Origin of the sequence: Streptomyces solitudinis, assembly GCF_036323765.1 — a bacterium.
Taxonomy (GTDB): Bacteria; Actinomycetota; Actinomycetes; order Streptomycetales; family Streptomycetaceae; genus Streptomyces.
The window spans coordinates 1-57,671 of record NZ_JAZDCW010000012.1; the positions used below are offsets into that span (position 1 = coordinate 1).

At 68.7% G+C, this 57,671-nt stretch carries 43 protein-coding genes and 4 pseudogenes (1 of these 47 running past the window's edge); 22 read left to right on the forward strand and 25 right to left on the reverse strand.

The genetic code is table 11. From position 1 onward, the window contains the following. The first annotated feature begins 631 nt into the window (after positions 1 to 631). Positions 632 to 3,157, forward strand: a complete 2,526-nt coding sequence (locus tag V1J52_RS23905) for a DEAD/DEAH box helicase (protein ID WP_330142043.1) — start codon at positions 632 to 634, stop codon at positions 3,155 to 3,157. Positions 3,158 to 3,743: 586 nt separating this feature from the next. On the opposite strand, the gene V1J52_RS23910 is transcribed toward V1J52_RS23905, so the two are convergent. From V1J52_RS23910 to V1J52_RS23925, 4 genes are all read right to left on the reverse strand, one after another. Then, complete coding sequence (locus V1J52_RS23910) at positions 3,744 to 4,958, reverse strand: hypothetical protein (protein ID WP_330142044.1); 1,215 nt, start codon at positions 4,956 to 4,958, stop codon at positions 3,744 to 3,746. A 113-nt stretch (positions 4,959 to 5,071) separates the two neighbouring features. Continuing rightward, positions 5,072 to 5,359: a hypothetical protein gene (locus tag V1J52_RS23915; protein WP_443075910.1), complete on the reverse strand. Its 288-nt coding sequence runs from the start codon at positions 5,357 to 5,359 to the stop codon at positions 5,072 to 5,074. Between the two features lie 37 nt (positions 5,360 to 5,396). Then, a complete protein-coding gene (locus tag V1J52_RS23920) occupies positions 5,397 to 7,466 on the reverse strand; it encodes a Shedu anti-phage system protein SduA domain-containing protein (protein WP_330142045.1) in 2,070 nt (689 codons plus the stop codon). 172 nt (positions 7,467 to 7,638) lie between these two features. Further along, positions 7,639 to 9,267 (reverse strand): replication-relaxation family protein, encoded by a 1,629-nt coding sequence (locus V1J52_RS23925; RefSeq protein WP_330142046.1) that lies wholly within the window; start codon positions 9,265 to 9,267, stop codon positions 7,639 to 7,641. A gap of 704 nt (positions 9,268 to 9,971) precedes the next feature. Here V1J52_RS23925 and V1J52_RS23930 point away from each other — a divergent pair. The 7 genes from V1J52_RS23930 to drmC all read left to right on the forward strand — a co-directional run bounded on the left by V1J52_RS23930 (position 9,972) and on the right by drmC (position 26,660). Beyond that, positions 9,972 to 10,406, forward strand: coding sequence for a hypothetical protein (locus V1J52_RS23930; RefSeq protein WP_330142047.1), 435 nt, complete (start codon positions 9,972 to 9,974; stop codon positions 10,404 to 10,406). Between the two features lie 1,641 nt (positions 10,407 to 12,047). Next, entirely contained in the window at positions 12,048 to 15,341 is a 3,294-nt protein-coding gene (gene drmD, locus V1J52_RS23935; protein WP_330142048.1) for a DISARM system SNF2-like helicase DrmD, read from the forward strand. Continuing rightward, on the forward strand, positions 15,341 to 19,453 hold the full coding sequence (locus V1J52_RS23940) for a DNA methyltransferase (RefSeq protein WP_330142049.1): 4,113 nt from the start codon (positions 15,341 to 15,343) through the stop codon (positions 19,451 to 19,453). Before drmD ends, V1J52_RS23940 begins: the two co-directional genes overlap by 1 nt. 58 nt (positions 19,454 to 19,511) lie before the next feature. Then, positions 19,512 to 20,329, forward strand: a protein-coding gene (locus V1J52_RS23945) for an IS5 family transposase (protein ID WP_330142152.1) whose coding sequence is annotated in 2 segments (ribosomal slippage) — positions 19,512 to 19,860 and positions 19,860 to 20,329 — 819 coding nt in all. Because the reading frame shifts where the segments join, the coding sequence is not laid out codon by codon here. A gap of 60 nt (positions 20,330 to 20,389) precedes the next feature. Continuing rightward, on the forward strand, positions 20,390 to 23,917 hold the full coding sequence (drmA, locus tag V1J52_RS23950) for a DISARM system helicase DrmA (protein ID WP_330142050.1): 3,528 nt from the start codon (positions 20,390 to 20,392) through the stop codon (positions 23,915 to 23,917). Next, complete coding sequence (gene drmB / locus V1J52_RS23955; RefSeq protein ID WP_330142051.1) at positions 23,914 to 25,785, forward strand: DrmB family protein; 1,872 nt, start codon at positions 23,914 to 23,916, stop codon at positions 25,783 to 25,785. The genes drmA and drmB overlap by 4 nt, the downstream gene beginning before the upstream one ends. Beyond that, positions 25,782 to 26,660, forward strand: a complete 879-nt coding sequence (drmC, locus tag V1J52_RS23960; protein ID WP_330142052.1) for a DISARM system phospholipase D-like protein DrmC — start codon at positions 25,782 to 25,784, stop codon at positions 26,658 to 26,660. Before drmB ends, drmC begins: the two co-directional genes overlap by 4 nt. A 702-nt stretch (positions 26,661 to 27,362) precedes the next feature. Here drmC and V1J52_RS23965 read toward each other — a convergent pair. Further along, positions 27,363 to 27,758 carry a hypothetical protein gene (locus V1J52_RS23965; RefSeq protein ID WP_330142053.1) on the reverse strand — a complete coding sequence of 132 codons (396 nt, stop codon included), beginning with the start codon at positions 27,756 to 27,758 and terminating at the stop codon, positions 27,363 to 27,365. A 278-nt stretch (positions 27,759 to 28,036) separates the two neighbouring features. After that, the gene (locus V1J52_RS23970) at positions 28,037 to 28,285 is read right to left on the reverse strand and encodes a hypothetical protein (RefSeq protein ID WP_330142054.1); all 249 of its coding nucleotides are present in this window, start codon (positions 28,283 to 28,285) and stop codon (positions 28,037 to 28,039) included. Between the two features lie 271 nt (positions 28,286 to 28,556). Between V1J52_RS23970 and V1J52_RS23975 the strand changes: the two genes are divergently transcribed. Together V1J52_RS23975 and V1J52_RS23980 are read left to right on the forward strand one after the other, a co-directional pair. Further along, positions 28,557 to 28,910 (forward strand): DUF6233 domain-containing protein, encoded by a 354-nt coding sequence (locus V1J52_RS23975; RefSeq protein ID WP_330142055.1) that lies wholly within the window; start codon positions 28,557 to 28,559, stop codon positions 28,908 to 28,910. Between the two features lie 752 nt (positions 28,911 to 29,662). Next, the gene (locus V1J52_RS23980) at positions 29,663 to 30,319 is read left to right on the forward strand and encodes an HNH endonuclease family protein (protein ID WP_443075911.1); all 657 of its coding nucleotides are present in this window, start codon (positions 29,663 to 29,665) and stop codon (positions 30,317 to 30,319) included. 408 nt (positions 30,320 to 30,727) lie between these two features. On the opposite strand, the gene V1J52_RS23985 is transcribed toward V1J52_RS23980, so the two are convergent. Together V1J52_RS23985 and V1J52_RS23990 are read right to left on the reverse strand one after the other, a co-directional pair. Next, positions 30,728 to 31,180 (reverse strand): GNAT family N-acetyltransferase, encoded by a 453-nt coding sequence (locus tag V1J52_RS23985; RefSeq protein WP_330142056.1) that lies wholly within the window; start codon positions 31,178 to 31,180, stop codon positions 30,728 to 30,730. Between the two features lie 105 nt (positions 31,181 to 31,285). Beyond that, positions 31,286 to 32,478, reverse strand: a protein-coding gene (locus V1J52_RS23990) for an IS3 family transposase (RefSeq protein WP_330142057.1) whose coding sequence is annotated in 2 segments (ribosomal slippage) — positions 31,286 to 32,214 and positions 32,214 to 32,478 — 1,194 coding nt in all. Because the reading frame shifts where the segments join, the coding sequence is not laid out codon by codon here. Between the two features lie 654 nt (positions 32,479 to 33,132). On the opposite strand from V1J52_RS23990, the gene V1J52_RS23995 reads away from it, so the two are divergent. Both V1J52_RS23995 and V1J52_RS24000 read left to right on the forward strand, forming a co-directional pair. Next, on the forward strand, positions 33,133 to 34,284 hold the full coding sequence (locus V1J52_RS23995) for a ParA family protein (protein WP_330142058.1): 1,152 nt from the start codon (positions 33,133 to 33,135) through the stop codon (positions 34,282 to 34,284). Continuing rightward, positions 34,281 to 35,528 carry a ParB/RepB/Spo0J family partition protein gene (locus tag V1J52_RS24000; RefSeq protein WP_330142059.1) on the forward strand — a complete coding sequence of 416 codons (1,248 nt, stop codon included), beginning with the start codon at positions 34,281 to 34,283 and terminating at the stop codon, positions 35,526 to 35,528. The genes V1J52_RS23995 and V1J52_RS24000 overlap by 4 nt, the downstream gene beginning before the upstream one ends. Before the next feature lie 221 nt (positions 35,529 to 35,749). Here the strand turns inward: V1J52_RS24000 and V1J52_RS24005 are convergent, their stop codons facing one another. Both V1J52_RS24005 and V1J52_RS24010 read right to left on the reverse strand, forming a co-directional pair. Further along, entirely contained in the window at positions 35,750 to 36,292 is a 543-nt protein-coding gene (locus V1J52_RS24005) for a hypothetical protein (protein ID WP_330142060.1), read from the reverse strand. A gap of 9 nt (positions 36,293 to 36,301) precedes the next feature. Then, complete coding sequence (locus tag V1J52_RS24010) at positions 36,302 to 36,439, reverse strand: hypothetical protein (protein ID WP_330142061.1); 138 nt, start codon at positions 36,437 to 36,439, stop codon at positions 36,302 to 36,304. A gap of 272 nt (positions 36,440 to 36,711) precedes the next feature. Here V1J52_RS24010 and V1J52_RS24015 point away from each other — a divergent pair, with 272 nt between their 5' ends. After that, entirely contained in the window at positions 36,712 to 37,434 is a 723-nt protein-coding gene (locus V1J52_RS24015) for a GNAT family N-acetyltransferase (RefSeq protein WP_330142062.1), read from the forward strand. Here V1J52_RS24015 and V1J52_RS24020 read toward each other — a convergent pair. Then, complete coding sequence (locus tag V1J52_RS24020) at positions 37,431 to 37,988, reverse strand: tyrosine-type recombinase/integrase (RefSeq protein ID WP_330142063.1); 558 nt, start codon at positions 37,986 to 37,988, stop codon at positions 37,431 to 37,433. The two genes, V1J52_RS24015 and V1J52_RS24020, sit on opposite strands and share 4 nt — an antisense overlap. Here V1J52_RS24020 and V1J52_RS24025 point away from each other — a divergent pair. Together V1J52_RS24025 and V1J52_RS24030 are read left to right on the forward strand one after the other, a co-directional pair. Continuing rightward, a complete protein-coding gene (locus V1J52_RS24025) occupies positions 37,872 to 38,963 on the forward strand; it encodes an NsdA family TPR-like regulatory protein (RefSeq protein ID WP_503676894.1) in 1,092 nt (363 codons plus the stop codon). The two genes, V1J52_RS24020 and V1J52_RS24025, sit on opposite strands and share 117 nt — an antisense overlap. Further along, positions 38,948 to 39,496, forward strand: a complete 549-nt coding sequence (locus tag V1J52_RS24030; protein ID WP_443075912.1) for a GNAT family N-acetyltransferase — start codon at positions 38,948 to 38,950, stop codon at positions 39,494 to 39,496. The genes V1J52_RS24025 and V1J52_RS24030 overlap by 16 nt, the downstream gene beginning before the upstream one ends. A gap of 853 nt (positions 39,497 to 40,349) precedes the next feature. Here V1J52_RS24030 and V1J52_RS24035 read toward each other — a convergent pair. From V1J52_RS24035 to V1J52_RS24060, 6 genes and pseudogenes are all read right to left on the reverse strand, one after another. Further along, positions 40,350 to 40,627: pseudogene (locus V1J52_RS24035) on the reverse strand (hypothetical protein). A 103-nt stretch (positions 40,628 to 40,730) separates the two neighbouring features. Further along, complete coding sequence (locus tag V1J52_RS24040; RefSeq protein ID WP_330142066.1) at positions 40,731 to 41,396, reverse strand: HNH endonuclease family protein; 666 nt, start codon at positions 41,394 to 41,396, stop codon at positions 40,731 to 40,733. 104 nt (positions 41,397 to 41,500) lie between these two features. After that, entirely contained in the window at positions 41,501 to 42,808 is a 1,308-nt protein-coding gene (locus V1J52_RS24045) for a pentapeptide repeat-containing protein (RefSeq protein ID WP_330142067.1), read from the reverse strand. A gap of 44 nt (positions 42,809 to 42,852) precedes the next feature. After that, entirely contained in the window at positions 42,853 to 43,605 is a 753-nt protein-coding gene (locus V1J52_RS24050; protein ID WP_330142068.1) for a competence protein CoiA, read from the reverse strand. Between the two features lie 223 nt (positions 43,606 to 43,828). Beyond that, a complete protein-coding gene (locus V1J52_RS24055) occupies positions 43,829 to 44,524 on the reverse strand; it encodes a hypothetical protein (RefSeq protein WP_330142069.1) in 696 nt (231 codons plus the stop codon). A 25-nt stretch (positions 44,525 to 44,549) separates the two neighbouring features. Then, positions 44,550 to 45,029 carry a hypothetical protein gene (locus V1J52_RS24060; RefSeq protein WP_330142070.1) on the reverse strand — a complete coding sequence of 160 codons (480 nt, stop codon included), beginning with the start codon at positions 45,027 to 45,029 and terminating at the stop codon, positions 44,550 to 44,552. Between the two features lie 62 nt (positions 45,030 to 45,091). Between V1J52_RS24060 and V1J52_RS24065 the strand changes: the two genes are divergently transcribed. Both V1J52_RS24065 and V1J52_RS24070 read left to right on the forward strand, forming a co-directional pair. Beyond that, positions 45,092 to 45,535 carry a hypothetical protein gene (locus tag V1J52_RS24065; protein ID WP_330142071.1) on the forward strand — a complete coding sequence of 148 codons (444 nt, stop codon included), beginning with the start codon at positions 45,092 to 45,094 and terminating at the stop codon, positions 45,533 to 45,535. Next, positions 45,523 to 46,092, forward strand: a complete 570-nt coding sequence (locus V1J52_RS24070; RefSeq protein ID WP_330142072.1) for a site-specific integrase — start codon at positions 45,523 to 45,525, stop codon at positions 46,090 to 46,092. Before V1J52_RS24065 ends, V1J52_RS24070 begins: the two co-directional genes overlap by 13 nt. A 666-nt stretch (positions 46,093 to 46,758) precedes the next feature. Here V1J52_RS24070 and V1J52_RS24075 read toward each other — a convergent pair. Further along, a pseudogene (locus V1J52_RS24075) lies at positions 46,759 to 47,449 on the reverse strand (transposase); the annotation flags it as partial. Positions 47,450 to 47,981: 532 nt separating this feature from the next. On the opposite strand from V1J52_RS24075, the gene V1J52_RS24080 reads away from it, so the two are divergent. Genes V1J52_RS24080 through V1J52_RS24090 form a run of 3 tightly spaced genes read left to right on the forward strand, consistent with a single transcriptional unit; the run spans position 47,982 to position 51,006 of the window. Continuing rightward, complete coding sequence (locus V1J52_RS24080; RefSeq protein WP_330142073.1) at positions 47,982 to 49,109, forward strand: bifunctional DNA primase/polymerase; 1,128 nt, start codon at positions 47,982 to 47,984, stop codon at positions 49,107 to 49,109. Further along, positions 49,106 to 50,608, forward strand: a complete 1,503-nt coding sequence (locus V1J52_RS24085; RefSeq protein WP_330142074.1) for a DNA primase family protein — start codon at positions 49,106 to 49,108, stop codon at positions 50,606 to 50,608. Before V1J52_RS24080 ends, V1J52_RS24085 begins: the two co-directional genes overlap by 4 nt. Then, positions 50,605 to 51,006 (forward strand): DUF6009 family protein, encoded by a 402-nt coding sequence (locus V1J52_RS24090; RefSeq protein WP_330142075.1) that lies wholly within the window; start codon positions 50,605 to 50,607, stop codon positions 51,004 to 51,006. The genes V1J52_RS24085 and V1J52_RS24090 overlap by 4 nt, the downstream gene beginning before the upstream one ends. A 149-nt stretch (positions 51,007 to 51,155) precedes the next feature. Here the strand turns inward: V1J52_RS24090 and V1J52_RS24095 are convergent. Next, a pseudogene (locus V1J52_RS24095) lies at positions 51,156 to 51,407 on the reverse strand (IS30 family transposase); the annotation flags it as partial. A gap of 122 nt (positions 51,408 to 51,529) precedes the next feature. Here V1J52_RS24095 and V1J52_RS24100 point away from each other — a divergent pair. Further along, positions 51,530 to 52,030: a hypothetical protein gene (locus V1J52_RS24100; protein WP_330142076.1), complete on the forward strand. Its 501-nt coding sequence runs from the start codon at positions 51,530 to 51,532 to the stop codon at positions 52,028 to 52,030. 125 nt (positions 52,031 to 52,155) lie between these two features. On the opposite strand, the gene V1J52_RS24105 is transcribed toward V1J52_RS24100, so the two are convergent. From V1J52_RS24105 to V1J52_RS24115, 3 genes are all read right to left on the reverse strand, one after another. Next, positions 52,156 to 52,416 (reverse strand): hypothetical protein, encoded by a 261-nt coding sequence (locus V1J52_RS24105; RefSeq protein ID WP_330142077.1) that lies wholly within the window; start codon positions 52,414 to 52,416, stop codon positions 52,156 to 52,158. Beyond that, positions 52,413 to 52,718, reverse strand: coding sequence for a DUF6247 family protein (locus V1J52_RS24110; RefSeq protein WP_330142154.1), 306 nt, complete (start codon positions 52,716 to 52,718; stop codon positions 52,413 to 52,415). Before V1J52_RS24110 ends, V1J52_RS24105 begins: the two co-directional genes overlap by 4 nt. Before the next feature lie 204 nt (positions 52,719 to 52,922). Further along, a complete protein-coding gene (locus V1J52_RS24115) occupies positions 52,923 to 54,899 on the reverse strand; it encodes a helix-turn-helix domain-containing protein (protein ID WP_330142078.1) in 1,977 nt (658 codons plus the stop codon). Positions 54,900 to 55,017: 118 nt separating this feature from the next. Here V1J52_RS24115 and V1J52_RS24120 point away from each other — a divergent pair, with 118 nt between their 5' ends. Continuing rightward, a complete protein-coding gene (locus V1J52_RS24120; RefSeq protein WP_330142079.1) occupies positions 55,018 to 55,215 on the forward strand; it encodes a hypothetical protein in 198 nt (65 codons plus the stop codon). Between the two features lie 192 nt (positions 55,216 to 55,407). Here V1J52_RS24120 and tpg read toward each other — a convergent pair whose 3' ends face one another. From tpg to V1J52_RS24135, 3 genes and pseudogenes are all read right to left on the reverse strand, one after another. Continuing rightward, on the reverse strand, positions 55,408 to 55,962 hold the full coding sequence (tpg, locus tag V1J52_RS24125; protein ID WP_330142080.1) for a telomere-protecting terminal protein Tpg: 555 nt from the start codon (positions 55,960 to 55,962) through the stop codon (positions 55,408 to 55,410). Positions 55,963 to 55,966: 4 nt separating this feature from the next. Then, a pseudogene (locus tag V1J52_RS24130) lies at positions 55,967 to 56,146 on the reverse strand (hypothetical protein); the annotation flags it as partial. Between the two features lie 327 nt (positions 56,147 to 56,473). Continuing rightward, positions 56,474 to 57,671 carry the 3' portion of an NAD(P)H-dependent oxidoreductase gene (locus V1J52_RS24135; protein WP_330142081.1) on the reverse strand. Its footprint extends 89 nt past the window's final position, so the window shows 1,198 of its 1,287 coding nt (coding positions 90–1,287); its start codon lies beyond the right edge, outside the window; its stop codon occupies positions 56,474 to 56,476.

A 57,671-nucleotide genomic window follows, 5' to 3' on the forward strand; every position in this document is an offset into this window, starting at 1 on the left:
CCGCTCCCGCTCCGCGGGAGCGGAGGCGGCTCGCTCCGCTCACCGCCGGGTGGCACGCGCTCCGCGCCCGCCACCCAACCGCAGGGCATCCGGCCCGCGTTGCGGGCCGGGGCCGGCCTCCGGCCGACCCGTGGCCTCCGCTGCGCTCCAGCCACTCGGGGCACTCCCCCAACCCCCATGCGGGCCAGGCGTGCCACGCTCCGCGTGGCCCACCCACAGGGCTCACGCCACAAGCAGCAGCAGGGAAGGGGGGTGACGGGTAGTCGGGCGGGTGACGGAGCGCGGGGACCGGCCGCCCGCAGAAAGGGAACGGACTGAGGGGGTGTCAAGGCGCTGGATTGGCTTGCGATAAGGCAAGACTAGCAGCTTTCGGCCACGTTAGAGGGAATCTTGCGATCTGTGTGCTTCATTTTTGGCGCCGAGATAAGCTATGGACTCAGAGCACACCACCCCGAACCGCTCCGAAGGGTTATCGAGATCCATCCCACGGCCTTGCTGGTGCTCCGGTTAGGCAAAGCAACCAGCCGATCGCGTCAGTCCAACCGTAGCCCTTGCGACTCCCCTACGTGCAGGTTTCCCGTTTCCCGCCGCTCGAATCGACCGGACGGCACCCCAGGAGAAGGCAGGCGATATGTCGAGCACAGACCGCGTTGACCAGCGCGAGGCAGCCCAGCGAGAAGCCATTGACGCGGTCGTGTGCGCCCTCGAATTGCCTGCAAGATCACTTGTGCCCGAGCGGGGGCTTCGAACGCAGGTGATCATGGCGACCGGGTCCGGGAAGACGCGGGTGGCGGTCCGCAGCGCGGAGGAGCTCCACGCGGGCCGTGTGCTGGTGCTCGTGCCCTCGCTGGACCTGCTGGCGCAGACCGAGGCCGCGTGGCGCGAGGGGGGCCGCCGGGGGCCGATGATCGGGGTGTCCTCGCTGCGGGGTGAGGAGGTGTCCTTCCCCAACACCACGGACGTGGACGAGCTGGTGGAGTGGACGCGGGGCCTGGAGAAGGTGACCGTGTACGCCACGTACGCCAGCCTCGGGCTGGGCACGCTGGAGCGGGCGCACGCCGGGGGCCTCGCGGCTTGGGACCTGATCGTGGTGGACGAAGCCCACCGCGTTTCGGGCCGGATCGGGAAGCCGTGGGCGGTCGTCCACGACAACCAGAAGATCCCGTCCCTGCGCCGCCTCTACATGACGGCCACGCCGCGGCTGTGGCAGCTCGGGGACGAGGACGAGGCCGACGCCCCCGGCGAGCTGGTCGCGAGCATGGACGACGACCCCGCCGGCCCCTTCGGCAGCCGCTGCTTCACCCTGACGCTCTCGGAGGCCATCGACCGGGGAATCTGTGCCCCCTACCAGGTCGTATGCGTCGACGTCACCGACACCCAGCTCCAGGCCGCGCAGCTCCTGGGCGCCGAAGGCCGCTCGGCAGAGGTGCGCGGGGCCCGGCTCGCCGCGCTCCAGACCGCCCTGGTGAAGGCGTCCGCGGAGGAGGGCTTCCGGCGCACTCTCGTGTTCCACCACGTGGTGAAGGAGGCCGAAGCGTTCGCGGCCGGCCTTCCCGACGTCGCCGCGCAGCTGCACGCCAGCGACCCCGAGCTGTACCCCAAGACGATCTGGGCGGACTGGCTGTGCGGCGACCACAAGCCGCTCCACCGCCGCCGGCTCCTCGGGGAGTTCGCGGCCGGGATCGCCACGGACGGCACCGTCGTGGAGAAGTGCTTCCTCTGCTCGGTCAAGGTCCTGGGCGAGGGCGTCGACACCAAGCACTGCGACTCCGTCTACTGGGCCGACGTACGCGGCTCCATGCCCGACCTCGTCCAGGCCGTCGGCCGGGCGCTGCGAATGCAGCCCGGCGAGGGCAAGGTGGCTTCCCTCGTGGTGCCGGTGCTGCTCGGGCCCGGGGAGACGGCGGACAACATGCTCACCTCCCGGGCCTTCGGCGGGTTGGCGAAGCTGCTGGAGGCGCTGCGGGCGCACGACGCACGGATCGTGGAGACCCTCGCGGAGCAGCAGGCCCCGAGCCGCTACAAGCCCGTCAGCAAGGACGAGAGCGGCAAGAGCACGGGCGGGAGCAGCGAGGGCTCCGGAGGCGTCAGCGCCCCCGCCAAGGCCCTGCTGAAGTTCTCCACGCCCCGCGACCCGGCCGCCCTCGCCGCGTTCATCAACCTGCGCGTCCTCAACCCGGAGCACGAGCACTGGCGGCGCGGCGTGGAGGCCGCCGTCATCTACGCCCGCGAGCACGGCGACCTGAAGGTGCCGTTCACCTTCCGGGTGCCCGCCGCCGTCGACGGCCAGGAGGCGGAAGCCACCGGGTGGCCGGCCTCGCTCGCCGGGTTCCCGCTTGGGCAGTGGACCGCCGACGCGCGCCGGTTCTACGCCCGCGGTGACCTGGACGAGGACCGCGTCACGCAGCTGGAGAAGCTCGGCATGATCTGGAGCCACTACGACGTCGCGTGGGAGGAGGGCCTGTCCGCCGCGCGCGGGTGGGCCGCCGAACACGGGCACCTCCTGGCCCCGCTCGACGCCACCTACCAGGGCGCGAAGGTAGGCATCTTCCTCAAGAACGCGCGGGCCGCCGCCCGGAAGGCGCAGGAGAACGAGCAGCGGCGTGCCGAGGGGTTGCCGGTTCAGTCGTCGGCCGGGGCGCTGTCGGAGGAGCGGCGCGAGCAGCTGGAGGAGATCGACGCCTCCTGGTGCCCGGCCTGGCCGGTCACGTGGCAGCGATGCTTCCACCTCGTGCGGATGCACCTGGACGCCGGTGAGGCGCTACCCACCGAGACGGGCGACGTCATGCGCCAGAGCGAGGACCTCGGGCGGTGGGTGCAGTCGGTCCGGCTCGGCTGGGACCAGCTCACCACCGTGCAGCAGTGGATGTGCGAGCAGGTCCTCGGCATCGAACCCGCCAGCGAGGACGAGAAGCCGCGCCCGCGCCGTACACAGGCCGACAAATGGGCCATGAACTACGAAGCCGCCAAACAGTTCTACGAACGCGAGGGCCACCTCCAGGTCCCCAGGAAGCACGTCGAACGGATCGTCGGCGAGGACCAGGAGGAACGCGAGCACAAGCTGGGCGCCTGGATCAGCAACCAGCGCTCCCGGGCGGCGACGCTGACGCCGAAGCGGATGGAGAAGCTGTCCGCCATCGGGATGCGGTGGTCCTGATGGTGGGCGTCATCGTCACCGCGGCCGCCGCCCTCGCGGCCGGCCATCTGCTCGGGCGGCTATGCCCGTGGCAGTGCCTGGGCGAGGTCAGCCGGAGAGCTCGCTGCTGGGGACCTACTCGTCCACGTTTTCACGCCTCGGGCAAACCGGGTTGTCACACGTCTGGAGATCGAGGGCGTAGGTCCGCTTCTCAGTGAAGGCGAGCACTTCCACTCGCTCGTACCGCCGGGGCCACCCGCACACGCAGGCGTCTGAGTCGTCGCTCGTGGCGTTTGTCATGTACTACTCCATATTCTGTTGTGGCGCCTCAGTATCCAACCGCGCTATGCCGTGGGCGAGGACGCATCGGGCTCCGGATCCTAGGCGCTCTGCCGCCAGGAGCCAACCCGTTTTGCCCGAATCATGGCCTATGTGAGTACTCTCACTCGAGGGGTTCTCGCTGCAGACGCCAGCGCGCCGTCGGGCAGGAGTCGCAGCAGAGAACTGGTGGGTGTGCGCCCGAACTGCCGTCGGCGTCGTCGAGGGACCGCACGCTCGAACGGATCGGATGGCAGGGAGTCGTCTTCCTGGCACCCGATCCGTTATGTCAGGCGTCGACCAGGTCCAGGAGGTCCTGGAAGCGGCGGGCGATGTATTCATCCGCACAGGCACGCTTCACCGCGCGGTCCTTCTGAAGGCCGCTGACATCATCACGGATGATCTCGCGGTCCTCCTTGAACATCTGCTCGATCAGAGGCGCGGCGCTGTTGCTGTAGAAGACCTTGCGGTTGCGGCCCATCGTGCCGTAGCCGCCCTCTTCTCCGATGTAGCACAGGGTCATCCAGCGGACGATCTGCACCCGCACGTCCGCAGGAACCGAAGCGAGCCCCCCAAACTCGGGGAACAGCCGGAGGGCGGGGCCGTGGGAGGCATGGGCCCTCCAGCTGTGGCCGATCTTCTCCAGGGCCTCAAGCTGGTTTCGGAAGAAGGCAGTTCGCTGAGCCTTGCGGAAGTACGGCAGGATGCCGGCCGCGTGGGCGACGCGCACCTGGAGCTCGGTGAGCGGCGCGCGTCCAATCTTGTCCATCTGGTATGTGGCCAGGTCAACACGTACGGAGTTGCCCGTGAGGGCATCGAGTTCCTGGATGAGGACGTAGGAGTTCTCGCGGACCAGGTCGGGTTCCGAGTCGTCCAGAGCCACACTCAGCAGGAACTTGAGGATCTCCAGCTGCCGGGTCTCGGGGGCGTGCTTGTAGTCGGTCAGGAGATCTGGGTCGGCGGTGACGGGGCCGGACGCCTGAACGATCTGCTTGACCTCCGAGACGTGGATGAGCGTGATGGGGTCGCGGGAGAGGACCGCGTCGATGCAGGTCTTGAAGATGTAGATGCAGTCCTCGATGCCGGCCTCGTACTCGGCGTCCTCGTGCTCCAGGTCGCGGCGGATGTCGTAGGCGCGGGTCATCTTGCGCCATTCGGGTCGGCTCAGCAGCCCCATCCGGTAGGAGAGGTCGATGAGCTTGGCGGTAGAGTAGTTCTCGATGTCCTCACCGCCGCGGCTTCCCCGGTTGATCGGCGGCAGCTTGTGGGCTGCGGCGACTTCGGAGGCGATGTCAATCCCAGCGATTTGGACTTTCTCCCGGAGATCCTGGATCGCAGCGTTGAGCAGGCGCTGACAAGCACTGCTCGGATCCACCGGCAGCAGACGACGGACCCGTTCAATCAGTCCCTTGGACTGCCACTGCGGCCGAATCTGCCCCATGAGGGCCGGGACCTCGCTGTTCGAGATCAGATCGCTTGCCGGGTGCGGTACGACTTCCCCCACTGATTGCTCCTTGCACAGTTCGCGCGAATCGTCTGACGATCCTAGGGACCCGCTCGCCCGGCAGTCCGGGGATTTCTCTAAACGGCACCGTTCCGGGCGGCGGCCGGCGCCAGTCATCTGAACCGGCTGACCGGGGGCGTGCCGGGCGCAGCATGTGCGCCCGGCACGCCGCCTCCATCAGGCGGCGCGCACTGGTGGGCCTGGCCGCCGCGCCACTGCACCCACGGCGGGTCGTCCCAGATGGCCTCGGGTTCGGCGACGCCGACGCCATCAAGAACCACGACCAGGTCGTGGTCGCTGTAGGCGGTACCGAGGATCTCGTCCCGGCCGCTGCTGTGCACGGTGACCCTCCGGCCGCCCGAGCTGGAGGGCCGGTGCACGACGATCGGCGCGCTGCTCACGCCTCCCAACGTGCCCCGGGCCGATCGGCCGGGCGACCTAGCGATCTTCGACGATGAAACACGCTCGCTGGTAGAGCTCGTCGAACGTGATGATCTCGACGTCCTGGATCGATGTCCGATAGAGCTCGAAGGAGTTGATCTTCTCCGGGTTCACGGCGCCGTTGTGAGTGAACTCGCGCAGGCTGCCGATCACCACGACCTGCCGGGGCCGGGTAGTGGACATTTCGACGCCGGTCGGAGTGCCGTCGTCGTCGTAGATGCGGGTGAGGAACTCGCGGGAGATGAGCTGCTGGGCCTTGCTGGCGGTCTTCTGCACCTGCGCCACGCCGCCACCCAGTTCTTTTGATGCCTGGTAGACGCCCGCGCGGTACGGGGTCCTGGCGAGCAGCTCCGTGTCGTGGGTCTTGATTTCACAGAAGAGCATGCTGCTGATCAGGCCCTTGGAACGCATGATGGCGTCGATACGTTTGCCTGCTCCGCCGAAGATGTTCGCACCGGTGGTGATGCGTTCCAGCTTGCCGTCGTCGATGGATTCGCAGGCAATGAGGTTGAGGCCGTAGCCGAAAATCCACTGGTTCGCCTCGAAGAAGGCCTGCCAGACCGCTTCCGCCCCGCGCGTCGTTGCCAGGCTCTCCTCCTGCTGGAAGTAGTCCGGATCGGTCAGCAGCCGCTCGAACCTCTGGAGCTGCCCTCTGCGGTTGCTGATCAGCCGGATGTCCTCTTCGGTGAGCCCACCGCCGATCGCGGTCCTGACCGCACTGAGAACCATCGTCCGATCCTGGCCGGCCAGCAACTGGGTCAGTTGGCCCTCGTCCCTGGCCACAAGCTGAAGGGAGTCACCGGGCGTGCTCAGCCCCGCGCAACCCTGGAGGAAGTTGATGACTTTCCAGAAGTTCTCGTGGACATCCCCGGCGTCGACGAGCGCCTTGACAGCCCGGGTGGTCCCGGTATCGGGCACCGTATGCGTAGCGGAGACCTCCCCTGCCTTCCTCTTGTCCTTCTTCCACAGCTTGATCCTCGGCGTGAAGATGTCGCCCTTCTTGATGATGGTGACGTTGCACAGGGTGGCCACCCGGGGCCGGTCGTCGAGGACGAAGTCGGTGATCATCCGGCGTGCGCGGGTGTCGTAGAGGTAGTGGAACCCGCTCCTGTCCTGCGAGGCACGGATCTCCAGATCGGCAAAGTCCCTGCGGGTGACGTCGAACTCGGTAGTGGAGAAGGAGAGGCGGAGGCCGCGAACGATGGGAGTAGCGGGTGCCGCAGCATCGGTCCGCCAGTCCGGGGAGATGTTGGGCAGCGGCCGGGTATCGCCTTCGACCACAAAGTTCTGGACGTCGGTGCGTCCGAGCTGGCTGAGCAGGGGCTGCAGTGTCCGCCAGATCACCTCCTTCGTCTCCGGGGTGCAGGCGGGGTGGAGTTCGCGCTCTACGGTCAGGACCGCCTCGTAGGTGTCCGCCGTCCAACCGTCACCAGGCGTGGGGTTGAAGAAGCCGCCGTCGCGGCGCAGGGTCAGGACAGCCGTGCGCAACAGGTCACGTGCGGGCTCCTCGCCGGCGCAGTCCAGGAGGCTGTAGGTCTGCCCGAGGACCAGGTCGAGCTTGCTCGTGTCGTCGTCGTTCAGCGGCAGCGGGACCAGCGGTCCCGTGGGCGGAATCCGGACTGGCGTGTAGATAGGGCGGCCGGAGAGGAAGTCGTAGGAACGCAGGCCCCATCCGTCGGGTGCCAGCAGCCGGTTCAGCTCCTCAACCTGCTTCATTGCCTCATCGACGCTGGCCGCGACCTCGGGATGGACGGTTCGTGCCAGGAAGGCGAGCAGCACCTCGTCCGGTCCATCGGAGAGCCCCAACCGGGAGTCCTCGAAGATCCAGTCGTCGTCCAGGTCGTAGTTGTTAATCCGGTGCTGCTGGATGTCAGCGCGGACAGTCGGGAGCTGGCTGTTATCGGCCGTAGGTTGGTCCAGGTCGTAGAGGTCTTCCAGGAACGTGACCTCGTCCAGTTTCCCCCACCAGGGGCTCGATATCTCGCGCAGATAGTTGAAGATGTCATACCGCGTCACTGCTGTGATTGATGGCTGCGGGTGTGCCGAGGTGGGGTCAGTGGACGTCATGTGTCTCAGGATGAAGGGCAGGGCGGCCGGGTGCCAGCAGATCAAGACATTTCCCCTCCCTGACGAAAAGTCAGGCAAAGCGCTGTAGCAGGACCGTCGACCACGAGGCGCGCACCGCCCCTGTCGCGGCTGGGCAGGACGGTCCTGCCCAGCCGTGGTCTCCGTCCGGACGTCAGCCGCAGAAGCGGGAGAGCCAGGTGTCGCCGGCCTTCTGCTCAAGCACGGCCTGGCCCTGCTCCTCGTACCGGTGCTCGTTCGACCAGGCTTGCTGGGTGTTGCTGACGTACCACCGGTCGCAGTCTCCGCACAGAGACGGACGGGGCTCTGAGGGGGTACCCCAGTCGGCGCGCTCGACCGTCTGCCACCGTTCGTCGGTGAACGCTGCCCCGCACTCTGCGCAGTCGGGACGGCGGGCGTATCGCTGGAAGCTGTGCTGCGCCGTCCCACGACGCCCCGGCTCCTGCTGCTTCTGCTCGGCGACAGTGTGGCGTTCGGCAGCGACGGCCGCGAGCTTGCACCCGTCGCACAGGTGCGGATGGGAGTCCTTCGGGGTGCCCCAGTCCGTCGCCTGTGCCGCTTCCCAGCGTTCGTCGGTGAACTTCGCCCCGCAGCCGGTGCAGACGGGGCGGCGCGCCTCCCGCTCGGCTGCCTTCTTCGCGGCCTGCTCCTGCGCCGCGCGCTGCGCCTTTGCCTGGTGCTCCGCCTGGGCGCGGGCGGCCTCTTCCCGGGCGCGGGCGTCGGCGGCCTCGCGGCGGGGGTTGCCGATCGCCTCCAGGAGCGGCTGCATGTGGTCGCGGCCGAAGCGGAGGAACACTGCTCCGGCCGAGCCGTGCTTGCTGAGGTTCTCCAGGGTGGCCGCGATGATCGGGATCTTCCCGTCGTAGAGGTGGTAGCCCTCGCGCTGCCACTCTCCTTTCCAGAGGTGGCGGGTGAGCTCGATCAGGCGTGCGGCGGTGCGGTCGGGGTTGCGCTTGCCGATGTGGTTGAACACCAGCAGCACGGGCGGGTGCGGCGCCTCCCTGTACCGGTCTGCGGGGGTGGTCCAGCGCGTGCGCCACATCGGGCGCTCACGGCCGTCGGTGTCCTTCGCGGTGCGGCGGAAGAAGCGGGCGTACTTCTCCAGCTTGGCGGCGAGCTCCTCCGCGGTCTCGTGGCAGTTGTCGACCTCGATGAACAGCAGCGGCACCTGGTCCTGCGGGGCGGTGAGAACCAGTTCGGCTTGGGCGCCGCCCTTGCCGGGTGCCTTCCACGTGCCAGTGGCGGGCAGCGGGACCTCGGTCCAGTACGAGGCGATGGTGCCCACGCCGCGCGGTCCGTCGACGGCGGCCTGGGCGGCGGCCTGGACGTGCAGCGGGTCGACGGTGAGCCTGGCCATGTTCGGCTTCGGGCGCAGCAGTGCGATCACCGTCTCGTTGACGGCCATCGAGTGGGAGGCCCCGCTGGAGCCCGCGCCGCGCGCGGTGGAGCCCATCTCCGTCACCGGCCGGTTCAGCTCGTAGGAGGCGGCCAGAAGGCCCTTCGGGGTCAGGTTCCGCAGGGCGTCGCCCGTCCCGGTGGAGCCGCCGTTCTCGGACAGGCCGCGGCAGCGCATGTCGGAGAGCGCGGCCGTGTGCGAGGCGGTGCGGGCCTGCTTCCGCTTCGACGGCGTCGGCTTGTCGGCGTGCCGGAACGTCAGGTGCGGGGCGCCGATCCGCTGGATCTGATCCGTCGTGGCAACCTTCAGCGCTCCGAGCACGCGCAGCACGTCGCCGCGGTAGCTGTTCGTCGACCCCGCCGGGTTCGTCTTCCGCTTCCCCGCCATCAGCTCTGCTCCCTCATGGTCCGCGACCGGCCGCCGGCCGACCGCTGCTGCCGCTGGCCGCGCCCGGCCGGGGAAGGCGTCCGGGCCCCCCGGAACCCGATGCTCTCCTCCAATACGGACATCAGGAGGAGAGAAGAGGGTTGTGACGGCGCGGTTTTCGCGCCGATTACGGCTCTGACAAGGGGTTTCCCTCCGGCCTCGGGTGCCGGGCACCAAAGGGGGATCCCAAGGGGCCTTCGAAGGGAGCGCCCAGGGAGCCCCCTTGGGCCTGCCCGCCAGGCGCTGGCCTTCCGGTGTGATCGGCCCGAGCGGCGGTGCTGCCCGGCCCCCGGGTGAGTACTCGTCATCGTCTCGTCTCCTTCGCTGGCCCCGGCCGGGGTGGTCGGGGCGAAGGAGCAGCGTGCACGGACCCCCCTTGTCCGCGGTCTAACTGGCGCCGGTAGCGGGCGCGGTCAAGGAGAAGCACGGCCGTGGTTGGACCGGTAGCGGAGGCGGACAAGGGGTCAGGGTCAGGTTCGCGGTCGGGCCGACCCTGCCGGACAAGGGGGCCGGGTTTGACCCTTGCAGACCGGATTCGTCCTGTTCGGCCGAGGGGGGAGAGTTCTCCCCCGTCGGCGGCCGGACTCTGTCCACAGGGCCGCAGTTCGAGGGTGTCTTCGAGGCCGCCGCGATCAGCGGGGCGACCCGAAGATGAGGAGCCACCCATGCCCGAGAACACCGTCACCACGCCGCTCGCCCCGATGGAGCCGGAGGACGTCGCCGACGCCTTCGCCTACATCCAGGCGATCCATGCCGCCGACATCGACACCGCCTGCGCGATCGCCGACGACACGGGCCCGGAACTGCACCGGCTGCTCTTGGACGTCGCCGCGCGCGTCTTCATCCCCGTCACCGCCGCGGACGACCACGACGGAGAGCCGTGCGAGCACTCCTTCCTGGCCGCCGCGCTCGGACGCCTGCTGCTGGAGCTCCTGTGCCACAGCGTGTGCCTGGCCGGCGCGCTGGGCATGGCCGACACCATCGTCCGCTTCACCGAGAACATCCTCACCGAGGACCACGGTGGCGTCGCTGACGTCCTGCGCCAGCTGGAGGCCGCGGGGATGAAGCAGGCGATGGAGGCGCACCGCACCACCGCGTAGCCGCACCTCCGGGACGGTGGTGGTGCGGTGGCGCGCGTCCCCGGCGCGTAGCCGCACCACCGTGGTGCGCTCCACCCGCACCACCGCACCGCACCGCGCCACCGTGGTGCGCTCCACCGCACCATCGAGCCGCACCGCCGAGCGCCGGCGGTGCGGTCTCCCGGTGTCGCCGCACCGCGCCGGGGCGCGCCACGGGCCGGGCGGGCTCCTCTATCACAGACCCCCTTGACCGCGACCTGATCGCGAGCCGAAACCGGCGATGTCAAGGAGAAACCTCGCGGTAGCAGAGCTGGACAAGGGGGTGTAGCGGAGCCGGACAAGGGGGCCACGCGCGTCCGGCCGCACCCGGACAAGGGTCGGCGGCGGGCGAACCGGCGCGGTGCGGCGCACCGGCGCGCGCGAGTGCTGGGCATGTCGGAGTGGTGCGGTGAGGGACGCGGTGGCGCACCACATCGGTGCGCACCACGGTGGAGTCCATCGTCGTCCGGCGCACCGAAGTGGAGTCCACTCGGTGGAGCCCACTCGGTGGAGCCCACCCGGTGTCGTGCATCGCCACTGGATGCAGAACATCGTGGCTCCACTCAGTGGACGGTGTCCGGCATCGTCACCACAGCCAGGCGTTGGAGTGCCGCACCCGGGACAGGGCGCGGGCATCGCGGCGCGCGGCCGCGTTGCCGATCCGGCTCTGCCGGGCGCGAGGCCGGCGCGAGTTCCTCGCGGCGAGGCGGCGCTTGGCGGCTTCCTGGTTGCACAGCGCGCTACAAGACGCTTTGGGGACAGGTCCCCTGGCCGGCCAGACCAGTGCTCGACTACCTGCGTGGCTGTACAAGCTCTACGAGGAAGCAGGCAAGCCGGGATCGGCGAAACCGGGCCATGCCATCGGGTGCGCGCACAGCACAGTCCTCAGGCTGCTCAAAGGGCCTCCGCCGGCGGACGACCTGTACGCGCGTACCGCCTCATCGGACACCTGGCGGAAAACCGAACGCAGAACTCCGAAGAGGAGTGGGACGGCGGCTGCCGTCACTGGCCAGGGAGCGTCACGTGGCGATTCGGTGCGTAGTACCGGGGCGCCTGGCCTGCGGCGCGTGCCGCCGTGATGATCCACTGGTAACGGTCACGCCCAAGGGGATCGAACCGCGGCCGCAGAGGCTCGCGAGGCCCGCCTGTCGTCGGCGCCGCAGAATCGGTGCGCCACCCGGAACACCGGGTCCAACCACCGTTAGATCCTGCGGAGCGGCGACACCGTGATCGGCTCCATGGAGTCGACCTACAGCGACGGCCTCCCGCTCCGGGCGTAACGGCTGGACCGGCTACCTCGGCACCACCCCGGCCCGCGCTGCAGGACCCGTGAGCAGGCACCAGTGGACCTGGCGGCGCGCTGGGTCCGGTCGGTCACCGCCGCACCCAGGCGCACCATCACCAGCGACTGCTGACCACCGTCAAGGACCGGGGGACTACCTGGGCACCTCGTAGGCCACTTTGTCCATGCACACAGGTTTCTGGTGCTCAAGATCATCGGAAAGCGCTTGGCTTTCCGAGCTGTTGCTGTTCACCGTCTCTCAGGATCTGGGGCAGTCCTCAGGCTCGTGGCAGGATGCACAGGGAGCAGTAGGTGATCCAGGGGCGGAGAGTGTGGCGCGGGTGGGTGTCGAAGAGCGCGACGAGGCGGACGTGTTTACGCACGATGCTGCGGTGCCGGCCGTAGGACAGTTAGTCACCGTACGCAACCGTCATTGGGTGGCCACGGCGGTGGAGCGCTCCTCGATTGCAGTCGAGCAGCCGGGCAGCCCATTACTTGCCGAAGCCCAGCACCTGGTCTCTCTGGTGTCTGTGGACGGTGACGCCGGCGACGAGGAGCTTCGCGTCCTGTGGGAGCTGGAGCCCGGTGCCACAGCTCGTGAGCAGCACGCCCTGCCCTCACCGGCTGCAGGGTTCGACGATCCGGCAAAGCTGGACGCCTTTTTGGACGCGGTGCGCTGGGGTGCGGTGGCGACGGCGGACAAGACGCTGCTGCAGGCGCCCTTCCGTTCCGGGGTCAAGCCGGAGGACTACCAGCTCGACCCAGTGGTGCGGGCACTGCAGATGCCGCGTACGAACTTGCTGATCGCGGACGACGTCGGCCTTGGCAAGACCATCGAAGCCGGTCTGGTGATGCAAGAGCTGAAGCTGCGACACCGGGCACGGACGATGCTGATCGTGTGCCCTGCGTCACTCACCCTGCAATGGCGCGATGAGATGCGGGACAAGTTCGGTCTCACCTTCAAGATCGTGGACGCGGAGCTGCTGAAGGAGCTGCGAAGGTCACGCAGCCTGTACGCGAACCCGTGGACGCACTATCCGCGCTTGATCGTCTCGATCGACTGGCTCAAGCGCGAGCGGCCGTTGGCGCTGCTGCGCTCGATCCTGCCGCCGGTGCCCCAGTACCCGCGAACCTTCGATCTGCTCGTGGTCGACGAGGTGCACACCTGCGCGCCCTCGGGCTCGGGGAAGTACGCGGTTGACTCCCAGCGCACGAACGCGATCAAGACTCTGGCCCCGCACACCGAGCACCGACTGTTCCTCTCGGCCACCCCGCATAACGGCTACCTAGAATCCTTCACCGCGCTGCTAGCACTGCTCGACAGCCACCGCTTCGCCCGTACGCTCAAGCCCTCGGAGGAGGCCAAGGCCCAGGTGATGGTGCGCAGGCTGAAGCGGGACCTGCCACCGAACTGGGACGGCAGCCCGCGTTTCCCGGAGCGCGACCTCGACCATCCCCTAGAGGTCGCCTACGACGCCGCCACCCGCGATGCCTACGCGAAGCTCGATCAGTACGCGCAGTCCCGTCGAGAGGCGGTGAACGGGCAGCTGGCACTAGCAGGCATAGCTCCGAGCCGCGCCGCGGACTTCGTCGTCACACTCCTCAAGCGCCGCTTCCTGTCCAGCCCGAAGGCCTTTGCCAACACGGTGGAGGCGCATCTGCAGACTATGCTGACACGGGAGCGGCAGGACGAGCCCGAACGGGATGGTGACTCCGGCGCGCACACGGCGTCGGAGAAGATCCTGGTCAAGATGATCGAGCAGCTGGACGAGACGGCGGAGGACGACACCGCCTTCGAGGAAGCCGCGCGGGAGGCCCTCACCACTGCCCGCCGGTTCGTGCCGCCGCTGTCTCCTGCCGAGAAGACTCTCCTGGAGGAGCTGCGCGACTGGGGGCTGCGCAACTCGGACAAGGCCGACGGCAAGTTCACCGCGTTTCTCGGCTGGCTGCGCAAGAACGTGCAGCGGAACGAGACGGGTACCGACGGTGTGAACGGCCGCTGGGACGGCGAGCGGGTCATCGTGTTCACCGAGTACCGCGACACGCAGCGCTGGCTGTACGAACGGCTGATCAGCGCCGAGATCCCCCACGAGGCCATCGCCCAGCTTTACGGCGGCCAGGACCTTGACGAACGCGAGCGCGTCAAGAACGTCTTCCAGGATGACCTGGATGTCGACCCGGTGCGCATCCTGCTCGCTACCGACTCTGCGAGTGAGGGCATCAACCTTCAGAACCACTGCCATCGCGTACTGCACTGGGAAATCCCGTGGAACCCCAACCGCCTTGAGCAGCGCAACGGCCGAGTGGACAGGCACGGACAGACCGCCGCGAAGGTCGAGATCGTGCACTTCGTCCCCCAGGGCTGGGATCGGCAGCGCGAGGATGACACCGGATTCACCGAAGGCACCCTGGAGGACGCGATGGCGTTCCTCGGCGTCGCGGTCCGCAAGGTCGAACAGATCCGCACCGACCTCGGCAGCGCCGGAGACGTGATCGCCAGCCAGGTCGAGCAGAAGATGCTCGGCAGGCGCTCCAGCTGGCAGACAACCGACCGGGAGATCCAGCGCCGAGCCGGCAAGGCCGTACTGAAGATCGAACGGGATCTGGCGCACGATCTGCAGCAGGCCCAGGACCAGCTCACCCGAGCCCGCACTGAGCTGAACCTGAGCCCGCAGACGATCGAGCGGGTGGTCCGCACCGCGCTGCGGCTGGCCCACAACAAGGACTTGATCGACATGCCGTCGCCCAAGAAGGTTGCTGCGCGCTGCTTCAGGCTTCCGGAACTCAAGGGAGATTGGGCGCAAGCCCGCAACAACGGCCTGCGGCACCCGGTGAGCGGCAAGGAGCGCCCGGTAACCTTCGACCAGGACTACGCTGGCCGCGCCGACGTCGTGCTGCTGCACCTGAACCATCCCCTGGTTGACCTGTGCTTGCGCCTGCTGCGCGCCGAGCTGTGGTCTCAGGGTGAGCACGGCGACCACCTGACCCGGGTCACCGCCCGCGTCGTCCCCAGTGACCTGCTGCGCAGCCCGGCGGTGATTGCACATGGCCGTGTCGTGATCACCGGAAACCGCGGCGTGCGCCTGCACGAGCAGATTGCCCTGGCCGGTGGACTGATCGAGCACGGCAAGCTGGCCGTGGAGAAGGACTCCGACGTCCTGGAGCGCTGGCTCGCTGCCGCGTCGCAGGACGCACCGCCGCCCGAGCTCCTCGACCGGCTCGCCGGACTGTGGGAGGCGCTGGAGGCACCGCTCGGCAAGGCACTGGCGGTCGAGTCCAACAAGATCGTACGCAAGCAGCGCAATGTCCTGGCCAAGCGCTGCGAGGAGGACGTCAAGGCGATGCAGACGGTGCTGACCGAACTGGAACGCAACATCCGCGAATCACTGGACTCCAGCCCGCAGTGGCAGCAGATCTCTCTGCTCACCGCCGACCCGGAACGCGAGCAACTCAAGAAGGACCATACGGAACTGGAGGCACACCTCGCGGCCATCCCCGCACAGCGTGACTCGGAGGCCGCGGCCCTGCGCCACCGCTACGCCGACCCGGTCGCCCGCCGCTTCCCCGCCGCGGTCACCTTCCTCGTCCCCGCCTCCTTGACCATAAGCGCTACCGCAGACCAGGCAGGCCGCTAATGCCAGCACGCACCCGCACTCCGAAACCCAGGCAGCAGACCCCGATCGAGCAGCACGGCGAGTGGCTCAACCTACTGCGTGCGGACGGCCCCTTCATCAGTGCGAAAATCCTTGCCGAGGCATTCCCTCAGGGCCTCGGCGTCGTCGAAACCGCGCTCCGGGCCCGCCTCCGGCAGGCGTGGGCCGAGCTCCAAGCCGCGCCGGAAACCCTCTGTTCCGCCTGGCAGAACCTCATCCTGGAGGAACTGCTCGATTACCGCGGGCAAGCGCTGCGGCAGGGCTCGATGCTGCCACGCGAACTCGCCGAAGGCTCCGGCATCGTCCCCGACGCGCTGCTGATGGGCCCGGCCGACCCGACCAGCGGCCTGCCCGGCGCAGCCGAACGCGCCCTGATCTATCGCCGTCCCTGGGGCGAATCGCTCACCCGCGCCCGAAAGAGCCTGCCGTCACTGGTCGAGCAGGCTGCCGAGCTGTGCCGACGGCGTGCCGTCCCCCTCGCGCTACTCACCAACGGGCGCCTGTGGGTCCTGGTCCATGCACGCCCCTCGACGCCGACGTCCTTCGCCGTCTTCGACGCCGACCTCTGGTCCGAAGAGCCATTGCTGCTTCGTGCCTTCGTCTCGCTGCTGGCAGCCCGCTGCGCCGCGATCGCTCCGAAGGACCGCGACGGCAAGGACACAGACTCCCTGGGCGCCCTGTTCACCCGCACCGCTCAGGACACCACTGCCGTCACCAAGACTCTCGGCCGGCAGGTCCGCGCGGCCGTGGAACTCCTTATTGCCGAGCTCTCCCGCCGCGACCGCGAGGCCGGCGGCAGGGTGCTGGCGGACGTCGCCCCCCGCACCGTCTACCGCGCCGCCCTGACAGCCATGATGCGCGTCGTCTTCCTCCTCTACGCAGAGGAGCAGGCGCTGCTGCCCGCCGACGATGAGCTGTACGCGGAGTCCTACTCGGTCACCAAGCTCTACGAGCGCCTCGACCAGGATGACGCCACCATCGCGGACCGTGAGTGGGCCGCCTGGCCCACCCTGCTCGCCACCTTCCGAGCCATCCACGGCGGCGCCCGCCACCCGGACATGTGGATCCCCGCGTACGGCGGATCACTGTTCGACCCAAGCAGGTTCCCGTGGCTGGAACGGCTAAAGGTCAGCGACCGCGTCGTCTTCGCCATGCTCGAAGCGCTCATCATGCTCAAGCGCACCACCACGACCGGTAAGAGCGCGCCACCGGAACGCCTCTCCTACAAGGGCCTCGACGTCGAACAGATCGGCCACGTCTACGAAGGCCTTCTCGAATACTCCGCCGTCCGCCTCGACGAGACGCACCTCGGACTCAAGGGCAAGTCCGGCAGCACCGCCAAGCTCGTCAACCTCGAAACCTGGCACGCCACCGGACGCCTCCAGGCTGAGGTAACCAAGCTCGCCGGACTGACAAACAAGCAGTTCACCACCGCACTGGCCACCGAACCGACCGGGGAAGAGATCGGCCAGCTCGACGCGGCCTGCGACAATGATCCTGAACTCGCCGCCCGCGTCCGGCCGTTCTTCGGCCTGCTGCGCCCCGACCTACGCGACGAGCCGGTCGTTCACCCCGCCGGGACGGCCATCGTCACCCAGGTCGGCGACCGACGCGACTCCGGCACGCACTACACCCCACGCGCCCTCGCCGAAGAGATTGTGCTCCACACCCTCGACCCGCTCTGCTTCTCACCCGGCTCCCCGGACGGCATCCCGCGCCCCGCCGACGGCACCCAACCGGCCGAGTGGCGAGTACGGCCGGCCTCGGAACTCCTGGCACTCAAGATCCTCGACCCCGCGATGGGCTCCGGAGCGTTCCTGGTCTCGGCGTGCCGGTACCTGTCCCAACGCGTCGTCGAGGCATGGGACCGCGACGGAGTGCCGGAGATGGTCGCCGCACGCCTGGGCGCACAGCTCGAGGACCGCGACGCCCTGCTCCTCGAAGCCCGCCGCATGGTCGCCGACCGCTGCCTATACGGCGTCGACAAGGACGAGATGGCGGTGGAACTCGCCAAGCTCTCACTGTGGCTGGTCACTCTCGCCAAGGGGCGGCCCTTCAACTTCGTCGACCATGCCCTGCGCTGCGGCGACTCCCTCATCGGCTGCCTCACAGCGGACCAGATCGAAGCCTTCCACCTCATGCCCAGCGAGGGGCGGATGAAGGTCCGCCTCACCGACGAGATCGACAAGGTCATCGGCCCGCTGCTGTCACGGGCCGCGGAATTGCGCCGTGACATCGAGGAGCACGAGGTCTTCGACATCCGCGATGCGCGGCAAAAGGCGGCGAAGCTTGCCGAGGCCGAGTCGTTGACCAAGCGGCTGCGGCTCGCGGCGGACGCCGTGGTGGCAGCGAAACTGTCCACCGCGATGGCCAAGTCCGACGACGCCTACAACGACCGCCTCGCTTCCGTTGCGGATCTTGTCGAGCGGGCACTGCTGGGCGACAGGGACGCGGAGGCCGAGGCCCGTGCCATCGTCGACGGTTGGCTGCGCGGCCCTACCGACGGACCGCGCACCGCGCCCCTGCGCCCGCTGCACTGGCCACTGGAGTTCCCCGAGATCATCGCCGACCCCCTTCGAGGGAACCGGCGCTTCGACGCGGTAGTCGGGAATCCGCCGTTCTCGGGCGGTAGAAGGCTAGGCGGCCGGACCGGAGCCGATGTAAGCAGCTATATTGGCAATGTAATTGCGAATGGAGTTGACGGTGGTGGCCGCGCCGACTTCGTTTCCTACTTCTTGCTCCGTGAGTTCGCCCTGACGCCGTGTGGACGTCTAGGCATGATCGCGACCAAGAGCATTGCGCAGGGCAAGACTCGCCAGGCTGGCCTAAAGCAAGTAATAAGTAGCGACATTGCTGTCTATCGGGCAACCAAGTCTCTCTCTTGGCCGGGAGAAGCGTCCGTATACGTCGCGCTTCTCTGGCTCGGCAAAACAGGCAAGCTGGAGCAGTGCATCCTCAATGGGAACGTGGTTCCAAGGATCGATTCGAGCTTGAGCAGGCCGTCACGGAGCAGCGGAGAGCCCCGGAAGCTCATGGCATCTACCGGTCAGGTCTCCATGGGATTCATCCTAAATGGGGACGGATTCAAGCTGGACAGTGCAGCCGCCGAAACAATTATCAATGCTGACGTCCGCAATAAAAATGTCATTCGCCCCAGGCTGGTTTGCAAAGACGTAAATAACCGTCCAGATTCATCGGCAAGTGGATGGGCAATCGACTTCAACGACCTTCCTGAAGAGGAGGCCCGAAAGTACCCAGAAGCCTTCGCAATCCTTGAAGAAGAGGTCCGTCCGCAGCGCCAACGCAAAAAGCCGGACGGAAGTTACCAACTTCGTGGCCATTTGCCGGTGCGCTGGTGGCAATATGGAGAGCGGCAGCCTGCCCTCCGCAAAGCCATTGCCGATCACGATCGGGTTCTCGTGCTCGGTACCCCGAGCAAGTACGGCCTGCCCGTGATTGTCCCCAATGGGCAGGTCTATACGAATACTCTCTTTGTATTTCATTCACCCGAAGTTGAAGCGATGCTCGCGCTCTTGAGTAGTGCCTGGCATCTTAACTGGTGGTCTGTCAAGAGTGAGTCGACATTGGAAACGCGGCTCCGCTACACCCCCTCTGACGGCTTCGCCACGTTCCCGCAGCCGGAGGTCACTCCGCGGATCCGTGCTGCGGGTAAGGAATTGGACATTTACCGTCGTCATGTCCAGCTGTCGCGGACGCCGCAGCTCGGCATGACTGATCTCTACAACGAGGTCCATGATCCGGCTAACCATGACGCCGATATCCAGCGGCTACGCGAGATCCACGTCGAAATCGACGAGGCCGTCGCCGAGTCCTACCTCGCGCACCCTTTCGCTGCACGATTCGGTTGGACGCCGCTCGCGCTGAACCACGGCTTCCACGAGACTGTCCATGGCCTGCGCTGGACTGTCGATCCTGATGTTCAGACCGAGATGAACGATCGTCTGCTCGAGCTCAACCATGCCCTCTACGAGGACGAGGTTCGTCGCGGCCTCCACAGCAAGAAGGGTTCGGCCAAGCCCAGGAAGGCTGCGGTCCGTAAGCCGCCCCACGCTCCCGAGGACGTGCTCTGGTAGCGGAGCCGCCTGCTGCTTAGACCGTGTCCTATGTGGTGAGGCGGTCGTTGGGTTGTTCATGGGGCGGGGTACGTGGAGTTGGATTGTTCCGGACGGGCTGTGGGAGATCGCGGAGCCGTTGATCCCGCCGTCGAAGGTGCGGCCGCAGGGCGGCGGGTCGCAGGACACGCCTGATGAGACGCTGTTCGCGGCGATCATCTACGTCCTGGTCAGTGGATGTGCTTGGCGGGCTTTGCCGCCGTGCTTCGGGATATCGAAGTCGACGGCCCACCGCAGGTTCCTGATCTGGTCAAGAGCCGGCGTCTGGGGCCGTCTCCACGAGGAGATCCTGCACCGCCTGGACGACGCCGGCCTCCTCGACCTGTCCCGGGCCGTGCTCGACTCCGCCCACGTCAGGACTAAAAAAGGGGCGAACTCACAGGTCCGAGCCCCGTGGACCGGGGCAGGCCGGGTTCCAAGATGCACATCCTGTCGGACGCGAACGGACTGCCCCTCCTCGTGGGCGTCTCCGCAGCGAACACCCACGACAGCCTCGCGCTGAAGCCCATGGTCGCCGGTCACCAAACGAGACACGATCCCCACCGCGGCCGCTACCTCAAACCCCAGCGCCTGCACGCGGACAAAGCCTACGACGTCCCCCACCTGCCCCAATGGTTGTGGGGCAAGCACATCGGCGTCCGCATCGCCCGCAAAGGCATCGACTCCAGCGAACGGTTAGGACGCCTCAGGTGGGTCATCGAGCGGACCATGTCCTGGCTGACCGGCTACCGCCGCCTCAACCACCGCTACGAACGCCACCCCCGCAACTACCTGGCCTTCCTCGGCCTCGCCGCAGCACTCTGCTGCTACAAACGACTCCTCCGCCTCACCACATAGGACACGGTCTTAGTAGGGATCCGTCTGTCTTGTCAGCGTCGCGCCCTATCGTGGTGGTCCATGAGCGACATGTTGCCGGCCACGCCGTCGAGCGGTCCGATCCTGGCTGTCCCGTCCCCTGGTGCGGTGCGGGACGAGCTGGCCGAGCTGGTGGTGCGGGACCTCCTCGGGCCTGTGGGCGACGAGATGGAGGAGGTTGCGGACGCTCCGACGGATTGGTATGTGCTTGGGCGGCTCGCGCCGAACGGGACCACGATCTTTCCGGAGGAGCTGGACGCCCCGCTCGGCGACAGCAGGCTGGCAGGCGCGGACGATGGGGCGCCGGACGCGGATGCGCCGAACGTGCCGAGCCTGAGCCCGTCTTCGATCGGGTTCACTGCGCGGGTACGCGGTGACGCGGACCGCTTGGAGGTGACCGGGGAATGGGCGCGCTATGTCCGCGCGCGCTCGTCGGATCCGAGCGTCGAGAAGCTGATCTGGAGGCGTGAGCCGCACGTCGGCAGCGTCCCGGTCAAGCTGGTTGAGGGTGCCGTGGAGCCGCTCGTTCTCGACAGCGAGGACGAGAAGATGGTGTTGCGTGGGCGGGTACGTCGCTTCGAGGACGACTGGCTGGTCACGCTGTTCCTGGTCAACACGACCGAGACCGATTCCAACTCCGCGCTGCACTGGGCCTTCCAGGCTGAACTCTCGGCGACTGGGGCTGAGGGCGCGGCGGTGTTTCTCCCTCGGCATGAGCCTGGTTCCGGCGGCGACGGCGCCGACCGGGCTGAGCAACGCCGTCTGGCGATGGCGTACCGGTTCAGTCCGGAGTTCGCGGTGGGACATGCCACCGGCGTACATGCGACGGCAAGTGACACCGATCCGATGACAGCGGTCGCGATTCGAACGAAGGCTGCACCGCAGTATGACATCGCGCAGACCGACGCCCCGTCAGCACACAGTGACCCGGACTTGCCGGAGTTGGCCGACCTGCTGGTCGACATGAAGGTGCTGGCCACGTGCGAAAGACAAAAGCTGCGCGAGAGGCTGATGCCGCTGGTGGCCGGCTATCGGGCATGGATCGGGCGAGCCGAAGCGCGGGTCGGGCAGGAGGGCCAGCACCTTGACGAGTACCGGACGCAGGCAGGTGAGGCGCTGAGAGACGCGAAACGTGCAGCGGATCGGATCGAAGCGGGGATCGAGCTGGTGCTCGGGAACGACGATGCCTTGACCGCGTTCCGGTTCGCCAACAGTGCGATGCACCTGCAGCGCATCCACACCCGGGTCGCCGCAGCCCGGCGCCGTGACCCGTCCCGCGAGGTCGAGGCAGTATTCCTCGAGGAGGACAAGCCGGTCCACCGGTCTTGGCGCCCGTTCCAGCTCGCGTTCCTGCTGTTGAACCTGCCTGCGCTGACGGATCCGGCGCACCCGGAGCGTGCCACGGGGGCCGAAGCGGTGGCGGACCTGCTGTGGTTCCCCACCGGTGGCGGCAAGACCGAGGCATACCTCGGCCTGACTGCCTACACCCTGGCCATCCGCAGGCTTCGACCGGATCTTGGCGGTCTCGACGCGCGCCACGGGGTTGCGGTCCTCATGCGCTACACCCTTCGGCTGCTGACGATCCAGCAGTTCCAGCGCGCCACCGCGCTGATCTGCGCCTGCGAGGTCCTGCGCCGAGCGGACGAGACGCGGTGGGGCACGGAGCCGTTTCGGATCGGGTTGTGGGTCGGCGGAAAGGTCTCTCCGAACACGACCGACCATGCCGACAAATGGGTCAAGGATGTACGGAAGGCCAGTGGGCGGCCCAATCGAGACTCGGGCTCGCCCTACCAGCTCACCAGCTGTCCTTGGTGCGGCACGAAGATCGAGAAGGGGCGCGACGTCGAGGTCGACATGACTCTTCGCCGCACCTACCTGCGCTGTCCGGAGCTGTTCTCCTGCCCGTTCGGCGGCTGGGACCCGAACGGGGAGGGTCTGCCGGTTGTGGTGGTCGACGAGGAGATCTACCGGGTCCTGCCGAGCCTGGTCATTGCGACCGTCGACAAGTTTGCGCAGCTGGCCTGGAACGGGCGCACCCAGGCCTTGTTCGGGCGGGCGTCACGACACTGCTCACGCCACGGGTATGTCACAGCGCAGATAGCGGAGGAGAGCTGGGAGGCCGGCAGCCACATCGCGGAGGGCCGCTACCGGGCCGCGGTGCTCACGGCGGCCGCCCAGGTGCGTCCGCCGGATCTCATCGTCCAGGATGAGTTGCACCTGATTTCAGGCCCCCTGGGGTCACTGACCGGCCTGTACGAGGCCGCCGTGGACCGGTTGGCCACCTGGGAGTACGCGCCGGGCAAGACGGTGCGGCCTAAGGTGATCGCCTCGACGGCCACTGTCCGCCGCGCGGAGCGGCAGATCCACGCCCTGTTCGACCGGCGCACCGAGGTTTTCCCGCCACAGGGCCTGGAGATCGGCGACAGTTTCTTCGCCCGTCAGCGGCCTGCCGACTCGCATCCGGGACGCCGCTACATCGGGATCTGCGCGCAGGGAGTGCGCACGAAGTCCACGATGATCCGCGTGTACGTCGCCGTGCTTGCCGCCGCTCAGACCGTGCACAAGAAGTACGGAAGCAACCCGGTGACCGACCCGTACATGACGCTGGTCGGCTATTTCAACAGCCTGCGCGACCTGGGCGGTATGCGTCTCTCCGTGGAGGACGACGTCTCCACCCGACTGGAACGCGTCAACGAGCGCGGCTTGTCCCGACGCTACGACTTGCGACTCGAGGAACTCACCTCACGTCTGACCTCGGAGAAGATCAAGGACATCCTCGATCAACTGGAGTACACCTTCCCCAAGGCGAACAAGCTGACGCCCATCGACGTGCTCCTGGCCACCAGCATGATCGCCGTTGGCGTCGATGTCTCCCGCCTCGGCGTCATGGTCGTGGCCAACCAACCCAAGTCCACCGCCGAGTACATCCAGGCGACCAGCCGCGTCGGCCGTGCCACCCCAGGCCTCGTCTTCACTGTGTTCAACTGGGCCCGCCCACGCGACCTATCCCACTACGAGACCTTCGAGCACTTCCACGCCACCGTGTACCGGCACGTCGAGGCCCTCTCGGTAACCCCGTTTGCAGAGCGCGCCATAGACCGCGGCCTGGCCGGCGTCCTGGTGGCGCTGGCCCGCAACCTGGACGTCGGCGACAACGGCAACCTCGGCGCGCAGACCTTCGACACGCACAGCAGCAAGGCCGACCACATCGTCCGCTACCTCGAACGCCGCGCGGGCGAGATCTCCACCGATCGCACCGTCGCAGCTCGGGTACGCGAAGAACTCGACAGCCTTTTGGATCTGTGGGCGCGCGAGCAGCGCCGCCCGGCGACCCGGCTTGCCTTCGACGCCAAAGGCAAGGCCGACGACATCGTGGGACTGCTCCGCAGCCCGGACGCCGGCCCCTGGGGTCCCACAACCTGTCCGACCTCGTTGCGCGAGGTCGAGCCCGGTATCCGTCTGGTCCTGCGAGCTGCACCGGGCAGCATCGACGACCATGAGAAACACCCCTTCCTCCCACGTACAACCCCGGACATTGATGGCGCCAGGCAGGAAGGGGACCTCTCATGACCAGCACCACGAGCGTTTCACGACCGGCGGACGACCTGCGGGTCGGGGAGCTGCGGCCCAGCCAGCTGCTGCACACCTACGGAGTGGGCGCGGTCGCGGACCTGCCGAACCTCTCGGTGATGATCCTCGGACTCCACGAGTGGGCGTTGGAGCAGGCCGCGATCGTTCCCGAGGAACGGCTACTCGCGGCGGTGCGCAGCAAGCTCGGCAACCAGGTCCAGAACCTGCGGATGCCGCCGTACACGCCGGAGGACCCGAACGACTTCAGCGGCGCCTGGTCACGGATCGGCGTTCCGGTCGCGGTCTTCCCAGGCTGGCTGCGGTGCACCGACAATCGCTGCAACCGGCTCGCACCGGCTGACTCCGGGCTCTTTCATCTGCTGCCGAACAGCTTCGCGCCCGACCAGACCCGCTACGTCCACTCCTGCCGCGAGAGCGGGCGCAGGAGGCCTACCGCGGTACCGGCCAGGTTCGTCTCGGCCTGCCCAGCCGGGCATCTCGACGACTTCCCATGGATGTACTTCGTCCACCGCGGCGCGCCGCACGGATCGGACCACACGCTGAAGCTGGTCGAGCGCGGCACCACCGGTGAGGCGGCGAACATCTTCGTCGAATGCTCCTGTGACGTGAAGGCCCGTTCCATGGCCGAGGCCATCGGTACCCGCAGCGAGCTCGTCCTGCCGGCCTGCCGGGGCCGGCACCCGCACCTGGGGACCTTCGAGTTCTGTACCGAGCAGACCCGGACCATGGCGCTGGGCGCCACGAACGGCTGGTTCGCGATGCAGCTGCGGGTCTTCTCCCTGCCGCACGCCGAGAACCCGGTGGACAGCGCGGTCGCCGAACACTGGGCCGGACTGCAGGTGGTGGCGGACCTGCCACGCGAGACTGCCCGCCTGGTCCTGCCCACCCAGGTGATGTGGCCGCAACTCGAGCGCTTCGGCGCGGACGAGGTACTGAATGCGATCGCGCGCCACCGCGACGGAATCCAGTCCGGCGCCGTCGAGGACGTGGACGCACTGGACATTGCCGGCCCGGAATGGCTCGCCTTCACCGGCCGTCCCCAGAGCCACCCCGATTTCAGCGTCAGCGACGAACCCGTACCGTTCACCCACCGCAATTGGCTCAGCCAGGTGCGGCTCGTCAAGCGGCTCCGAGAGGTATCCGCCCTGTACGGGTTCAGCCGAATCGACGCACCGGAATGGGGATCCGCAACCAGTGGCGGACCGGTGCAGGAGGAGAACCGCGCACCGCTGACCAGCTCTGCGCCGAGCTGGGTACCGTGTGCGGAGACCCGCGGTGAGGGGATATTCCTTCGCTTCGACGAACAACGGGTCGCCACGTGGGAACAGAACCCGGACGTCATTCGACGCGCTGGCATCCTGAGAGCCGCACACCGGAAGTGGTGCGCCCAGCGCCGGACCGCCGCGGAGTGGCCGGGCATCCGCTACCTGCTGCTGCACACGTTCGCCCACGTCCTGATCCGTGAGTTCGCCCTGGAGTGCGGCTACGGCGCCTCCGGCATCGGCGAACGTATCTACGCACGCTCCGGCAACGACCCGATGGCCGGGATCCTGCTCTACACCGCGGCCCCCGACAGCGAGGGCACCCTCGGAGGCCTTGTCACCCTCGGCGGGCAGCACCGGCTCGGCGCTCTGATCGACCAAGCGCTCGAGGCCGCGCGGCTATGCGGCTCGGACCCCCTGTGCGCCGACCACAATCCTGTCGCCCACGGCCGCCTGCACGGCGCAGCCTGCCACGCCTGCCTGTTCGCCGCGGAAACATCCTGCGAACGAGGCAACCATTTCCTGGACCGCGAACTGCTGGTCGAGACGTTCAGCGGCCGGCCAGGCGGATTCTTCACGCCATGACCGGGCACGATTTCGGCCAAGCCGCGATCCCCCTTCCCGAAGTGATCTCTGAGCTCGTCGCCAGCCTCCCCAAGACCCATCTCGCAGCTTGGACGAGGGCCTTGCGTACCATCACAGCTCCCGACGATCAGACAGAGTCCCGTCTCATCGCCGCGCATCCCGGCGCGGGACTCGGGCCGCGCGCTGCTCTGCTGCTGTCCGCCTGGAGATCCACCGATCCGCAACTGCCGGGGCCCGCTCTGGCCCTGGCACTTGAATCTGCCATCTGCCGCTACGAGCAGGACCTCGCCTCCCACCATGTCGACATCGTCGTCTCCGGCCCGCTGAGCGGTACCGTGCCTGTCAGGCTCACCGCATCCGCGGCAGTCGAGGTCATACGGGCGGCGACCCGCACGCTCCTCGTTACCAGCTACGCCGCATTCGGCATGCAGGAGATCGTCAACGAGATCACAGAGGCCGCAGACCGTGGCGTCAGCGTGAACCTGGTCCTGGAGACCGCGCGCTCTGCCGGCGGCAGGCTGCACGGAGAGGCCGACGGGCGTATCGCCTTCCATGCACTGCGCTTCCACCCGGACGTGCATCTATGGCAATGGGCGAACGCCGAGCGGCGCGGCTCTGGCGGCCGACGCGGCAGCATGCACGCCAAGGTCATCGCCGCTGACCGAAGCACCGTCCTACTCGGCAGCGCAAACCTCACCGACAACGCGTACAACGACAACCTGGAGGTCGGTGCCGTTATCCACGACCCGATCGCTGTCGGCAAGCTCGTCGATCACTTCACCACCCTGATGCACTCAGAAAGCAGCTTGCTTGTCCGATTGCCGTGGATATCCTCCCAGGGAAACGGAGTCGGCGGGAGCGACGGACGTACCTGAACCACGGCGAGGTGCCCTACGGTTCATGCGCCCGCCCCTGCTCGGTCCGGGCCTGGCGCTGGTGGAAGGAGACCACCGGGCTGACCTTCGAGGCAGTGCGACCGCCGGGAACATCGATACAGCGGTTCTCGGTGAGATCAATTTTGGGTGACAGCGAGACCGGCGGGGGTCTGTGCGGACCCCGCCAGGGCCGTTGCTTTCAAAGACGGCGCTGAGCCCAAAAGATGATTAGACTCACGCACCCCGACCCGGCGCCATAGGCAGCTCCGAGCAAGAATCGCCTGCTCAGGACCTTGATCTGGCGGCGCCGCCACTTGACCGTCCGCTGCCAGCGTCCCGGGGGTTCGACATCCCCATGAGACATGGGATTAGCATGCACTGTGGTTCTCCGATCCGTTGCAGAGCGGCAAAGGGAATCGACAGAGGGCCCCCTCGGCACGGTTTCTCAGGCCATGTGCCGGAGGGGTCCTTTGTTTGCCTGTAACCAGGGAGTCTACTGAGGGCTCAAGCAGGGAACTTTCGCACGATGAGCGTCCTGCTTAAGGGAGTTGGCGACCCGTCATGCGCCAACCTTGACGAGCTGTCACCAACTTGACGACCCGCGATTTTTTGATCTCGTTTTGATAACGAGACTCGCGAGGAATCCGCCGCCGCGGCGTGCAACGCACGGCCCCGGCTAGTGCCGTGCCGTACCCAGCGCGGTCAGTGACGGATGGTCTGCAACCGGCTACCGGTCTCTGCGATGATCCAAAACGACCAGCCGTTCCGGCTCGCACTCACCTTGGGGTTCTGCGCACGCAGCACCGCAGCGGCTGCGCCGCTCGGGGACTTGTACCGCCCCTGTGCCGGCCCGTTCGTCACGGTCACACTGTCCGTCGCCGGGTCGTAAAACCCTTCGATCCGCACCCCTTCGTACAGGGCGTAAACATCGATCATGCCCCCCTGATCGCTCTTCTTGGGAGTGGAAGAGCGCTGGAAGTGCTCCACCAGCCTCTGCACTGCCTCGCTCTCAGAGACGCCCCAGGCTAGCGCCAGCAGTGCCACCTGGTTGTGCGTGGTCTCCGTGATCTCCATGCACACATTTCTTCTGGTGCTCATGGCCGCGATCATACGCTTTGGACAGCTGTGTCCGCAGCTGTTTCTGAAAGCCGAAGAGGCGGTCACCGCCGGTTCTACAAATGGCCAGTTGAGAGACCTCCTGAGTGCTGCACGACCGACGCGTTGGCCCAGGTTGCCCGTCGCAGAAGGCCTCTCAGGACCGGCTAGTTCTGCGACGGAGATCTGAGGCGACTGACCGCCGTAAGGACGTTCTCGTTGACGGGATGCGCGAGGCTGACTGCAGGCCCTGACCGGTTTCCAGCTGCGCCCGCCGAACTTCACCAGGCCCCTGGGCGACGGCTAAGTGCTTCCCTGTCCGGCCAGGCCACGCGTATGGAAGGGACAGTGCCGAGCCAGGGCGGGCAGAACCGGTCGCTGAACCAGATCGAGGCGGTGCCGTCGGCCCGCATCTTCTCGGCGCGGGCGGTAATGCCTGCGCCCGTGATCGGCGCGAGCTGGGCTTCCAGCGCCGTCCCGGGGCGTGGGGGAATCGGCGGCACGGTTTGGGAAACGATCTTCGGGAGCACCGGCGTAGCTCCTGACCAGCGGCTTCCGTCGGTGTCCCGGTACGCCTGAGGAATCCGACAGATCGGCTGGACGAATCCACCGACAAACCGCCTGGACAGTCACACGAAGACGCAGGTCAGTGCGACGCCCGACGACATCTCAGATCGGAACCTACAGCCCACGAGGCCGTGAGACCGTGTACTACTCCCCCTGGCCTGCGCCTATGCAGCGGGACAGGGTCTGGTGCTCCCAGACCTTCCGGGCCTGTCGCAGGTTCGTAGAATCGAACCTATGACCGATGAACCGTCGCGGCTCCAGCTGCTCCACTTCACCCGCCGGGTGGTGGTGCAGCAGGCGACGGCAGCCCTTGCCCAGGTCGACGGCTGGATCGCGGCCGAGGAACGACGCGAGGCGGAACGGCGCCGGGGCCAGCAGGCCCGGCCGGCGCCACCGGACTGGCTGGTCCAGTACGGCCGCGACCGCGCCAGCATCGAGGCCGTGCACACCGGCGACTGCTGGGCAGTGGCCAAGAGCAAGCGGCACTGCCGTCCCGCCACCCGGCAGCAGGCGGCCGACGCCCTGCGGCAGCAGGTTCCGCCCTGCCCCTGCTGCCGGCCCGACACCGCCCTCGGCATCCTCGACTGACCCAATGGCGGCACCGACCGGGCACCGGATGCCCCCGCACCGGGCGGAACGGCGCGCTGGCGGTGCGGGAGGACGACCGGCCGACGTCTGAATGGTTCCAGCAACGCGCCGTCCCGCTGCGACGTGACGGCGGCCGTGGCAGAGCGGCGCGGTGGCCAGTTCGCTGCCCCTGCGACGGGAGAACGCCGCTCCGCGTGGGTCTGAGCGAAGGACGGCTGGAGCACCGGGGTCCACGTGGTCTCCAGCGACCTGCTGCGCACCGCCGGCACCACCCAGCCCCGCACAGGCGCGCCACGGCCAGCGCGCCCTGCTGTCCGCCCGCCGTCGGCCACCGGCCACCCCGACGCCGCTGATCCCCGGAGCTGGTGCCGACTGCGGGCATGGATGCGAAGAACACCCTGACGGCGGTGCGGCAGTGCCCGTAAGCCTTGACCGGCCCGAGCCGCTGGTTCCTGCTTCGAGGCTCGAGGCGTCAAAGGAGACTCTGCCCGTGGTGCTCAGCGCCGTGCGCGAGGACGAACGGGCCGGGTACGTGCAGCGCCTGGAGGTTCGCCGAGCAACACCGCGGGCACCTTCGGAGCTGCTCGGCGCGGGCGGCGGACGGCGGACGGCGGACGGCGGACGGCGGACGGCGGACGGCGGATTATCCGGCCCGCCACTCGTGCAGGTGAACTCCCCCGTCAGACAGCAGCTTGGGGCGACGCGAGCCGCTAGGAAGAGGCCGACCAGTCGTCTTCCCGAAGCAGGTGACCGTGCGCGCCTTCGCCGCCCTCGCCGCTGCCACTGCAGCGTTCGCCACTCTCATCCTCCCCGCCCATGCCGGTGAGCCCGGCAGCAGCAGCACGCTGCCCGTCCGGGCCCTTCTTGGGGTCCTGCCCGTCAAGGAGGAGACACGGACCGGCTATGAACGTGCGGCGTTCAGGCACTGGGTCGACGCCGACAAGGACGGCTGCAACACCCGCAACGAAGTCCTCCTGGAGGAAGCCGTCAACCACCCCGAGCTCAGCGGGCGCTGCACCCTGACCGGCGGTACCTGGTACAGCCCTTACGACGACACGTACGCCGAGGGGGCCCGCGGACTCGACATCGACCACCTCGTCCCCCTCGCCGAAGCCTGGGACTCCGGCGCCGGTACCTGGACCGCGGCTGAGCGCGAGGCCTACGCCAACGACCTCGGCGACCACCGGGCCCTCATTGCCGTCACCGCCCGCTCCAACCGGTCCAAAGCCGACCAGGACCCCGCCACCTGGCAGCCCCCGGCCCGGCCCTACCGCTGCCAGTACTACACCGACTGGGTCACCATCAAGACCCGGTGGGGCCTGGCCATCGACCCCGCCGAGCAGACCGCCCTGACCGAACTCGCCAGGACGTGCCCGAACACGCCCGTCACCGTGGAACCCGCCCGCTGACACCCCAACGCCCCCACCGGCACAGACCACGGCGGGAGCACAGCACGGACGTAGCCCACGTCGCCAGCCAGGCAGAGCAGTGGACGATGCACCTCGCCAGCGCCCGGTAGTTCTTCATAGGAGCAGCGGGACCGAGCGCGTTGGGGCATTGTGGTGGAAGGCATGGCCCCATGACGTGGTCTCTGCCCGATCCGACACTCACCGCCGCCGCCCACCCCGCTCAGATCCTGGGATGGGCGGTTGAACCGAAGTGGGACGGCTTCTACGTCCGCACGCCAACTACCGCTCCCACTCAGCAGGTTGGGAAACGCTCATTGCGCTCGCCAGCCACCGTCGCGTACACGCCTGGCAACGAGTGGACCGCGGTCCTTGCCTGCCGTGGCCGACCTCACTCCGCCCCACCTGGAATCAGAGCTGGAACTTGAAGCCGACGTGTGATCCGACGAAGCCGAGCCGCTCGTAGAAGCGGTGGGCATCCGGGCGAGCCGCGTCGGAGGTCAGCTGCACCAGCTGGCAAGCCTGGCGGCGGGACTCCTCGATCGCCCACTCGATCAGCTGCTGACCGAGCCCCTGGCCGCGCTCCGAGCCGTGTACGCGCACGCCCTCGATGACCGACCGGGTGCTGCCACGACGGGACAGACCGGGAATGACGGTCAACTGGAGTGTGCCGACAACCATGTCACCACGCACGGCCACTGTGAGGAACTGGTTGGGATCACCTTGCAACCGCTCGTATGCAGTGAGGTAGGGACGCAAGTCGTCCGGAGACTCGCGGCTGGCCCCCAGCGCATCGTCGGCCAGCATGGCCACGATGGCGGGGATGTCGTCCGCGACAGCGGGCCGGATGTCGATATCTGTCATGCGGCGCATGGTATTTGGACGCGTGTGGGCGTGATCAAGATCTGCCAACGTCGCCTGCTCCATGGTGAGCTGCCCCGAGTTTCGTAGAGTCCGATCTTGCTTGGTTCAGGCGGACTGCGGGATTTGCTCCTGGCTCCGCCAGAAGGCTTCTTCGTACTCGGCCGGCGTAACGTAGTCGAGCGCGGAGTGAAGACGCTCCTCGTTGTACCAGGTGATCCACTGGAAGATCGCCCGCTCGACTTGGTCGACGTCCTTCCAGGGGCCCTGCATCTCGATCAGCTCGGCCTTGAAGGTGCCGTTCAGCGCCTCGGCCATCGCGTTGTCGTAACTGTCCGCGACGGAGCCAACCGACGCGGAAGCACCGATGTCAGAGAGCCGGTCGGTATACCGAATTGATACGTATTGCGAACCGCGGTCGCTGTGATGTATCAGCCCGGAGTCCTTCTTGATCCGACGCCGCCACAGCGCCATCTCCAGAGCGTCCAGCACGAGTTCTGTCCGCATGTGGTTCGCGACCTGCCAGCCGACGATCATCCGCGAGTACACGTCCAGGACGAACGCCACATACGCCCACCCCGACCAGGTGCGGACATAGGTCATGTCCGCGACCCACAGCTGGTCGGGCCGCGAGGCGGTGAAGTCGCGGTCAACCAGGTCCGGCGGACGCGGCGCCGACGGCTCCGGAACCGTGGTCCGGCGCCGCCGGCCACGGATGACGCCCTCCAGGCCGAGCTCGGCCATCAGCCGCTCGACGGTGCACCGGGCCACCTCGACGCCCTTGCGCCCGAGGGCCCGCGTGATCCGGCGGGCGCCGTAGGTGCCGCCCGACTCGGCGTGGACCTCTTCGATCAGCGGCATGAGCTGTTCGTCGCGGAGCCGCCGGTCGGACTTCGGCCGCTTCTTGCGTGCGAAGTACGTCGACGGCGACAGCTCCAGCACCCGGCAGACGGGATCGACCCCGAGACCCTTCTCACGCAGGTGGTCGATCACCTGCTCGGCCTCGTCCGGGGACGGTCGATCTCCTGGGCAAAAAACACCGAGGCGGCCTTGAGGATCTCGTTCGCCCGCCTCAACTCGGCATTCTCCTTGCGAAGCTGCCTGAGTTCGTCCTGTTCGGCGGAGGTCAGCCGGTCGTCGCGTTCGCCCCGGTCGGCCTCGGCCTGGCGGACCCAGCCGCGCAGGGCCTCCTTGTGGATGCCGAGGTCTTTCGTGACGTGCGCGATCGGGCGGCCGGTGCTACGGACCTCGCGGATCGCGCGCTCCCGCAGTTCGTCCGGGTACTTACGTGGTGCAGGCATGGTGCTCGTGGATCTCCTTCGCCAGGACCGTAACCCTGGCATCAGGGACTACACGAAACGCAGTGCAGCTCACCTGCAAGTGCCGCGTGAGCACGTCGGGACGATTACTGTGCCCGGCGAGGACCAGGAGCAGCGGGGCCGGGCGCGTTCTGGGCGTTGTGGTGGAAGGCATGGCTCCATGACATGGTTTCTGCCCGATCCGATGCTCACTGCTGCCGTCGCTCACCCCGCTCTGCTTCCGGCGTGGGCGGCTGAACCGAAGTGGGACGGCTACCGCGCCCAGCTCGCCGTCTGCGCCGATGGGCGGGGTTGCTGCGCTCGAGGCGCGGGGCCGACCTTGCCGCGGCCTTTCCCGACATCGTGGCCGCCTCCCGCGCGCAGCTGTCGGCGGACACCGGGCCCGACGGTGAGCTGGTGGTGTGGGAGCAGGGCCGTCTGACGTTCGAGCGGCTCCAGCAGCGCGCTGTCCGCCGCGGGGCCTCCGCTGCGGCGGAGGGGCGGCGGTGGCTGGCGCACTATGTGGCCTCGACTGAGGCACATGCCAGATGGCTCAGAGCGTCTGAGCGGCCCACCTTCTACGAGACAGGACACCGAGTCCGCAGTAGTGCGGCCGGGTGCCTCGTTCTCACCTCATCACGGTACTAAGGTAGCGCCATGACTGCTCCCTACAGCCCTGATGATCGGGAAAAGGTAGTTGCCAAGCTGCCGACCGATCTACGGCGCGAACTCAAAGTGCGTGCTGCGGAATTGAGCGAGGACATCCAGGACGCCGTCACGGCCGGTGTCACCTCCTGGATCAATCTGGAAGATCACCCTGCGGTCGACACCAGTGGGGGTACTTCGTTCTCGACCTACCTGCCGACTGGGCTGTACGAGGAGCTGAAGAACGCCAGCAGGTCGCGCAGGCTCTCCTACAACCAGGGGATGGCCCAAGCGATCCGGCACTGGCTGGACACCCATCCGTCACCGCGCCCGTCGACACCACGCACCACTGGAGCCCGGCGGCTCGTCTTCGGCAACCAGAAGGGCGGCGTAGGCAAGACTTCCGTGTCCGCTGGCGTCGCCCAGGCCCTGGCCGAGATGGGCAGGAAAACCCTGCTGATCGACTTCGACCCGCAAGGTCACCTGACACGGCAACTCGGCTACGAAATGCTGGAGATCGAGTCGGTCAGCCTCGCCAAGCACATGCTCGGCGAGACCGAGGACGACCTGCGTGGCCTGTTCGTCCCGATAAAGGGCGGTGACTTCGAGGAGCGGCTGTGGCTGCTGCCTTCCTGCAAGGACGCCTTCCTCCTGGACGCGAAGCTGGCCACCACCCGCGCCGTGCGCATCAAGGAAACCGCGCTGGAGCGCGTCCTGAGCGACGTGGAAGCGGACTTTGACTTCATCGTCGTCGACTGCCCTCCGAGCCTCGGCTACACCATGGACACCGCCCTCTACTACGGTCGCACCCGAGAGGGCGAGGAGCCCGGCCAGTCCGGGCTCGTCATCCCGGTCCAAGCAGAGGACACATCCGGCGACGCCTACGACATGCTCGCCGACCAGATGGATGACCTGTGCGAGGACCTGAAGGTGGAGATCAGCACCTTGGGCTTTGTCGTCAACCTGTACGACGCACGCAACGGCTTCATCGCTACTTCCTCACTCGCGTCCTGGCAGAGCATGGACGAACCAGTCCTGGGGATCGTCCCGGAACTCAAAGAGCAGCGTGAGGCGGTACGCCGCAAGCAACCTCTGCTCGCCTACGAGCCGGACTGTGAGCAGGCTCAGGTCCTGCGGTCGATCGCAAGGAGGATCAAGAGGTGAGCATCGCTGACAAGGTCGGGGAGAGCTCCTCGTTCGGCCGCCGCAAGCGCAGCGAACGCGGCCGGGCCAAGGCCCTTGCTGAGGGCGTGATCCCCGCCTACGAACTGGTCCGGCTCGACCTGGCGCAGGTCTCCCCCACCCCCCTCAACCCGCGCCGGAACTTCGGAACGGACCACGAACTGGCCCGCTTCGGCGAGGAATTGCGCCAGGTGCAGCTTGCTGCCTGTGTCGTGGTGACCCGCACCGCTTATCTACGGCTGTGGCCCCACCAAGAGCAAACGATCAGTCCCGACGCCCAGTACGTGCTGGTCAACGGAGAGCGCCGTTACCGCAGTGCTCTGCACGTCGGTATCGATCAGCTTGACTTCGTTGTCCGTGATGACCTGGCGTCATCCCGTGAGGACTTCATCGACCACCTCCTTGCGGAGAACCTGGATCGTGAAGACTTCAACGTGATCGAGCGTGCTCGCGGTGTGCAGCAGCTGGTTGACGTGTGCGCGGAAGAAACGGGAGCGCGCGGCGCGCGTGCCCGTGCTGCGGAGCGCCTGAACAGGGACCGATCCTGGGTGACTAACCAGATCGCGCTGTTGACGCTCCCCGAAGAACTCCAGGCGCAGCTGGTCTCTGGCGAGGTCTCGGAGCGGGACGGTCGGCTTCTGGCCCGCCATCTCAAGGACAATCCGGGCTTGGATGCTGCGTCTCTCCTGGAGCATCTGTCGTCGGTGAAGAACGCGGTCAGCCAGCAACGGGAAGAGCAGCAGCGCCTGATCAATGTGGGTCGGCAGGTGCTGGAGCGGCATGACAACGGCGGTTTGTTGTCCGCGGACAACAAACCCGCCCCTTCCCAGACTCCTCTGGCCGGAACGCCAGCCGGCAAGACGCCTGCGGCTGGTTCGTTGTCCGCGGACAACGAACCAGCCGAACAGACGGCACCCGACGCGAGCCAGCCAGCGGCGCAGAGCCCGGCGCGCCCCGAGGCGTCTGTTCCCTCACAGGCCATGGAGCACAACGGCGCGAAGCCGCCCGTTGACGTCTCCCCCGCGCCCCCCGGTTCCGCTGTGACCGCGCTTGAGAGGACTGCCCAGCAAGCCACCGAGGTGGCCGCGAGCTTGCGCCACGTCACTACGCTGCACCGCGAGACGGCCGGAGCAGACCGCGAGGCCGCCGATAAGCTGATCGAGGTCATCCGCGAAGAGCTGGAGGCGGCGCTGCGTCAGCTTCCTGCCGCCATGCAGATCCGCTGAGCGCCGCTCCAGCCGGGGGTGTGGCGCAGCCCGTCACGTCGGCACCACACCCCAGTTTGTTGTCCGCGGACAACAAGACAGCACCCCGATAGAGGGATGCGCCTGATCGCCCCGTGCCTGCTGGCTTCCGCCCGACGCTTCCTGAGCTGGCCAGAACACAAAGAAGGGCCCTCTCCGACCGGATCAGATCCGGTCGGAGAGGGCCCTTTCGAAGCTCACGCTCAGGCGGTCATGCACTTCCCTGCGACGGCGTCGGCCAGGAGCGCGGTGACGTCGGTGACGTACGGGTCGGTGTAGCTGTCGCGGTCACTGACGTCGAACAGCGCGTCCTTCACGGAGACCGTGAACCCGGGGATGACGGTGGCCGCCCGGCCCGCGAGCTCGGTGTTGAGACGGTCGGCATCGTGGGAGGCGACCCAGGTCTGGAAGTACGGCCCGAGGCGCAGCAGGGTGTAGCCGGTGCCGTCGGCGCGACGGGCCTCGACGTGGACGCCGTAGCGGGCGGGGTCCATGCCGAGATTGTCGGGCAGGGGCAGGTTGGCGGCGGCGTGGGTGAGCATCGTGTAGTCCGGCTGCCAGAGGCCGAGGATCGCGGTGGTCTCGCAGCGCAGCCAGCCGCGGCCGGTGTAGCCGAGCTGGTGGCCGTGGAGGTAGGCCGCGGCGTTGCCGGTGTCTGGGTGGACCAGGAAGATGGCGATCATTTCGGTGCCGTGGTCGTCGCCGGGTCGGGGGCGCGCGCGCTCGATGAACGGCCCGACCCGCACAGCGACGTCCTAACCGCAACCGGGTGTCCAGGGCTGGGGGGCACGTACGGCGGCGAGCATCGCGCGGAACGCGTCGTGGACAGTCTGGTCCTCGGGTGGGACGGTGTTGGGCGTGGTGGCACGGCGGCTGAACATGCGACGGATCATCGGGCGGTCTCCTGCTCGCGGTGGGCGGTGTGGCTGCCGGTGGGTGCCTTGAGGACGCGCGGCAGATGGACGTGCAGGTGCTCGACAACGACCTGGCGGCCGCGGTCCCGAAGTGCTCGGGCAAGGAGTTCGGTAAGACCGCTGGCACTTTTCCGGACTAAGGCGGCGACGCCACGTGGCTGTCCTGAGCGAGCGTCTTTCCTGCGCCGCGGGACTGGTCGGCAGGCCAGTTGCCAGGTCAGAAGCTGACTTCGCCTGGCAGGATCGGGGCCATGTCGATAGATCCGTTGTTACTCAGAGCTCGTGCTCTGTGGGAAGACCTTGCTCGTGTACCGGTGTCGTTCCCGCCGCCGGGTGGTGTGCACGTCGTGGTCTCCCCGGATTCAGAGCTGTGCCCGACTGGCTGGCTAGGGGTGGTCGCTCTCGGTGAGTCGGCGATCGCAACCGTGCCGACTGAAAGCGCCGCGGAGCGTGTTCGGGGTGCGCTGGCGCGACTGTCGGTGGAGGCTGTCGTGGACGGCACTTCAATCCAGACGGTCCTGCCTGTAGCGAGAGCGTTGGGACCGGCGGCGTTGTCGTATGTATCTCCGGTGGGTTTCCGCCCGGTCGAATCTGGTGCGCTATTGGCGGAGCAACTGCCGGCCAGCCACCCGGATCTGCGACGTCTGGAGAAGACAGCTGGCGAGGGAGACGCTGGGGAGGCCGCTCTGGACGAGATCACGTCTCCCGCGTTCGTGGTTCGTGAGCATGGCCAGGTAGTTGCTGCTGCTGGTTATCGAGCCTGGCCGAGTCGCACCGCTCACATTGGCGTGCTGACCGCGCCAACAGCGCGAGGGCGAGGAATGGCGCGGGTGACGGGTTCAGCGACGGTCACACATGCCCTCGCTGCCGGGCTGCTACCGCAGTGGCGTGCACGGCCTCCCGCCTCCCGGCGCGTTGCAGCCGCATTGGGCTTCGAGGAACTGGGCTTTCAGCTGAGCATCGAGATCGTCTAATCGGTGAAGAGCGGCATGCCGAGGTCGACCAGTTGGGGCCGGCCATAGGCTGGGGCCCGGCTGAGGCTGTTGAGCTTGGCGATAGCGGCGTCGAGGCTGACCTGGAGTCCTTCGACTTCTCCGAGCCAGCCGTTGCCGCGGGCCTCGCGGATGCGGTCGCGCAGGTTCTGGATGATCTCGATGAGGCGGCCCCGCTGGCGGGGGTCGATCTGGAGGACCGGGCAGCGGATGCAGGCATGTTCGTGCTTGCAGGGGGTTCCGTAGGGCCGTCCGCAGGTGCCGAGGGACACCTTGCGGAGCTCGAAGTGCTGCTGGAAGTCGCGCCACTCCTGCTCGGTGGGCTCGCGGTACTCCTCCTGTGGCCGGTCGGCCCGGCGCCGGTCCAGGAAGCTGCGGTAGGTGCGCACCAGGTCGTCCTGGAAGACGGCGAGGTACGCCTGGGTAGTGGTCAGCGTCTTGTGGCCGAGGATGCGGGCGGCGATGTGGACGGGCAACCCTCCGGTGACGGCCTCGGTGGCGAACATGCGGCGGAAGTCGTGCGGGGTGTAGCGCAAGGGCTCGCCGGCACCACGGCGGTTGCCACGCCCCTTGCCCCTGCGGCCCCTGCCCGCCCGCGTGTCGGCACCCTCGACGTGGTCCGGCTGCGCGAGGACATCGAGCGCCTGGTCGCGCTGGACGCCGAACGCGGGGGGTACGGCCTGGCGCAGGCCGCCCTCGACGGAGCCGCTGAGGCGCTGAGGCTGCAGAAGCACAACGCCGCCTCCCAGCGCGTGCGGCAGCGGCTGTTCGCGCTGGCTTCCGACTTCACCGCGACGGCGGCGTGGTCCCTGATCGACGCCGGGCAGCTCGACGGAGCCGGCCGCCACCTGGACCATGCGCTCACGCTCGCGGGCCTGGCGCAGGACTCCGAGATGGCGATGCAGGTGTGGAACCTGCGGGCGATGCTCGCCCGGCAGCGTCGCGCCTACCCCGAAGCGGTCGCCGCCGCGCGGGCCGCCCAAGCGACGGCCATCGCCCGGCGCAGTCCGCTGCACGCCTCCCTGGCCCACGCCAGGACAGCCGTTGGCCTCGCGCACAGCGGCGAGGCCCGTGCGGCGCTGGAGTCCCTCGCACGCGCCGAGGACGCCCTGGCAAAGGCCGACCTAGCCCAGCCGCGTCCCTCCTGGATCGCCTTCTACAGTCCGGCGGAGCTGTACTGCCTGACCGCGATCGTGCGGGACGTCGTGGGACACCCCGCGCAGGCGGAGGCCGCCTCCCACCGGGCGCTGGCGGCACTGCCGGAGACCTACCGGCGCAACCGCGCGCACACCACGGCACGGCTCGCCCTCGCCCAGCTGCACCAGGACGACGTCGAGCAGGCTTGCGCGACCAGCGGCACGGTCTTCACGATCATGGCGGGCACGCCGCTGCCAGGACGGATGCGGCAGCTCCTCGGTGACTTCCAGCGTGACCTGATCGCCCGTGCCCCTTCCGCCCACGCCGCGCACGCGTGGACGGAGCGCTACCGGACCGAATGGAGCAGCTCTTGACCACCGCAGCCGTTGACCTCCGCCGCTTCGGCCACGAGGACCTGCCGTCCATCCGGCAGACCCTCCTGGAGGTGCACGCGGATGCCTACGCCGACGAGATGGACGACGAGTTCACCCAGCGCTTCCCTTGGTTCGTGGACCACTGGGGCGGCCAGCCCGGTTTCGCCTGCGTCATCGGCTACGACGGCGACGAACCGGTCGGGTTCGCCTATGGCGCCCCGGCGACCGCGGGCCGGGAGTGGTGGCGCGAGCATGTGGCCGAGCCGCCGACCGATAATTCGACCTTCAGCGTCTCGGAGCTGATGGTGCGCCCGGCCTGGCGGAAGACCGGGACCGCCGAGCGGCTGCACACCGCGCTCCTCGAGGACCGGCCGGAGGCCCTGGCCGTGCTCCTGGTCGATCCCGGCCACCCGAAAGTGGAGGCACTGTACGAGACGTGGGGATACCGCCGGATCGGTAACCGGCAGCCGTTCCCTGACTCCCCCAACTTCACCGTCATGCTCCGTGACCTGCGCACCCCGGCCGTTTCCTGACCTCCCCGGGCAGGCGGGACCGAGCGTGTCAAAACCCTTCACTGCCGCCCAGAGGCGTTCCGGGCCGACCGGCTGCTGCTCCCTCACCGTGGCACCGCGACCCGGGCTGCTGCACGCGCACACCCAGGGGCGGTCAGCACTGGCATGCAGGTGCACCGGCGCCCCCGGCAGGACGGGGCCGGCCCGCTGCCCGGGGGTGAGGGCTGCGGCACCTGGGGCAGCGTCGTCCTGGGACGGGCAGCGGTGACGCTTCGATAGCCCTACGAACGAGGACGAGCCGGTAAGCCGGTGAGCCGGGCAGCGGACGGGAGCGCCGCCTGCTGCGCACGTCCCCGGCAGCACCGTGCCGCCGGGGACGTGCGACCGGGAGAGGGCCGGACGTGCTGACGGTGCCCGACGCAGTCGCCTCGCCGGTGTCCACGCCTCCGAGGAGGAAGTTCGGGGGCTGGGAGGTCAAGCTGGACGGGTGGCGGGCGGCGCTGCCGCACAGGGACGGGGACGAGGTGGACGTGCAGGCGCGCCCGGGGCGGCTGATCACCGCCCAGTTCCCGGAGCGGCCCGAGGCTCTGATCGTGATCCCGGCCGGACAGAGTCAGGCGGTGGTCTCCAGCCCTCTGTCCGCGCAGACGCGCGGCCCGCTCGGGCGGGCGCTGGCCGCCCACGACCTGGCGTCGGCGCCCACCGCCCGCACCCCGGCCGGAACCGCCTACCGGCCCGTGTCCCCCGGGCTGACGGTGGAGGTCCTCGTCGGCCAGGGGCGGCACACGACCGGCTGCGCGCCGAGCCATAAGCCCTCCCTCGAGGGCAACGACCGGCGCCCGGCCGGTGTCACCCGCCGGGCGCCGGGGCTGAGTCAGGGGGTGTCGCCGGACCAGTTCCAGCGTTCCGGGTCGCCGGGGCGCGGGTCATACAGGGCGCGGCCGCCGGGGCCGAAGCGTCCGAGCTCGGTCATCAGCGCGGCGCCGGTCTGGACCTCGTTCGCTGTCCAGCCGGTGATGTCCAGCAGCAGGCCGTCCAGCGGGCCGCCGACCAGTTCGGCGTAGTGGTGTCCGGGCTGGGGCCCGGGTCAGGGGCATCGGCGTCGCTCCCGTAGACCCGCCCGCGCAGCAGCCGCTCCTCATCGCCATCCATCCGGCCAGCCTCCCAGCCACCACCGACAGCGCGGGCCGGAAGACGGCCAGCAGGGGCCCGGCTGAGAGCGGAAGCCGGCCAGGGCTTCGGCCGGGGCCGGTGGCTACCGGGCCGGCTCGTAGGTCACCGTCTGCTCCGGGCATCCGGCCGCCAGGTCGCGCAGGGCCGCCACCTCCCCCGCGTCGGCGGCCAGGTTCCAGCGCAGCTTCGTTGCGGTCCACTCAGCGGCGTACCGGCAGTGCACCGCGGCGGCGGGCGGCAGCCACCCGGCGGGATCCTGATCGGCCTTGGAACGGTTCGAGCGGGCGGTAACCGCGACCAGGCTGGCCGCCGCCTGCTGGTCGTTGGCGTACGCCTCGCGGCGCTGCGCCGTCCACGCGGACGCGCCGCTGTCCCAGCTCTCGGCCAGGGGCACCATGTGGTCGATGTCCAGACCGGACGCCGAGTCCACCCGCACCTGGTCGTAGTAGGACCACCAGGTCCCTCCGGTCAGGCGGCAGCGGGCGCCGACCGCGGGGGGCTCGACGGCTTCGGCGAGCAGGACTTCGGCGCGCGTGTTGCAGCCGTCGGCCGGATCGGCGCCGGTGTTCCAGTGGCGGAAGGCGGACCGGTCGTAGCCGTCGCGGGACTCGGGGCCCACCGGCAGGCTGGTGACGGCTTCGGCCAGCGGGAGCGTGCGTGCCGCTTCGGCCGCGTGGGCGGGCGCGGGGACGGTGAGGGGCAGGACGGTGAGGGACGCGGCGGCCAGGCCGCGCAGCAAGTTGAGCATGAGCCGTTGGTAGCGGCCGCCGGCGGGCACAGGCAGCCGCTTGCCTGCGACGCCGCCCGTGTGGGTGGAATGGTCATACCGCGAGGCCCCGGTGCGGACACCGGTCAGGGACCGGCCGGCTGCCAGGCCGCTGCCAGGATGAGCCCGGCGGGCAGGGGATCACCGGGTGGCGGGACGAGGCCGCCCGGGGGCCTCCCGCTCGCGGCGGCGAAGTCGACCGTGCCGCCGGAGAACCCTGCCCCGTCGAAGTCGACCGCGCAGCCGTCGAACGCTGCCGCGCCGAAGGTGACGAGGCCGCCGGAGAACGTCGCCCCGTGGAAGCCGACCGCACCGCCGGAAAACTCCGCCCCGCTGAAGTGGACCGCGCTGCCGCAAAATCCGGCCCCGTCGAAGTCGAGCGTGCCGCCATCGAACTCCGCTCCAATGAAGGTGACGAGGCCGCCGGAGAACGCCGCCGCGCGGAAACCGAGCCAGCTGTTCACGCCGAACACCGCGCTGCGGAACTCGACCGCGCCGCCGGAGAACACCGCCCGGTCGAAGAAGACCGTGCCGGTGTTGGAGAACCTCGCCCTGCTGAAGTCCACCGCGCCGCCGGAGAACTTCGCTGAGCTGAAGTTGACCACGCAGCCGTCGAACGTCGCGCTACTGAAGTCGACCGTGCCGCCGCGGAACTCCGCTCCGCGGAGGTCGATGGTGCCGTGGAGGAACCTCGCGCCGCTGAAGTTGACGATGCCGCCGCAGAACACAGCCCTGCTGAAGTCGCCGCTGTCGAAGACGACTCCGGTGAGGTCGAGGTCGTGGCCTTGCCAGGAGTGGTGGTGCTCGCGGGGCAGGCGGAGGTGGTCGCGGATGACCCGGATGACGGTGCGCCGCACCTCCCGCAGGGCCAGGTATTCATGGCGGGCTGCCGCGTCACCTCGCGGCAGGTCGGTTAGAGCGGTGTAGGGCAGCCGGAGGTAGGCGCACAGAACGTCAATACAGGTCTGGCGCAGCTCCCGGGTGGGGGCGTCGTCGGCGAGCCCGGCCAGGGCGTGAACGCCGCCCAGGCGCACAGCGGGAGAGGCATCCAGCTGGGAGACGGCGGTGGTGAAGCGCTCGGTGTGCAGGCGGGTGGCGTCGCGCAGGGCGCCGTCCTCCTCGACACGCTGGCGGCGGTAGGCCACCACCAGGGCGACCAGGGCGCCCGCACCGGCCACCACCCCGAAGGCAATCTTGACCAGGTCGAAGAATGTCTTGGAGTCGAGGCGCGGCTCGGACTTCAGCCCGCGTGCGCCGAGCAGGTCCCACCCGGCGTAGAACACGGCGGCGGCGACCAGGACTGCGATGGCGAAGGCGGCGGCCAGGGCGATACCGACGGGCCACAGGCGCAGACCGCGCCGGTCGGCCTGACGCCGGGACAGACGTAAGTTCATGAGGGGCAAGACTGGCCGCAGGCGTCACTGGTTGCAGTCGAGCCTTACGCTGTCCGGCTCCGGAGTGGCCTGTCAGCGGGGCGGCACCGCACATCAAGGGCCTGCGGCCGCCGCCGGCGGTCACGCCGGTACCCGGCTCCGGGGCGCGGCACGGAACGCACGGGTGTCGGTGCTGGCCTCCCGCCAGTGGCCGTGACCGGCCGGGCACTCCCAGCGGTCGTTGCAGCTCTCGACCTCGAACGGGCGAGGCCACCGGCGACCGTCCACCGGGTTTCGTCCTCAGTCGGCGGCCGGGCGTGGATGGACGGGATGGCGCCGACCCAGGGGCGCAGCCGGGTGGCGACCCAGCACACCCGTACGCCGTCCTTCGCGAACCGCGCGGTGCGCTCCTTGATCTCCTCGGCGGTGATCGCGGACAGCTGTGCTTCCCAGGCCATCCGCGCGGTGCCGTCCTGGGAGGAGGCCATCACGTCGGCACTCCAGTCGCCGTCGGGGCCGCGGACTTCGAGCTCGGCGTGGTGGTCGGCGGCGCGCACGGCGGTGGCGAGCTCCAGCTTCAGCAGGTGGTGCTCCATCGACTCTCCGGCCAGCGCGCAGGTCGGGGACCCGGGGTCGTGAGCGAAGAACCGCAGGCCGTGCGGGGAGACCTTGGCGTGGAGCGGGTGGGCGCACTCCGGGCAGGTCATGACCACGCGTGGCCGGCTGCGGTGGATCGCGGCCCACTCCCAGCCGCACCCGAGGTCGGGCTGTGTTGCATCGAGCCGTCCGCGGCCCTCGTGCTGTGCGGTGAACCCCACCGTCTCCCCCTTTTCTCGCGCCGCTGTGGCGTCGGCCGGATCAGCCAGGCTGCGTGAGCGCGGTCATCGGTTGTGCGCTCCCCTCGGCCGGTCGGCATGCGCCTGGTTCTGCTCGTCGGTGTTGTGCCCGGTCCTGCCGCCGTACGGCCCGAAGGGCCCGCTCAGCCCAGGCCGGTCGCGCCCAGGACGAGGGTGCCTCCCTTCATCCGGTGCGGGGCGGGGATCACGCGTCGTCCCCGGCCGTCTGCGCGGGCAGTACGGCGTCGTCGGCGGGCCGGAACTTGGCCAGGCACAGCCCGCACAGCAGCGGCCCCTGCCGGAAGCGGTAGCCGGCTTTGCCGGTGCGCGGCGGGACGGCGGACTCGGCGGTGGCTTCGAGCTGGACGGCGGCCGCGGCGTCCAGGGCGGCGATCACCTCGGACCAGGCTTCGGCGTCGGCCAGCGGGCAGTGGGCCAGGCCGACGACCTTCGCCGCCCGCGTGGGCGGGGTGAGTCCGACTTCCCGGGCGAGGCGCCCGTACCGCTTGTTGTGCCAGCGGCCGGCGCTGCTGGTGTCGCTGATGCCGCGGGTGAGGGCCAGACCGTGCGCGGCGTGGTGCAGCAGGCCCTCCATCATTGGCCGGCCGCCGAGCGCGAGGGTGCCGGAGAAGACCTGGAGCTCCATGGCCAGGTGCCCGTCGCGCACGAAGCGGCGGCCGGTCCGCAGCGCTGCGCACTTGGTGGGGTCCTGCGCGCCGGCGGTGGGCGGGATGGTCACGGAGATGTCCGGGACATCGCCGAAGCGCCGCCGGATCTCGCGCCAGGTGGTCTCGATGGCACTGATGATGACCGCGCCGTGGACGACGGACGCGGTCGCCGCGGTGCCGGCCGCCAGGACCGGTTCGTCGCAGTCCGGGGTGAAGAGGGTGGGGTTGTTCACGGGGTGGCTTTCCGGGTGAGGTCGGTCAGGGACGCGGCCGGGTGGTGGTGTCGAGCGCGAGGTGAACGAGGTGGCTCCCCAGCGCGGTGCCGGCGCCGAAGGCAAGGCCGCCGCAGAAGAGAGCGGCGGTGGCGGCCGCGCCCCAGCGCAGCAGGGGTGGGGAGTCCGGCGGGGGAGACGGCGAGGCAGCTGGTGCGGGGGCGGAGCGCTGGGGAGCCGGCGCGAGGCGCGGAACAGTGAGTGCAGCTGCTGGCTCTTCAGAGGCCGGGGCGGAGGCGCGGCGGTCGCGGGGGATACGGTGCACGGTCGCCGCCTCGGCGAGCGCCTTGCCGACAGGCTGGCGGTCCCAGGCAAGGACGTGCAGGTCGCCGAGCGTGGCGAGGCCGGCGAAGGTGGCATCGGCGGAGACGACGGTGAAGTGTGTGACGCCGTTGGCGGCGGCCTGGCGGGCGCGGTTGAGGAGGACCTTGTCGGCGGCGTTCGGTCCGGTCCCGGCGGACAGCACCTTCACACCTTGGTCGGCCAAGGCTTGTTTGACGTCGGGCCGGAGACCTCGCCACCGGAACAGTGCCGCTCACACACGAGGCCATCCAGGCTCTGCCGAACTGGCGGACCGCCGCCTACTTGCGCGACCTGCTCATGGACAGCGGCGTGCTGCCTCACATCGACCGGCGACTCCTGCTGTTCGAACGGTGGCTCGCCCAGCAACTCGCCGCCACCGCCGACACCGAACACGCCCGACTGCTCCAGCACTTCGCCACCTGGCACCAGCTCCGCAAGCTCCGCGCCAAGGCGGCCAAGGGCCCGCTGGGCACCAGCACGACGCAGGAATGCCGCCAGCAGATCACACAGGCCGGCGCCTTCCTGGCCTGGCTCGCCGCCCGCCACGTCGCGCTGAGCGCCTGCACCCAGACCGACCTCGATGCCTGGCACGCGAAGAAGTACGCCACCCGGCGCCCCGCAAGGCATTCCTGCGATGGTGCATGGACAGCCGCCGGATGCCGCGGCTGATCATCCCGAACCGCCCGACCACCAACCCCCACCCAATGGGCCAACACCAACGCATCACCGCCCTACAACGGGTCCTCGCCGACGACAGCACCGCGCTGAGGGTCCGGGTCGCGGCCTGCCTGGTCCTGCTGTTCGCCCAGCCCGTCAGCCGAATCGTCCGCATGACCACCGACGATGTTCTCCACGACGGCCAGCACGTCGCACTCCGCCTTGGCGACCCGCCCACTCCAGCGCCCGAGCCGGTGGCCGACCTGCTGCTCAACTATCTCCAAGCGCTGCCCGCCGCCACCCCCGCCATCAACCAGAACTCGCCCTGGCTGTTTCCCGGTCGCCGAGCAAGCCAGCCCATGAACCCCGCCACCCTGCGCGACGCGCTACGAGAACTCGGCATCCCCGTCGAGAAAGGCCGCACCTCTGCTATCCGGCAGCTCGTCCTTCAGGCGCCGGCCCCCGTCATCGCCCAGGCCCTGGGCTACCACGACAAGAGCACCACCCGCATCGCCACCGAGGCCGGAGCCCCCTGGAAGAACTACGCACCCGGCGACCACACCCGATGAAACGATCCGCGCAAAACCTCACCAGAGGAGACAACAGCCCGATGTCCGCAAAACACTCACTCACGCGCGCGCTCACCGAGTTCGCACGGTCCTTTGGAAGCCGCGATGGCCATAGGCCACGTCCGTTTGACCTCTTCATCCGGGAAGGCACCGACCCCGAAACAGCGCGGACAGTGGTTGAAGAGGTGATACGGGAGGTGGCACCTGACGCGGCTTCGACGGACATTGATCTCATCTCTGACCTCCCCTGGCCTTCGGATGCCCAGGCCGCCCTCACCGCCATCGCCGACGCGACGGGCGCTCGGGAAGGGGAGACCGCCGTTGTCCTGGACTTGACGGACGAACGGCAGCGCGAATGGTTCATCACCCTCGTGCCGCACACAATCTCCGCAGAGATCTGGGGGCCGACGGGATCAGGAGTCTCCTTCTCCGCGAGTGACACCGGATCGGCGATCGGGTGGCAGTTGCCCGCTGAGCGTTGGGAGCGGGTCCGCGCGCGGCTACGGCACCGAGGCATCGATCCCGACACCGCAACACAAAGGGCTACCCGAGACCGCCCCTGACGGATACTCACAGTAATCGTAGGCAGCGCAAGCCCTCAATTACAGGTCACCTGATCACAGACTCCTACCAGTATCAACCCCTTTTTCCTCGCAGACCTGCAGGTCAGGTGACCGCGGCGGACGGCTGCGGTTCGTAGAAGGTTCCGTCGCGGAGCATGTCGAACAGGACGTCGGCCCGGCGCCTCGCGAGGCAGAGCAGGGCCTGGGTGGGGTGTTTGCCCTGGGCGATCTTTTTGTCGTAGTAGTCCGGGAGGCTCGGTCGCCCAGGGTGGCGAACGCGGAGAGGAAGAAAACCCGTTTGAGCTGCTTGTTTCCCCGCCTGGAGGGCTGTTCACCACGGATCGATGAGCCCGAGCTCCGGGTCGCCGGGGCGAAACTGACGTAGGCGGCGAGGTGGCCGACAGTCGGGACGATCAGCGCGGCCGCCTCGGTCCCCGGGACCGTCACGGTCTGCTCGACCAGAGCATCGAATATCTCCTCGACCACCCGCTCGGCCATCCTCGGTGCCTTCGGCCGCAACAGCGTGACCAGCCGCCGAAGGCCCGCCTTGCGGATCTGAGCCGGGGACCCGAACCGCTCCAGCAACGTGAGGGGGGGGCCGGATCCTGCAACCGCGGCCCCAGCACCCGTTCCAGCGACGGATGGACCGGGGCCAGTAGGCCGGGCGGCCGGTTCGCGACGCGGGTAGCCTCACCGGCCAGGTCGTCGACGAACCCGACGATCATCTCCAGCTCGGCCAACGTCTCGTCCTCCCCGCCGAGCGCCCGCAGCGTGTGCGGCATCACGCGGGCCGCATAGGTTTGCAGGCTGGGCTATCCAGCGTCGGCCTTCTCGGGAAGGGAGAAGTGCCTGTTGTTTCTTGGTCTGCCGGGGAGGTGGGATCTTGTCGTGGGGTGGGTCGCTTCAGTCGCTTGAGTAGCTGCCTGGTGGAGGAGGCCAGCGACTGGAGGCCAGCGACTGGCGCCCTGCTCGGTCGCTGCCCCGGAGCGGGGTAAAAGCGCTGGTCAGAGGCTTTCCTCGTTGTGGGGAGCGACTGAAGCGACTCTAGGTTCCGTATGTCAGGACATTCGCGTGCGCGCGTGCGCGTCATATATAGGAATCTTGAGTCGCTTCAGTCGCTGTCTGCATGGTTTCGAGCGGTTGACCTGCGGTTTCTTCCAGCATGTGGTGAGCGACTGATCGACGGTCAGTCGCTGTGCTCGTTCTTGGGTCGCTGACCGGTGTGGAGGTGGGTCTCGACACGGCGTGCAGTCACCCCCCGCAGGCTGGGCTTTCGCTAGGCTGTGTCCGTCGTTGAGTCGCTTGGGTCGCTGATAGGGGAGCTGGATGCCTGCTGAGCTGCGGTTTTCTCGCAGCGACTCGGAGCAGGAGCCTCGGCGGGCTTCAGTCGCTGCTCGCCGCCCGCTGGATATCGCCCGCTGGTGTGTGAGCCAAGGCTGGCCGGTTCACCCCCTGGCGGCCGGCCGGAAGACGCCCGCAGCGAACTGTGCCGCCTGCAACGCTTCCCGCCATGATCCGGGCTTCTGTGCCTGTCTGCCCGAGGGCCGTTGGTGTCACGGATTCCACGCCGCAACCCTGGACCCGCTGCGCATCGAAGAGTGGTGGGGGCGCCAGCCGGACTTCGGAGTCGGGGTGGCCTGCGGCCCCGCTGCCCTGGTGGTCATCGACATCGACACCCACCCCACCGAGCTCCCGAGCCGGGACCGGCTGCTGCCCGGCATTCAGATCGGGGACCACATCCAACTCGGCGGCCTGGCCAACGGCTACCACACCCTCGCGGTGCTGGCAGCGCTGCGAGGTCAGACGCACCCGGCTGACGACGCCTCCACCCTGCGCGTACGCACGCCCTCCGGCGGGCTGCACGTGTGGTACCGGGCGGCTGACAGCCGCCGCTGGCAGTGCTCCACAGGCTCCGCGAAAGGGAAAGGGCGCGCACTGGCCTGGCAGGTCGATGTGAGGGCGCACGGCGGCTACATCATCGCCCCCGGCACCACCACAGCAGCCGGCACCTACACCCCCCTCGACGGTGCCCGCACCCCCGCGCCCCTGCCACCGTGGCTGGCCGCCGAACTCGAGCGCACCGGCCACCTGCCCGCTCCCGCCGTACCTCAGCCCCGCAAGGTGCCGCCCCGCGCGCTGCAGGCCGTGATCGCCGCCGGCGGCGGCCGCGACCGCAGTCACCGCGTGCTCAGCACCCTGGTGGCCGAGATCGCTGCCTGCGGGCAGGTCAGCGAGGGCGCCGGGTTCTCCACCACCCTCAACCGCGCCGCCTTCACTCTCGGCGGCCTCATCGCCTCCGGGGCCCTGGACCAGCAAGAAGCCGAACAGGCCCTGCGCGCCGCCGCAGCCGCCGCCCGCCCCGGCCAGGAACGCCGCAGTGAAGGCATCATTCGCAGCGGCCTGGCCGCTGGTGTCCGGCGCCCCCTCTACCCGAGCAGGGGCCGCCGGACGTGAACGCCCACAGCAACGAGTACGCGCTCTTCGACGCGCAAGCCGTCGCCCAGCAGATCCTCGCCCAGGGCCCGGCACCGCTGCCTGCCCAGGCCACCCATGAGCCGTCCGGGGCGGCGACGGCCAGCGGGCTGTTGCCTGACACGCTTACCGATCGTGGTAACGCCAAGCTGTTCGTGAAGCTCTACGCCCACGACTACCGCCATGTGCCGGGCATGGGATGGTACCGGTGGGACGGCACCCGTTGGCAGCTGGACGAAGACGACACGGTTCTGTGGGCCGCCGGTGACCTGGCGGAAGCCATCACCGACACCGATCCTCGTGGCCTGCACACCGCTCAAGCGCTCCAGCGTCACCGCCGGCGGGCCCTGTCCACCTCCGGCATCAACGCGATGCTGAGCCAGGCCAAGTCCGCTCCTGGCATGGTGCTCAACGCCTCCCTGCTGGACGCCGACCCGTACGCACTGTGCACGCCCGCAGGCGTCGTCGATCTGCGTACCGGCTGGGTGAAGACTCCCGACCCCGACAAGGATTTCCACTCCCGCTCCACCACAGTCGGTCCCCAGTCGATCCCCACCCCGCGCTGGCAGCGCTTTCTGGATGACACCTTCGGCTTCGACGCCGAAGGCCGGGAGATGACCGGCTTCCTGCACCTGCTGCTGGGCTACTCCCTCACCGGAGACGTCGGGGGACAGGTCATGCCCTTCCTCTTCGGCTCCGGCAAGAACGGCAAGTCCGTACTGCTGGACGTCCTGATGAAGCTCCTGGGCGACTATGCCGACGCCGCGCCGCCCGGCTTCCTGATGGCGCGCCCCTACGAAGGCCACCCCACAGATCTGGCCGAACTTCATGGCCGCCGGGTAATCGTCTGCTCCGAAGTCAAACCCGGCGACAAGTTCGACGAGGCCCGCGTCAAGCTCCTGACCGGCGGCGACCGCATCAAGGCACGCCGCATGCGCCAGGACTTCTTCAGCTTCAACCCCACCCACAAACTCTGGCTGCTGGGCAACCACCGCCCCGAGGTCGGCACCGGCGGCTTCGCGTTCTGGCGCCGCATGCGCCTGATCCCCTTCGAGCGCGTCGTCCCCGACAACCGCAAGATTGACAACCTCGCTGACATCCTCGTCACCGAGGAAGGCCCGGGCATCCTGGCCTGGCTCATCGACGGCGCCCGCCGCTACCTCTCCGGCGATAAGGACCTCACCGGCCCTGAACGCGTACGGATCGCCACCACCGCCTACGCCGAGACCGAAGACCACACCGGCCGCTTCTTCGACGAGTGCTGTGCCCTCAACCCTGACTACCGCACCGAACAGGCCAGCCTCTATGCCGCCTACAAGGCCTGGTGCCAGGCCGAAGGCACCACGGCCATCTCCTCCCGCGCTTTCGCCCAGCGAGCCCGTGAGCTGGCCGGACTCGCCTCGCCTAAGGAGATGATCCTGTCCAACTCGCGCAAGTACTACCCGGGCATCGGACTGCTCGCCGACGAGGAGAGGGTATGAGCTCCCTGATCACCGAAGACGAGATCAGCCACGAGAAGGAACTGGTCTGGTTGGAGGACATCGACGCCCTGGACTACGTGCGCCAGAGCCTGGACCGCCTCCCCACCCGCCGCGGCAAGCCCGCCTACCACCGCGACGGCCGCATGGTCGGCTACGCCACCCTCACCACAAGCGCCAAGGCCTCCCGCTCCTCAGGAACTTTCCGCCGCCGAGTCTTCTGGCTCCTGCCCCACGACCGTGACAGCGAGCCCGAAGGCCTCTACGCTACCGGCGCGCCCGCTGAAGCTGTCGACCCCCGCACCCTGGGCGTGGGGGTCAAGGGCCGAAAGACCGAACGTTCCGAAGGCGGACCGCCCTCTGACGCCATGCGCGAGCTGGGCATAACACTCCCGCTGTAGAGCTGCTGGGCGGCTCATGGGCACTCTTGTGAAGCCCCGACTCAATACCTCAGGCCGACCGGCGATGACGCGAGTCCCCGTACGGAGAAGGCCCGTGCCCCGCCACGATGGTGCTTTCTAGGGGTCGTCGCAACACGTAGTCGTGTGGATCAGGCCGCGAGCAGTCTATACAGGCGCTCGGCTGGAGTTCCCCAGCCGAGCGTTTTGCGTGGGCGGCCGTTGAGTTCGGCGGCGACGGCGGCCAGGTGTTCACGGGTGTGGACCGTCAGGTCGATGCCCTTGGGGAAGTACTGACGGAGCAGGCCGTTGGTGTTTTCGTTCCCTCGCTGCCAGGGACTGGCCGGGTCACAGAAGTAGACCGGGATGTCGGTCGCGACGGTGAACTCGCGGTGGTTGGTGACCAGCTCGGTGCCCACCAGCAGGGCGAAACGGCTCCGCCGTCAACAGCACGGTTCGTGCGAGTACCGCCCCCGCGGTCCGCCGACTTCACTACGGTCAGCACATGATCAGTGATGGTGTAGTCGTGGACGAGGCAGTCCGCGCGGCATGGGACTCGTACCGGATTTTAGAGAAGCGCACGCCAGAGAAGGAGCGCCAGCAGGCGCAACAGCGTGTCCAGGCCGTGATGGACACCTACGGCCGGGAGGAAGTGTCCCGGGGCGCGGTCTTCCTGGTGGGTGTGCTGACCGCGCACATCATCGGCCAGCAGGACGGCGAAGAGGAGGACCGCCTCGATCCGCTCAGTGATCTGATCCCGGCCGTGATCCGCAAGCTGCCCGGCTTCGAACTGGCCGACCCCGCCCAGGTACCGATGGTCACCGGCGTCCTCATGGCCGCGGCCCTGGGTATGGACCCTGTGGCCTGGCGCGACCAGTTCGGGACGATCCCGGCGAAGGAGGCCCTGGTCCACAACTTCGTCCTCTGGCTGCTCGTCGACCTCTTCGACAGCCTGGTCGAACAGGACGGCGCCACCGACCAGCTCATGCGGGAGACCTTCACCTCCATGGCCGCCGGGGCCGGTTGACGGTACCCGACTGGTTACTCGTTGCCGCCCGCGTGGATAGCCGGTGGATACGGCCGTGGCTACGATGCGAATCGCCCCGTCCCTGGCAGTTGCGATGCCGGGGTCGGGGCGTTGTCACCGGGTGGCTACCCGAGCCAGACGATGTTCAGGACGGTCAGGCGGCGCATGGGCCGGTTCACCCAGTAGGTGAGGGAGAGCTGGCCAACGGAGGCGTAACGCACGTCTTCGCCCTCGGGGTCCTCAGCGTTCCACTGGCCGAAGCCCCATGGGTCACCGGCGGCGGCGTCCAGGACGTCCCACATGGTGTCTTCGACGTGCTCGGGCAGGGCGTCGAGGACCTTCGCGGCCGGGGCGGAGAAGCGGACCGCGTACGGCGACGGGCTCACCCGCGACGGCGGCGGAGCTCCGCCAGGTCGATGGCGTCGCTGTCGTCGTAGCCGGAGGCGACGAACGCGTCGACGGCCGGTGCGTGCGCGATGCGGCCCTGCCAGTCCTGGACGACCTCGTAGAGCCCGGCCAGGGAGAACGTGCGGCGGGATTCCTTGAGGGCGGCCGCCCACTCGCGCTCGAAGGCTGGCACCCACTTCTCCGCGCGCTTGTCGGCGCGCAGCTGGGCGAGGAGTTCGGCCGGAGCCCCGGGCGCGGGCGCGTACGGGCTGGCGGGTGCGTGGTCGGGCTGCGCGCTCATCGGCTGGTCCTCCCGGCGGCGGGTCGTCACCTCACGGTACGCGCGCCGGGTGGCCGTGGAGGCGGTCATGGGCCAGATCCCTTCTACGGGGTGTCCTGAACGGGGTCCAGCGGTCCCGGGGAACGGAAAGTTCTGGCCCCACCCACCGAACCGGCAGACGACCGTTCGCAGTGCTTATCTAGGGATATCGGTTGATCGCACAGGTCAGGCGGCTTTGTGTGCAGGCACGTTAGGCACGTACGGGAAATGGTGCGGGTGAACCACTTCGTGGACGCTCGTTCGAGCGCGGCGGCGCGCCACGCGGAAAGCAACGAGGCTGAGTAGGTCTGTGGGACGCCACCCATCACACGTCTTCACCAGTGGTGCCAGGTAGCGGTCAAGAGGGAGTGGGACGTGGATCATTGCCATGGCAGCGTGGGCGTGCCATCCGGATCTAGGCCGTCGGGCCACCGCGCTGCGAAGGCTCGACTGGGAGCGACTGCGTTCAAAGCGTTGTCCATACCGTAGTCGGCGGCTTGCCGGTAGAGGTGCTCGGCGCTTTCCCGGTCCCCGGCCTCCTCCCGCATCGCGGCCAGACGGAACAGGGCGGCGGAAGGGTTGCCGTGGTCGGCGGCCTGCCGGGCGAGGTACTCGGCGCCCTGCCGGTCCCCATCCTCCTCCCGCATCGCGGCCAGGTCGTACAGGGCGGCGGTGCCGCCGTGGTCGGCGGCGCGGTATCGGAGGTGGTGGGCCCATTGCAGGCGGTGCCGTTTCTCGGCTGCCGTGGTGAGGTTGTCCAGGTCGTCGGGTGGGTGAGGTGAGTGAGGGCGGCGTGCCAGAAGGAAGCGGGCGGACACAGCGGTCTGCGGGCGGTGCGGCCGTGTTGTTCGAGGTAGTCGGCGAGCCGGAACACCGGTCCCGCAGTCGCCGGGGGCGGGACGTCGGCAGGTGGGGAGGGCGTGGACGGTCGTCGTCGAGGCCGGGGGGTGGTGTTGCGCAGGGGGCTTGTTTGCCGTGGACCAGTTCGGCGAGTTCGGCGAAGGCCTGTTCGGCCCAGTCCTCGGTGAGCTGGTCGTAGTCGGTGTCGGTGAGATAGTCGGCGACGGCGTCGGTGAGAAAGGTTTGCGGCAGGTTGAGGCCGACACCGAGGCGGCGCGCGTCCATCGCCGCCTCCAGCACAGCTCTGGCCGCAGGACTCGCCTGTTCGTAGCGGTTGAGCAGCTCGGGGGCCCCGGCCAGGTCCTGAGTCACTCGCCCGTCGGCGTCGGCGCGGGTGAGGGCATCGGCCAGCAGCCGGTCGCCGTCCCGGGCGAGGGCTGCCGCGGTGGCCAGCGCCTGGGCGTCGAATGCATCCGGGACGGTCAGCGTGCGGCCGGACAAAAGTTCCCGCACCCGGCTGTACGGGTCTCCCCTCTCTGGGGAGGGCATGGCGGTGTAGCGGGCGGCGTACTCGGGCCAGAGGGTGCCGAGCACCAGTACCGGACCACGCTCCGGGGTGGTGAGCAGGCCATGGAGTACGGCGGCGATGCGCTCACCGGCCTCCCGGTCGCCGAGGTAGTGCTGGGCTTCGTTCAGCCACACCACGGTTCGACCAGCGACACGGTGCAGGTCATCGAGAGCGGCCTCGGCGCGGGTCGGATCGAAGGGATGCCAAAGCCTCCACCCCATGTCCGCGAGCGGCTGCACAGCCTCCCAGCACGCCCGTGTCTTCCCCGTCGACGAACTGCCCACCAGGACCACCATCCGGCTGCGGCCAGCCGCAGCGTCCCGCACCGCTTCCGCCAGCACCAGGTCATGCCCGCGCTTGACGTACCCCGGCAGCACCCGCTCCCCCGGCGCATCTCTGCCGGCAGCGACGCTGCTGGGCCCGGCCGGATGGACTTCCAGAGCGTGCGGCTCCCACTGCTCGATCGGACGGCCCGGCACCGGCCGCTTCCCGCCCCCGCCTGCGTCCGCGTCCCGCTGCAAGGCCAGCAACTCCCCGACAGGCAGCTTCAACGCGCGGGCCAGTGCCTCCACCGTGTGCGCCGAGGGCACCGGCCCGCCGGTCTGGAAGGCCTCCGACACGGTCGTACGTCCTAGCTCCGACCGGCGGGCGAGTTCCGTCTTGTTGATCCGGTTGCGGGCCAGCCCGTCGCTCAGCTTCCCGCGCAGCTCCGTGAGTGCCGGATTGCCGCCGTTGCCGTTCCGCTCGTACTGCATTCGCCCGCCCCCGCACAGCCGTGTTCGCCGGTGTTCATCTTCCTCCGGCGAACCCCGGCGGACAGGGTTTCCGCGACTTTCGACCACGACACCCCATCTCATGTACCGGGAGCCTGCCGTGACCGTCGCCGTCGCCCTCCTCACCACCGCACTCGTGATCGTCATCGCGCTGCTGGCCGCCGTCGGCGCGGCCAAACTCGCGCGCTTGGACAGCGCCACCTACCCGGCCGCTCTCACTCGAGCCGCCACCGCCTTCGCCGCGGTCATCACCCTCGCCGCTGTGGTGGCGGGCGCCCTCGCCGCTCTCTTCGCCTGAACCAGCCCACCGGCCGCAGGCCGACGGTCCCAAGCCCCGCACCCAGTACCGCACCACCATCGCGGACTCTCCTTCCAAGTCGTTGCGCCTCACGGAAGGTGCCCCCGGGCCGCGGTGAAGACGATGTTGTCCTGGGCGCCGAAGTCGGTGACGTCGGAGCAGGAATTCGGTGGGCATGCGTTCACGCCGAATTCAGTAATCAAGATCGAAGTAATCAATGTCGTTCAGGGTCACTTCCGAGAGCCCCATAGCGCGCCCTCCGCCGTCCTGGAAATAGACTTCCTTAAACCCTTCGGCGACGATCTCGCGCATCTGCTGGTCGCTGGCCCCGGTGTCGCGGGCGTCGAAGAGGCGCTGCGCGTACGCGGCGGGGAGACGGACGGTGAGGCGGCGGAAGCGGCCGTCGTCGGTTGTGCCGACCGGTGCGGTGTAGCCGAACCGGGCCCGGGTCTCCACCGTGATCCCGGTGGCGGCGGCCTGCTGGCGGCGGCGCTTACGGACCTGGGGCTGCCAGCGGAACCGGACGGCGTCGTCGATCCTGGCGGCGATGTCCTGGGGCGGGTGCTTGCGGGCGCCGCGGCGGTAGCGGTTGATGGAGTCGGCGGTGACGCCGATCCCCTGGGCGACGGCCTTCGCGCTGCCGAGCTGCCGGATCAGGTAGCCGACCCTTCCCTTCAACGTCTTGGGTGGCTCCCGGGTGAAGTTCTCGCGGTCGGCGCGCTCGATGGCGTCTTCGATCTCCCCCACGGCTCTACTCTCCTTCGTCCAGGACGGCGTCGCCGCCCTTGATGTGGCGGGCGGGGTTGAGGCCCTGTTCCATCAGGTCGACCGTCCACAGCATCGACTGGACGCCTTCCAGCTTGGCCAGGCCCGGGGAGGGGCCGAGGCGGAAGCCGCCGGGCTGCGGCTTGCCCGAGGCGGCGTCTGGCACCGCTCCCCACTGAGGAAACGTGACCCACCTGATGCCGCCACGCGTCCCCCGGACAGTGGAGCTGCCCTCGCACAGAAGTTGCTCGGCCAGTGTGTAGGTGGGCTCAAGAAATCCCGGCGGAGGTGAATCCTTTAGACGAGCACCTGGGTGGAGCCCGCGTGCAGGGCCTGGCACTCCGCACGCACGTCGTGATTCCCTCATTTTCCGCAACTTCCTGGCCTGAGCCAGCGATTCTGCGGCACCACGGGGGCCTTGCCGCAAGCCCCCCGGTGGGCTATACGTTGCGAGTGGCGAGGAGTGGGTACGCCTCCTTGTCTCGTGGTGGGGTCAGACGGCGAACAGCTTGTCCTGCTCGGCGCGGAGCGTGTCGACGAGCCGCCCCGGCGGGAGGGTCACGTCCCCGTAGCCGAGCACGGTGTCCTTGGCGACGGCGCGGCGCAGCACGCAGCCCTCGGAGATGCCCATCGGCAGCAGGTCGTCCGCCCGTGTCACGGCGTGCGACTCGGCCACCCCGTAGGTGTCGTAGCCGCCGATCCCGTCCAGCACCGTGCCGGCCGGCAGGTCCCGCTTGGCGGTGGCCACCACATCGACCCGGGGACCCGCGGGCGGGGTGAGGGCCGCGTCGCCGAAGTCCACGGCACGGGCCACGGTGTGCGGCACCTCGAAGTGGCACAGATGGTAGGGCGTGTAGAAGGCGTACAGCGGGCCGCGGCCCAGCTTGTACAGCTCCAGGTAGCTGCGCTGCGCCGGGTCGTCGTGGGTGCCGAGGACGTACACACCGGGGGCGGGCTTGGTGCCCACCACGTAGTCCACGATGCCGCCGGACTCGCGCAGTTCGTCGACGTCGTACATCTGGGTCAGCTCGTCGACATGGCCGGTGTGGTCGCGTCCGTACATGCCGCGCCGGGGCACGGTGAAGCCGAAGGCGTTGGCCACGATCGCCTGCTCGAAGGAGACCTTCGTCCCGTCGGTGAAGCTGGTGATCATGTGGACGTTCTGGCCCCACCGGTCGGCGAACGGCTGCTGGGTGGTGGGGGTGCGGTACTCGTCCTGGAAGCCCTTGATGTTGCCGGCCACCAGCGGCGTCACGCCCAGACTGCGTACGAAGCGGAGCAGGTTGGCCTGCACCGCCGGCTGGTCGCCGTCCGCCCCGGTGAGCACCACCCCGGCTGAGCGGGCGCGGTGTGCGAGCAGCGGGCCCACGGTGCAGTCGAGCTCGGCGTTCATCGTGACCACCGGCAGGCCCCGCTCGATGGCGGCGATGGTGATCCGGGCGCCGAAGTCCACCGCACCGGTGACGTCCACCAGACAGTCGATGCCCTCTGCGGCGATCAGCGCGAACGCGTCCTCGGTGACCACAGGCCGGCCCCCGGCCACCGCGGCCGAGATCGCGTCCACCGTGTCGGCCCGCGCGGGCGCAAGCCCCGCCTCCTTGTAGGCGCGTTCGGCGTTGGCCGGATTGCGGTTGGAGATCGCCGCGACCCGCATGCCCGGAACCGAGGCGGAGATATGCCGTACCAGGCCG

Bases quoted from the DNA above. Each gene is read 5' to 3' on its own strand.
- V1J52_RS23925 (WP_330142046.1), bottom strand. From the start codon at position 9,267: ATGGCGGGGAAGCGGAAGACGAACCCGGCGGGGTCGACGAACAGCTAC.
- V1J52_RS24080 (WP_330142073.1), top strand. From the start codon at position 47,982: ATGCCTGCTGAGCTGCGGTTTTCTCGCAGCGACTCGGAGCAGGAGCCT.
- V1J52_RS24070 (WP_330142072.1), top strand. From the start codon at position 45,523: ATGCCGCGGCTGATCATCCCGAACCGCCCGACCACCAACCCCCACCCA.
- V1J52_RS24015 (WP_330142062.1), top strand. From the start codon at position 36,712: ATGTCGATAGATCCGTTGTTACTCAGAGCTCGTGCTCTGTGGGAAGAC.
- V1J52_RS24030 (WP_443075912.1), top strand. From the start codon at position 38,948: ATGGAGCAGCTCTTGACCACCGCAGCCGTTGACCTCCGCCGCTTCGGC.
- V1J52_RS23965 (WP_330142053.1), bottom strand. From the start codon at position 27,758: ATGAGCACCAGAAGAAATGTGTGCATGGAGATCACGGAGACCACGCAC.
- V1J52_RS23940 (WP_330142049.1), top strand. From the start codon at position 15,341: ATGCCAGCACGCACCCGCACTCCGAAACCCAGGCAGCAGACCCCGATC.
- V1J52_RS24040 (WP_330142066.1), bottom strand. From the start codon at position 41,396: ATGCTCAACTTGCTGCGCGGCCTGGCCGCCGCGTCCCTCACCGTCCTG.
- V1J52_RS24090 (WP_330142075.1), top strand. From the start codon at position 50,605: ATGAGCTCCCTGATCACCGAAGACGAGATCAGCCACGAGAAGGAACTG.
- V1J52_RS23975 (WP_330142055.1), top strand. From the start codon at position 28,557: ATGACCGATGAACCGTCGCGGCTCCAGCTGCTCCACTTCACCCGCCGG.
- V1J52_RS23995 (WP_330142058.1), top strand. From the start codon at position 33,133: ATGACTGCTCCCTACAGCCCTGATGATCGGGAAAAGGTAGTTGCCAAG.
- drmB (WP_330142051.1), top strand. From the start codon at position 23,914: ATGACCAGCACCACGAGCGTTTCACGACCGGCGGACGACCTGCGGGTC.
- V1J52_RS24110 (WP_330142154.1), bottom strand. From the start codon at position 52,718: ATGAGCGCGCAGCCCGACCACGCACCCGCCAGCCCGTACGCGCCCGCG.
- V1J52_RS23985 (WP_330142056.1), bottom strand. From the start codon at position 31,180: ATGACAGATATCGACATCCGGCCCGCTGTCGCGGACGACATCCCCGCC.
- drmA (WP_330142050.1), top strand. From the start codon at position 20,390: ATGAGCGACATGTTGCCGGCCACGCCGTCGAGCGGTCCGATCCTGGCT.
- V1J52_RS24115 (WP_330142078.1), bottom strand. From the start codon at position 54,899: ATGCAGTACGAGCGGAACGGCAACGGCGGCAATCCGGCACTCACGGAG.
- V1J52_RS23905 (WP_330142043.1), top strand. From the start codon at position 632: ATGTCGAGCACAGACCGCGTTGACCAGCGCGAGGCAGCCCAGCGAGAA.
- V1J52_RS23930 (WP_330142047.1), top strand. From the start codon at position 9,972: ATGCCCGAGAACACCGTCACCACGCCGCTCGCCCCGATGGAGCCGGAG.
- V1J52_RS24010 (WP_330142061.1), bottom strand. From the start codon at position 36,439: ATGATCCGTCGCATGTTCAGCCGCCGTGCCACCACGCCCAACACCGTC.
- V1J52_RS24045 (WP_330142067.1), bottom strand. From the start codon at position 42,808: ATGAACTTACGTCTGTCCCGGCGTCAGGCCGACCGGCGCGGTCTGCGC.
- drmC (WP_330142052.1), top strand. From the start codon at position 25,782: ATGACCGGGCACGATTTCGGCCAAGCCGCGATCCCCCTTCCCGAAGTG.
- V1J52_RS23920 (WP_330142045.1), bottom strand. From the start codon at position 7,466: ATGACGTCCACTGACCCCACCTCGGCACACCCGCAGCCATCAATCACA.